The sequence below is a fragment of the Lutibacter sp. genome (genome assembly GCF_041555395.1).
GTDB lineage: Bacteria > Bacteroidota > Bacteroidia > Flavobacteriales > Flavobacteriaceae > Lutibacter.
Genome location: NZ_JBFFKM010000005.1, coordinates 1 through 57,671, shown reverse-complemented (window position 1 = coordinate 57,671; position 57,671 = coordinate 1). Strand labels below are relative to the sequence as shown.

At 32.1% G+C, this 57,671-nt stretch carries 61 protein-coding genes and 2 tRNA genes (1 of these 63 running past the window's edge); 32 read left to right on the top strand and 31 right to left on the bottom strand.

Features of this window, described 5'->3' with window-relative positions; translation table 11 throughout:
* On the top strand, positions 1-702 hold the 3' portion of the coding sequence (locus tag ABY285_RS02465) for a GYDIA family GHMP kinase (protein WP_372766665.1). The gene continues 228 nt to the left of window position 1, outside the view; the window shows 702 of its 930 coding nt (coding positions 229-930); the start codon falls outside the window, past its left edge; the stop codon is at positions 700-702.
* 16 nt (positions 703-718) lie between these two features.
* On the opposite strand, the gene ABY285_RS02460 is transcribed toward ABY285_RS02465, so the two are convergent.
* Together ABY285_RS02460 and ABY285_RS02455 are read right to left on the bottom strand one after the other, a co-directional pair.
* A complete protein-coding gene (locus ABY285_RS02460) occupies positions 719-1,273 on the bottom strand; it encodes a PepSY-associated TM helix domain-containing protein (RefSeq protein WP_372766663.1) in 555 nt (184 codons plus the stop codon).
* A gap of 33 nt (positions 1,274-1,306) precedes the next feature.
* Entirely contained in the window at positions 1,307-1,771 is a 465-nt protein-coding gene (locus ABY285_RS02455; RefSeq protein ID WP_372766661.1) for a DUF4920 domain-containing protein, read from the bottom strand.
* Positions 1,772-1,924: 153 nt separating this feature from the next.
* Between ABY285_RS02455 and ABY285_RS02450 the strand changes: the two genes are divergently transcribed.
* A complete protein-coding gene (locus ABY285_RS02450; protein ID WP_372766659.1) occupies positions 1,925-3,157 on the top strand; it encodes an NAD(P)/FAD-dependent oxidoreductase in 1,233 nt (410 codons plus the stop codon).
* Positions 3,158-3,255: 98 nt separating this feature from the next.
* Here the strand turns inward: ABY285_RS02450 and ABY285_RS02445 are convergent, their stop codons facing one another.
* From ABY285_RS02445 to ABY285_RS02430, 4 genes are all read right to left on the bottom strand, one after another.
* Entirely contained in the window at positions 3,256-3,492 is a 237-nt protein-coding gene (locus ABY285_RS02445; protein ID WP_372766657.1) for a hypothetical protein, read from the bottom strand.
* Between the two features lie 11 nt (positions 3,493-3,503).
* Positions 3,504-4,112 carry a thiamine diphosphokinase gene (locus tag ABY285_RS02440; RefSeq protein ID WP_372766655.1) on the bottom strand — a complete coding sequence of 203 codons (609 nt, stop codon included), beginning with the start codon at positions 4,110-4,112 and terminating at the stop codon, positions 3,504-3,506.
* Between the two features lie 58 nt (positions 4,113-4,170).
* Positions 4,171-5,430, bottom strand: coding sequence for an alpha/beta hydrolase-fold protein (locus tag ABY285_RS02435; protein ID WP_372766653.1), 1,260 nt, complete (start codon positions 5,428-5,430; stop codon positions 4,171-4,173).
* Between the two features lie 132 nt (positions 5,431-5,562).
* A complete protein-coding gene (locus ABY285_RS02430; protein WP_372766651.1) occupies positions 5,563-5,847 on the bottom strand; it encodes a MotA/TolQ/ExbB proton channel family protein in 285 nt (94 codons plus the stop codon).
* Here ABY285_RS02430 and ABY285_RS02425 point away from each other — a divergent pair.
* From ABY285_RS02425 to ABY285_RS02400, 6 genes are all read left to right on the top strand, one after another.
* Positions 5,847-6,305, top strand: coding sequence for a LytR/AlgR family response regulator transcription factor (locus ABY285_RS02425; protein ID WP_372766649.1), 459 nt, complete (start codon positions 5,847-5,849; stop codon positions 6,303-6,305). The genes ABY285_RS02430 and ABY285_RS02425 overlap by 1 nt on opposite strands.
* Before the next feature lie 33 nt (positions 6,306-6,338).
* The gene (locus ABY285_RS02420) at positions 6,339-7,451 is read left to right on the top strand and encodes a diphosphomevalonate/mevalonate 3,5-bisphosphate decarboxylase family protein (RefSeq protein WP_372766717.1); all 1,113 of its coding nucleotides are present in this window, start codon (positions 6,339-6,341) and stop codon (positions 7,449-7,451) included.
* Between the two features lie 4 nt (positions 7,452-7,455).
* Positions 7,456-8,385: a mevalonate kinase gene (locus ABY285_RS02415; RefSeq protein WP_372766647.1), complete on the top strand. Its 930-nt coding sequence runs from the start codon at positions 7,456-7,458 to the stop codon at positions 8,383-8,385.
* A 67-nt stretch (positions 8,386-8,452) separates the two neighbouring features.
* Entirely contained in the window at positions 8,453-9,388 is a 936-nt protein-coding gene (locus ABY285_RS02410; RefSeq protein WP_372766645.1) for a geranylgeranylglycerol-phosphate geranylgeranyltransferase, read from the top strand.
* Between the two features lie 57 nt (positions 9,389-9,445).
* Positions 9,446-10,390, top strand: coding sequence for a pseudouridine synthase (locus ABY285_RS02405; protein WP_372766643.1), 945 nt, complete (start codon positions 9,446-9,448; stop codon positions 10,388-10,390).
* 174 nt (positions 10,391-10,564) lie between these two features.
* A complete protein-coding gene (locus tag ABY285_RS02400) occupies positions 10,565-10,966 on the top strand; it encodes a DNA primase (protein WP_372766641.1) in 402 nt (133 codons plus the stop codon).
* 98 nt (positions 10,967-11,064) lie between these two features.
* Here ABY285_RS02400 and ABY285_RS02395 read toward each other — a convergent pair.
* A tRNA-Phe gene (locus ABY285_RS02395) sits at positions 11,065-11,140 on the bottom strand.
* 96 nt (positions 11,141-11,236) lie between these two features.
* On the opposite strand from ABY285_RS02395, the gene ABY285_RS02390 reads away from it, so the two are divergent.
* From ABY285_RS02390 to ABY285_RS02365, 6 genes are all read left to right on the top strand, one after another.
* The gene (locus ABY285_RS02390; protein ID WP_372766639.1) at positions 11,237-11,959 is read left to right on the top strand and encodes a type III pantothenate kinase; all 723 of its coding nucleotides are present in this window, start codon (positions 11,237-11,239) and stop codon (positions 11,957-11,959) included.
* Between the two features lie 3 nt (positions 11,960-11,962).
* Positions 11,963-13,246 carry a hypothetical protein gene (locus ABY285_RS02385; protein ID WP_372766637.1) on the top strand — a complete coding sequence of 428 codons (1,284 nt, stop codon included), beginning with the start codon at positions 11,963-11,965 and terminating at the stop codon, positions 13,244-13,246.
* Positions 13,247-13,261: 15 nt separating this feature from the next.
* Positions 13,262-14,614 (top strand): tetratricopeptide repeat protein, encoded by a 1,353-nt coding sequence (locus ABY285_RS02380; RefSeq protein WP_372766635.1) that lies wholly within the window; start codon positions 13,262-13,264, stop codon positions 14,612-14,614.
* A gap of 37 nt (positions 14,615-14,651) precedes the next feature.
* Positions 14,652-15,212, top strand: coding sequence for an LPS export ABC transporter periplasmic protein LptC (lptC, locus tag ABY285_RS02375; RefSeq protein WP_372766633.1), 561 nt, complete (start codon positions 14,652-14,654; stop codon positions 15,210-15,212).
* Between the two features lie 203 nt (positions 15,213-15,415).
* Positions 15,416-16,681 carry a hemolysin family protein gene (locus ABY285_RS02370; protein ID WP_372766631.1) on the top strand — a complete coding sequence of 422 codons (1,266 nt, stop codon included), beginning with the start codon at positions 15,416-15,418 and terminating at the stop codon, positions 16,679-16,681.
* 117 nt (positions 16,682-16,798) lie between these two features.
* Positions 16,799-18,961: a peptidylprolyl isomerase gene (locus tag ABY285_RS02365; protein WP_372766629.1), complete on the top strand. Its 2,163-nt coding sequence runs from the start codon at positions 16,799-16,801 to the stop codon at positions 18,959-18,961.
* Positions 18,962-19,029: 68 nt separating this feature from the next.
* On the opposite strand, the gene rho is transcribed toward ABY285_RS02365, so the two are convergent.
* The gene (gene rho / locus ABY285_RS02360; protein ID WP_372766627.1) at positions 19,030-20,838 is read right to left on the bottom strand and encodes a transcription termination factor Rho; all 1,809 of its coding nucleotides are present in this window, start codon (positions 20,836-20,838) and stop codon (positions 19,030-19,032) included.
* A gap of 212 nt (positions 20,839-21,050) precedes the next feature.
* Here rho and ABY285_RS02355 point away from each other — a divergent pair, with 212 nt between their 5' ends.
* Complete coding sequence (locus tag ABY285_RS02355; protein ID WP_372766625.1) at positions 21,051-21,485, top strand: DUF4293 domain-containing protein; 435 nt, start codon at positions 21,051-21,053, stop codon at positions 21,483-21,485.
* A gap of 202 nt (positions 21,486-21,687) precedes the next feature.
* Here ABY285_RS02355 and ABY285_RS02350 read toward each other — a convergent pair whose 3' ends face one another.
* Positions 21,688-22,182: a metallophosphoesterase gene (locus tag ABY285_RS02350; protein ID WP_372766623.1), complete on the bottom strand. Its 495-nt coding sequence runs from the start codon at positions 22,180-22,182 to the stop codon at positions 21,688-21,690.
* A 28-nt stretch (positions 22,183-22,210) separates the two neighbouring features.
* Between ABY285_RS02350 and truA the strand changes: the two genes are divergently transcribed.
* Both truA and ABY285_RS02340 read left to right on the top strand, forming a co-directional pair.
* Positions 22,211-23,005: a tRNA pseudouridine(38-40) synthase TruA gene (truA, locus tag ABY285_RS02345; protein ID WP_372766621.1), complete on the top strand. Its 795-nt coding sequence runs from the start codon at positions 22,211-22,213 to the stop codon at positions 23,003-23,005.
* Positions 22,995-24,758, top strand: coding sequence for an ABC transporter ATP-binding protein (locus ABY285_RS02340; protein ID WP_372766619.1), 1,764 nt, complete (start codon positions 22,995-22,997; stop codon positions 24,756-24,758). The genes truA and ABY285_RS02340 overlap by 11 nt, the downstream gene beginning before the upstream one ends.
* A gap of 251 nt (positions 24,759-25,009) precedes the next feature.
* Here ABY285_RS02340 and cdaA read toward each other — a convergent pair whose 3' ends face one another.
* The 4 genes from cdaA to ABY285_RS02320 form a co-directional block, all read right to left on the bottom strand.
* Positions 25,010-25,783 (bottom strand): diadenylate cyclase CdaA, encoded by a 774-nt coding sequence (gene cdaA, locus ABY285_RS02335; RefSeq protein ID WP_372766617.1) that lies wholly within the window; start codon positions 25,781-25,783, stop codon positions 25,010-25,012.
* Positions 25,784-25,847: 64 nt separating this feature from the next.
* The gene (locus tag ABY285_RS02330) at positions 25,848-26,534 is read right to left on the bottom strand and encodes a hypothetical protein (protein WP_372766615.1); all 687 of its coding nucleotides are present in this window, start codon (positions 26,532-26,534) and stop codon (positions 25,848-25,850) included.
* 3 nt (positions 26,535-26,537) lie between these two features.
* Positions 26,538-27,365, bottom strand: coding sequence for a dihydropteroate synthase (gene folP, locus ABY285_RS02325; RefSeq protein WP_372766613.1), 828 nt, complete (start codon positions 27,363-27,365; stop codon positions 26,538-26,540).
* Entirely contained in the window at positions 27,365-27,946 is a 582-nt protein-coding gene (locus ABY285_RS02320) for a TIGR00730 family Rossman fold protein (RefSeq protein WP_372766611.1), read from the bottom strand. The genes folP and ABY285_RS02320 overlap by 1 nt, the downstream gene beginning before the upstream one ends.
* A gap of 153 nt (positions 27,947-28,099) precedes the next feature.
* On the opposite strand from ABY285_RS02320, the gene ABY285_RS02315 reads away from it, so the two are divergent.
* The 8 genes from ABY285_RS02315 (at position 28,100) to ABY285_RS02280 (ending at position 34,920) form a co-directional block, all read left to right on the top strand.
* A complete protein-coding gene (locus ABY285_RS02315; protein ID WP_372766609.1) occupies positions 28,100-28,639 on the top strand; it encodes a DUF1599 domain-containing protein in 540 nt (179 codons plus the stop codon).
* A gap of 4 nt (positions 28,640-28,643) precedes the next feature.
* Positions 28,644-29,609, top strand: coding sequence for a MauE/DoxX family redox-associated membrane protein (locus tag ABY285_RS02310; protein WP_372766607.1), 966 nt, complete (start codon positions 28,644-28,646; stop codon positions 29,607-29,609).
* 440 nt (positions 29,610-30,049) lie between these two features.
* On the top strand, positions 30,050-30,388 hold the full coding sequence (locus ABY285_RS02305) for a P-II family nitrogen regulator (protein ID WP_372766605.1): 339 nt from the start codon (positions 30,050-30,052) through the stop codon (positions 30,386-30,388).
* A gap of 25 nt (positions 30,389-30,413) precedes the next feature.
* Positions 30,414-31,610: an ammonium transporter gene (locus ABY285_RS02300; RefSeq protein ID WP_372766603.1), complete on the top strand. Its 1,197-nt coding sequence runs from the start codon at positions 30,414-30,416 to the stop codon at positions 31,608-31,610.
* Between the two features lie 51 nt (positions 31,611-31,661).
* Positions 31,662-32,657, top strand: a complete 996-nt coding sequence (locus tag ABY285_RS02295) for an outer membrane beta-barrel protein (protein WP_372766601.1) — start codon at positions 31,662-31,664, stop codon at positions 32,655-32,657.
* 375 nt (positions 32,658-33,032) lie between these two features.
* Positions 33,033-33,371: a P-II family nitrogen regulator gene (locus ABY285_RS02290; protein ID WP_372766599.1), complete on the top strand. Its 339-nt coding sequence runs from the start codon at positions 33,033-33,035 to the stop codon at positions 33,369-33,371.
* 24 nt (positions 33,372-33,395) lie between these two features.
* Positions 33,396-34,637, top strand: a complete 1,242-nt coding sequence (locus tag ABY285_RS02285) for an ammonium transporter (protein WP_372766597.1) — start codon at positions 33,396-33,398, stop codon at positions 34,635-34,637.
* Positions 34,638-34,776: 139 nt separating this feature from the next.
* Positions 34,777-34,920, top strand: a complete 144-nt coding sequence (locus ABY285_RS02280) for a hypothetical protein (protein WP_372766595.1) — start codon at positions 34,777-34,779, stop codon at positions 34,918-34,920.
* A 52-nt stretch (positions 34,921-34,972) separates the two neighbouring features.
* Here ABY285_RS02280 and ABY285_RS02275 read toward each other — a convergent pair whose 3' ends face one another.
* Positions 34,973-35,587, bottom strand: a complete 615-nt coding sequence (locus ABY285_RS02275; protein WP_372766593.1) for a DUF1684 domain-containing protein — start codon at positions 35,585-35,587, stop codon at positions 34,973-34,975.
* Between the two features lie 162 nt (positions 35,588-35,749).
* Here ABY285_RS02275 and ABY285_RS02270 point away from each other — a divergent pair, with 162 nt between their 5' ends.
* Positions 35,750-36,976: an MDR family MFS transporter gene (locus ABY285_RS02270; protein ID WP_372766591.1), complete on the top strand. Its 1,227-nt coding sequence runs from the start codon at positions 35,750-35,752 to the stop codon at positions 36,974-36,976.
* Positions 36,977-37,058: 82 nt separating this feature from the next.
* Here ABY285_RS02270 and ABY285_RS02265 read toward each other — a convergent pair whose 3' ends face one another.
* From ABY285_RS02265 to ABY285_RS02230, 8 genes are all read right to left on the bottom strand, one after another.
* The gene (locus tag ABY285_RS02265; protein ID WP_372766588.1) at positions 37,059-37,628 is read right to left on the bottom strand and encodes a peroxiredoxin; all 570 of its coding nucleotides are present in this window, start codon (positions 37,626-37,628) and stop codon (positions 37,059-37,061) included.
* A gap of 50 nt (positions 37,629-37,678) precedes the next feature.
* The gene (gene scpA, locus ABY285_RS02260; protein ID WP_372766586.1) at positions 37,679-39,739 is read right to left on the bottom strand and encodes a methylmalonyl-CoA mutase; all 2,061 of its coding nucleotides are present in this window, start codon (positions 39,737-39,739) and stop codon (positions 37,679-37,681) included.
* A complete protein-coding gene (locus ABY285_RS02255; protein ID WP_372766584.1) occupies positions 39,729-41,084 on the bottom strand; it encodes a methylmalonyl-CoA mutase subunit beta in 1,356 nt (451 codons plus the stop codon). Before ABY285_RS02255 ends, scpA begins: the two co-directional genes overlap by 11 nt.
* An 84-nt stretch (positions 41,085-41,168) precedes the next feature.
* Complete coding sequence (locus ABY285_RS02250) at positions 41,169-41,489, bottom strand: septum formation initiator family protein (RefSeq protein WP_372766582.1); 321 nt, start codon at positions 41,487-41,489, stop codon at positions 41,169-41,171.
* Between the two features lie 3 nt (positions 41,490-41,492).
* Positions 41,493-42,098, bottom strand: coding sequence for a uridine kinase (gene udk, locus ABY285_RS02245; protein WP_372766580.1), 606 nt, complete (start codon positions 42,096-42,098; stop codon positions 41,493-41,495).
* A gap of 337 nt (positions 42,099-42,435) precedes the next feature.
* Positions 42,436-42,509: transfer RNA gene (locus tag ABY285_RS02240), tRNA-Thr, on the bottom strand.
* A 517-nt stretch (positions 42,510-43,026) separates the two neighbouring features.
* Positions 43,027-43,497 carry a hypothetical protein gene (locus tag ABY285_RS02235; RefSeq protein WP_372766578.1) on the bottom strand — a complete coding sequence of 157 codons (471 nt, stop codon included), beginning with the start codon at positions 43,495-43,497 and terminating at the stop codon, positions 43,027-43,029.
* Positions 43,498-43,604: 107 nt separating this feature from the next.
* Positions 43,605-44,018 (bottom strand): hypothetical protein, encoded by a 414-nt coding sequence (locus ABY285_RS02230; protein WP_372766576.1) that lies wholly within the window; start codon positions 44,016-44,018, stop codon positions 43,605-43,607.
* Between the two features lie 217 nt (positions 44,019-44,235).
* Here ABY285_RS02230 and ABY285_RS02225 point away from each other — a divergent pair, with 217 nt between their 5' ends.
* From ABY285_RS02225 to ABY285_RS02210, 4 genes are read left to right on the top strand one after another with little or no spacing between them, the layout of a single operon-like run.
* Complete coding sequence (locus tag ABY285_RS02225) at positions 44,236-44,850, top strand: WG repeat-containing protein (RefSeq protein ID WP_372766574.1); 615 nt, start codon at positions 44,236-44,238, stop codon at positions 44,848-44,850.
* A 16-nt stretch (positions 44,851-44,866) separates the two neighbouring features.
* Positions 44,867-45,316, top strand: a complete 450-nt coding sequence (locus tag ABY285_RS02220; RefSeq protein ID WP_372766573.1) for a DUF2267 domain-containing protein — start codon at positions 44,867-44,869, stop codon at positions 45,314-45,316.
* An 18-nt stretch (positions 45,317-45,334) separates the two neighbouring features.
* On the top strand, positions 45,335-45,982 hold the full coding sequence (locus tag ABY285_RS02215) for a dienelactone hydrolase family protein (RefSeq protein WP_372766572.1): 648 nt from the start codon (positions 45,335-45,337) through the stop codon (positions 45,980-45,982).
* A 14-nt stretch (positions 45,983-45,996) separates the two neighbouring features.
* On the top strand, positions 45,997-46,650 hold the full coding sequence (locus ABY285_RS02210; protein ID WP_372766570.1) for a phosphoribosyltransferase: 654 nt from the start codon (positions 45,997-45,999) through the stop codon (positions 46,648-46,650).
* Between the two features lie 6 nt (positions 46,651-46,656).
* Here the strand turns inward: ABY285_RS02210 and ABY285_RS02205 are convergent, their stop codons facing one another.
* The 7 genes from ABY285_RS02205 to ABY285_RS02175 all read right to left on the bottom strand — a co-directional run bounded on the left by ABY285_RS02205 (position 46,657) and on the right by ABY285_RS02175 (position 54,410).
* Positions 46,657-48,381 (bottom strand): adenosylcobalamin-dependent ribonucleoside-diphosphate reductase, encoded by a 1,725-nt coding sequence (locus ABY285_RS02205; protein WP_372766568.1) that lies wholly within the window; start codon positions 48,379-48,381, stop codon positions 46,657-46,659.
* A 9-nt stretch (positions 48,382-48,390) separates the two neighbouring features.
* Positions 48,391-48,693 (bottom strand): HPF/RaiA family ribosome-associated protein, encoded by a 303-nt coding sequence (locus tag ABY285_RS02200; RefSeq protein ID WP_372766566.1) that lies wholly within the window; start codon positions 48,691-48,693, stop codon positions 48,391-48,393.
* 138 nt (positions 48,694-48,831) lie between these two features.
* A complete protein-coding gene (locus ABY285_RS02195) occupies positions 48,832-49,221 on the bottom strand; it encodes a DUF302 domain-containing protein (protein WP_372766564.1) in 390 nt (129 codons plus the stop codon).
* A gap of 1,421 nt (positions 49,222-50,642) precedes the next feature.
* The gene (locus tag ABY285_RS02190; protein WP_372766562.1) at positions 50,643-51,035 is read right to left on the bottom strand and encodes a hypothetical protein; all 393 of its coding nucleotides are present in this window, start codon (positions 51,033-51,035) and stop codon (positions 50,643-50,645) included.
* 18 nt (positions 51,036-51,053) lie between these two features.
* Positions 51,054-51,899, bottom strand: coding sequence for a universal stress protein (locus ABY285_RS02185; RefSeq protein ID WP_372766560.1), 846 nt, complete (start codon positions 51,897-51,899; stop codon positions 51,054-51,056).
* A 102-nt stretch (positions 51,900-52,001) separates the two neighbouring features.
* Entirely contained in the window at positions 52,002-53,057 is a 1,056-nt protein-coding gene (locus tag ABY285_RS02180; RefSeq protein ID WP_372766558.1) for a response regulator, read from the bottom strand.
* Between the two features lie 84 nt (positions 53,058-53,141).
* Entirely contained in the window at positions 53,142-54,410 is a 1,269-nt protein-coding gene (locus tag ABY285_RS02175) for an ATP-binding protein (RefSeq protein WP_372766556.1), read from the bottom strand.
* A 262-nt stretch (positions 54,411-54,672) separates the two neighbouring features.
* Here ABY285_RS02175 and ABY285_RS02170 point away from each other — a divergent pair, with 262 nt between their 5' ends.
* Positions 54,673-55,272, top strand: coding sequence for a CDP-alcohol phosphatidyltransferase family protein (locus ABY285_RS02170; RefSeq protein ID WP_372766554.1), 600 nt, complete (start codon positions 54,673-54,675; stop codon positions 55,270-55,272).
* An 11-nt stretch (positions 55,273-55,283) separates the two neighbouring features.
* Positions 55,284-56,498 carry a metallophosphoesterase gene (locus ABY285_RS02165; protein WP_372766553.1) on the top strand — a complete coding sequence of 405 codons (1,215 nt, stop codon included), beginning with the start codon at positions 55,284-55,286 and terminating at the stop codon, positions 56,496-56,498.
* A 24-nt stretch (positions 56,499-56,522) separates the two neighbouring features.
* Here the strand turns inward: ABY285_RS02165 and ABY285_RS02160 are convergent, their stop codons facing one another.
* Positions 56,523-57,293, bottom strand: coding sequence for a patatin-like phospholipase family protein (locus ABY285_RS02160; protein ID WP_372766551.1), 771 nt, complete (start codon positions 57,291-57,293; stop codon positions 56,523-56,525).
* Positions 57,294-57,311: 18 nt separating this feature from the next.
* Positions 57,312-57,671, bottom strand: a 360-nt coding sequence (locus ABY285_RS02155) for a hypothetical protein (RefSeq protein ID WP_372766549.1), incomplete at its 5' end; no start/stop codon positions are given.

Sequence of the window (57,671 nt, the reverse complement as noted above, 5' to 3'; positions counted from 1 at the left end):
AATGAAGATGGTGGAAAAGACACCATTGCTGAGAATTTAAAAAAAATATTATTGGAAGCCAGAAAGTTAAATCCCTCTTTTTTGAATTCGAAAAAAGGAGTTGTCGTAAAAACAAACCTGACCTTTCCTAAAAACTGGGGATTGGGAACTTCCTCAACTTTAATTAACAACATTGCAAATTGGGCAAAGGTGAATCCCTATAAATTATTGTCTGCTACTTTTGGCGGAAGCGGTTACGATATTGCGTGTGCTCAAAATAATTCATCTATTTTGTATAGGATAAATGATAGCGAACCAATCATTGAAAAAGTTGAATTTAATCCTTCATTTAATGATCAATTGTATTTTGTGTATTTGAATAAAAAACAAAACAGCAGGGAAGGAATTGAGCGCTATAAGAAGCTGAAGGGAACTCTTACTTCAGAAATAAATCAAATTTCTGAATTGTCTGAGGCTTTTTTAACATGTGAAAATTTACCTGATTTTGAAAGATTAATGAAAGAACATGAGCAAATTGTTTCAAAAACAATTCGATTAAAACCAGTACAGGAACAATTATTCTCCGATTATTTTGGACAAACAAAAAGTTTGGGAGCTTGGGGAGGCGATTTTATATTGGCTACAGGAAATGAAGACACACCAAATTATTTTAACCAAAAAGGATTTAAAACGGTTATTTTATATAAAGATTTGATATTGTAAAATCAAACAATATAATTTATAAATAAAAGTACAACCAAAAAACAACAGGTATCACAATTCCCGCTATTGTAAGCCAGGCGCCTCGGCCTTTAATTCCATTTTTTCCTTTAATCATAAACAAACCTGAAATCGCTAAAAACAAAAGCGCTACAGCAAATAAATCAGCAATATAGGTCCAAATGCCTCTAGGTTTATTTAAATGTAAATCGTTAGTTTGTTTAAGCAGGAATCGGGTGTTGAATTTTTCCTGGTGAACTTCTTTTGAATTGTAATCAACCAAAATGGTATTGCCTTCAACAAAAATTTCCAATTCACTTGGAGATGAGCGGAAAGTGTTTTTTACGGTTCCGGTTTCACCAATGCTATTCAAAACATAGTGAACCATCTCATCTTTAGTGATGTTTGATGCAATGGAATCTAAAACAATGGTTGATTTTTTAATTTTGTAATTTGGGTTCCAATCTTGGATATGGTTTACCGCAATTCCGGAAATAGCGTAAATAACTGTTAAACCTGCAGCAATATATCCAATATCTCTATGAAGTATGCGTGTTAATTTTCTCCAGTGCATTAAAAAAGATTAAAATGTTTATTGCAATGAAAATTATTTAACGCTTGCTCCCAATCCTTTTAATCTGTATTCAGATTTTCCTTTTGTTATTGAACTTGGGTCAAATGGTGTTCCGTATTCTTTTGCTTGGTGTTTTCCTTGTTCAATTAATTCTTCTTTGGTGTAAACCAATTCCTCAAAAACACCTTCAGCTAAAATCTTTTTTCCTTTTGTGTCCATCGGAAAAACAATAACACCATCTTCAACTTTAAATCTTATTTTTTCAAATTCTTTGTCGCTGCTAATTTCTATCCAGCAACCTCTTTTTTCACAAACGTTAATAATTAACCCTTCAACCTGAACAGTTTTTCCAACATATTTTTTAGGATTTTTAAATAATTCTGAAACGGGTGTTTTTTCTTTTAAAGTAAGTTTATTACCATATTTTTCTGCTACTTGAGCATAAGAAACAGATGAAATTAAAACAGTTGTAAATAAGAATATAATTAGATTTCTCATAAGATAAAGATTTTGTAATATAGGCTTAATAATAAACAATAAAAGTAATAAATTTAAAAATTAGAATGATTATAAATAATATGAATTTCGACTATTTTTAATTTACACCAAACCAAATTAGTTAAATTTTAAAAGCATAATTTTGCTTTTGATATGCATAGAAAATTTATAATTATTGGAGGAGGTGCTGCAGGGTATTTTGCAGCGATAAATGCCGCAGAAATGCACCCGGATTTGGAAGTCATTATTTTAGAAGGAAGTAATGGCGTTTTACAAAAAGTAAAAGTATCTGGCGGTGGGCGCTGCAATGTGAGTCACGCTTGTTTTACGCCAAATGAATTGGTTGAATTTTACCCTCGCGGAAAAAAAGAACTGTTGGGTCCATTTCATCAATTTATGACAGGCGATACTATGGAATGGTTTGAAAACAGAGGGATTCCTTTAAAAATTGAAGACGATAATCGCATTTTTCCTCAATCAAATTCATCACAAACAATTATAGATTGTTTTTTGGAAAGCGCGAAAGCAGCTGGCGTTAAAGTAAAAATAAGCACAAGGGTTGATGCCATTGAAAAAAGCAGGGATAAATTCATTGTAAAAACAAAATCCGAAAACTTTACAGCCGATTTTTTATTGGTTGCTTCTGGAAGCAATGCTAAGGTTTGGGCTATGCTGGACGGTTTAGGACACAGCATTATAAAACCTGTTCCATCACTGTTTACCTTTAATATTGTAGATGAAAGATTAAAAGATATTCCTGGGACTTCAGTTCCAAAAGCTTCAGTAAAAGTATTGAATTCCAAATTAGCTGAACAAGGGCCTTTGTTAATTACACATTGGGGATTAAGCGGACCGGGTATTTTAAAACTGTCGGCTTGGGGAGCTCTGGAATTCCATGAAAATGACTATCAATTTGAAATTGAAGTCAATTGGTTGTCTAAAAAGTTTGAAATTGTTTTAGAGCATTTAAAATCAGTTAAAAAGGAACAGTCTAAAAAACAAGTTATTTTACATTCGGTTTTTGATGAAATTTCAAAACGTTTATGGGAAAAATTGGTAATTGCTGCTAAAATTTACTCAGATTCTCAATGGGCGCAATTAAACAATAAACAATTAGAAGATTTAGCAAATCAACTTACAAAATGTACTTTTAAAGTAAATGGAAAAAGCACATTTAAAGATGAGTTTGTTACTGCCGGTGGAATAGATTTAAAAGAAATCAACTTTAAGCGTTTTGAAAGTAAACTGCATAAAAATCTGTTTTTTGCAGGGGAAGTGTTAAATATTGATGCTGTGACCGGCGGATTTAATTTTCAAAATGCCTGGACCGGTGGTTGGATTGTGGCGAATTCGATAAGCCCCCTAACCCCCAAAGGGGGAATTTAGTGTAAAGACTAAAATCTTAAAGTTGAAAACAAATTTCAACTTTAATTACTATTTATATTACCTTTTTTTAATTCTTAATTGAATTCCCCCTTTGGGGGTTAGGGGGCTATTTCTCCTCTGTGTGGTTTTAATGCGTCTCTGTAGGTTTTCATGTCAATTTCATCAACAATTATAAAGGCCGTTGCATGCATTTCTGAAAGAAGAGATGAACCTATTTCATAAAAATGCAGCTTTTCAATGACAGCAAATTCTTTTAAATGTACGCAATGGTGTTCTGCCGTTTTTTGAGAATCTGGACCTCTAAAATCCCAAATTAATTTTAATTTTCTATCCACAGTTTGAAGGTTTAAAGATTACTGATATAAAGCAACAACTCACCTCCATTAAAGGAAATTTGAATTTCATCTTCGCTGGCTTTATTTCTTGTCCCGATACGTTTTCCAAAAGTTAATGTTTCATTTATAATAGGATACAATAAACCTTCAGTAAATATTTCATGAGCTGATGGAAAAGGAATTAATGAAATGTTTCTGCCTTTTACATTCATTATTTTTATGGTTTCTTTAATGAAAAAGTATTTTCCAAAATCATCAAAAAAGGAAATACTTAAATTATTTTTCCATTGAAGTGCGGTGCTAATATTTCCTAAAAGATGATCATGTTCTTTACCGCTTCCGCCATAAACATCAATGTGATAATAACCTCTTTCTTTTAAAATAGCCAATGCTTTGTCAAAGTCTGTAAAATTTTGATCTGGCGTATTTACAACTTCAACAGTTGTTGGAATTGTATGTATGGAATCAAAATCTCCTGTAACTAAATCTGGAACAATGTTCTTGGCTTCAAAATGATTGTAGGCACCATCAATAGCACAAACCAAATCATAAATAGATAAATCTGGAAATATAGCGGGTTCTGCTCCGTTAAGTAAAATAAAAGCCTTTTTAGTTTTCATATAAGTGCAAAAATAACTAAAAAGAGTTGTAAATAAACTTTTATATGGTAATAGTAAGTTAGCTTTTAGATTGAATTTCTTCCAATCTTTTTTTATGAGTTTCACTTCCACTAAGTTCGAAAGCAATCTTAATGTTTTTTAATGCGTTGGAATAATCTTCTTGCGATTCATAGTACTCAGCTAAAGAATCATATGAATTCGCACTTTTCGGATAGTATTTTACACCCATTTCAAAAAAGAATTTGGCTTTTTCTGGTGCTCCCATTTGCATATTCATATAGCCGTAACCAGTAAACAATTCTTCAATCATTGGAGGTGCAGAATACCCAAAATTCTCAGCATATATTTTTGCTTGTGTGTTTAATAATTCAGTTAATTCTTCAATGGTAGTTTCCGGATTGTTATATTTTGGTGGATTTTTAAATTGGAACCATTTAAATAGAAAAACCAACCCATCTCTAATTGAAGGTAACGGAACAGTTTGATGTAAATCTTCAGGATATATTTTCCACGAAAAATTCAAACCACTTTCTTTATGTAATTCAGCATAGTTTGAAAACTCTATAATTGAACGTGGAAATAATGTGAATTCAGAAGTATTTTCCATTAAATTTTCAACGGTAATAGTTTCATCCCACATGTGTAATTGTTCTGCGGACATTGAAACAAAAAGAGATTTTCCTTTAAAAATTTCTGAAGTCAATTTTCCCTTTGCTTGTTTTAATAATTTTTGATTGTCCCAATCCAAACTTGGGTCAATGGCAATATAATTTTTAAATAAACTATTATGATTTATCAGCATATTTATTGTGAATAAGCCAGCATATGAATGCCCAATTAAGGTTCTATAAGGTGTTGTTGGGTAATTTTTGTCAATAAATGGAATTAATTCTTTTTCAATGTATTGCGTAAATTTTTCTGCACCACCTGTATTTTCATCCATTTCTGTTCCACTCCTCATTTTTATTTGTGAAGTGGTTAAATCTCTGGTTCTGTTAGTGCTATTTGAAATTCCAACCAAAATCATGTTTGGTAAATAGTGACCCCAATAATTTTCATAAACCGTTCCCAAAGTTTTTAATTGTACTCCTCCGTCTAAAATATAAACAACAGGAAATTTTTCTGGACTTTTCGGATTGTAATTTTCAGGAAGTTGAACCCAAAACTGTTTTTGTTCGTTAAAAGTTTTTGAATAAATACTATCTTTTGAAGCAATTGTAGTTAAATACAATTCGTTTTTAGTTGATTGCGCAATTCCTTGATAAGTGTTACCTAATAAAAGTAATATTGATAATGAATAAATGAAGCGTTTTATCATTTTTTGAATTTTGAGTTGGTTAATTGTATTTTAATGGATATTCAAGCCCCAATAATCATTCCATAAATTTTATAAAAAAAAGTGAAGTATTTCAATACTTCACTTTTTTAAATTTAAGAATATATAATAAGGTTATTCTTTATCTATCCAAGTTAAAATTATAATATCTAATCTTCCAACTAGAAAAGTAAGCATTCCAAAAATGGGAGAAAAAAAGCTAACTTTTAAACCAGCGGCTAAGACTGACGGAGAAATATCTCCTACTGCTTGAATTGAATCAAAAGCGCTCATTAACCCAATTATTTGGTTTAAAAAACCCCAAACAATTGCAAATAAACTAATTGAGGCAATTAAGTTGGTTGCTTTTTTGACATTTCCTTTTCTAACAAGTTTTTTAATAAATAATACTAATAACAATGGATACATATAAAATGAACCTGCAGGCCGTAGATTATTTATTAAAACCAATTTCATTTGAACGTTTACTTCAAGCAGTGCATAAATATTTGGGAGAAAGTATTTCCGTAATTTCTGAATCAACGTCAGAAATAACTCAGGTAAAAAGCGAATTTATTTTTGTTCGTTCCGATAGGAAAATGATAAAGATTAACTTTTCTGAAATAAATTATATTGAAAGTTTTAGTGATTATATTAAAATTTTTATTGAAAATACTGTTGTGGTAACAAGAGAAACTATAAGAAGTATTGAAGCCAAGCTTCCAAAAAATGATTTCATGAGAATTCATCGCTCATTTATTGTTTCAATGGCTAAAATTGATTCATTTACAAATGAATTTATTGAAGTCAAAAATAAAGGAATTCCAATAAGTAGAAGTTACAAAAAAGATGTTCTTTCAAGATTAGAGAATGTTTAATCAAAACAATTATCTTTGCTCAAAATTTTTGTCTTGAAGGAATCCGATTTTATTTTAAAAGAATTTAATTTAAAAAATACAACTCTGGGAAGTGTCACTTGGAAAACACCCAGCAACATTGCTTTGGTGAAATATTGGGGAAAACAAGAACCTCAAATTCCTGAAAACGCTTCCGTTAGTTTTACATTAGACGCTTGTTATACTTTGACAACGTTGGAATACAAGAAACTGGACAATGAGCGAAGTGCAACATCCTTTGAAAATAAATTCAGCTTTGAAATTTATTTTCAAGGTGAAAAAAAAGATGACTTTAAGCCTAAAATTTTCACTTTTTTCAAAAGAATCGAAAAGTATGTTCCGTTTTTGAAGGATTTTGATTTTATCATAAAATCCCAAAACTCTTTTCCGCACAGCAGCGGCATTGCATCGTCAGCAAGTGGAATGGGCGCATTGGCTTTGTGTATTATGAGCCTGGAGAAAGAATTAAATCCTTCTATGACTGATGAGTATTTCAACAGAAAAGCATCATTTTTAGGACGTTTAGGTTCGGGTAGTGCCTGCAGAAGCATTGAAGGCCCGCTGATTGTTTGGGGAAATCATCCTGAAATTGAAGGAAGTTCAGATTTATTTGGCGTAAAATTTCCATATAATATTCATGATAATTTTAAAAATTATCAAGACACTATTTTATTGGTTGACGAAGGCGAAAAGCAAGTTTCAAGCACTGTCGGACACCAGTTAATGTACAACCATCCGTTTGCTAAACAACGCTTTAAACAAGCGAATGACAATATATCTACAATCTCAAAGATACTTCAGAGCGGGGATTTAACGGCTTTCATTACTATTGTGGAAAGCGAAGCATTAACTTTACATGCTATGATGATGACGAGCAATCCGTATTTTATATTGATGAAACCAAACACCTTAAAAATAATTAACGAAATTTGGAATTTTAGAGCGCAAACGAATTCAAATATTTGTTTTACCTTAGATGCCGGAGCGAATGTTCATGTGTTGTTTCCTGAAAGTGAAAAGGAAATTGTTAACAATTTCATAAAAAGCAAGTTAATCCATTTTTGTCAAGAAAATCATTATATTTGCGACAGCATAGGAGAAGGAGCAAAACGAGTACCTAATAAATAATTTAATGAAAGGACCACTTTTTTACGCAAAAATTTTACTTTTTGGGGAATACGGAATCATCAAAGATTCCAAAGGTTTGGCCATACCTTATAACGTATATCAAGGCGCTTTAAAAAAATCTAAAATTTTATCTGAAGCGGCAAAAAAATCGAATAGCAACTTAGAAAAGTTTTACGCTTATTTGGCAACTTTAGAAGTTCAGGATTTGGTTAGTTTCAGATTGGATGAATTTAAATCAGATATTGAAGATGGGATGTATTTCGACTCAAGTATTCCGCAAGGATATGGAGTTGGCAGTTCCGGCGCATTGGTGGCTTCAATTTACGATAAATATGCCAACGAAAAAATTACTGTTTTAGAAAATTTAACAAGAGAAAAATTGTTAAAATTGAAGGGTATTTTTTCACTAATGGAATCGTTTTTTCACGGTAAAAGCTCAGGTTTAGATCCTTTAAACTCTTATTTAAGCATTCCAATTTTAATCAATTCTAAAGATAATTTAGAAGCAACGGGGATTCCATCTCAAAAAGAAGGAAAAGGAGCCGTGTTTTTGTTAGATTCTGAAATGATTGGCGAAACTGCACCTATGATTTCTATTTTTATGAATAAAATGAAAAATGAAGGTTTCCGTAAAATGTTAAATGAGGATTTTGCCAAACATACAGATGCTTGTATAGAAGATTTTTTAAATGGAAATGTGAAATCATTATTTGGAAATGTAAAACAACTTTCAAAAGTGGTTTTGGATAATTTTAAGCCAATGATTCCAATTGCTTTTCATAAAATATGGAAAAATGGAATTGAGTCGAATGCATATTATTTAAAATTATGCGGCTCCGGTGGAGGAGGCTATATCTTAGGGTTTACAGAAGATTTCGATAACGCAAAAATCCTTCTAAAAGATTATAAACTGGAATTGGTTTATAGATTTTAACAAAATAATCACACAAAAATAAAGTTTAATAAAATAATTTTGTTGTTAAGTTTTATTTCATCTCACCATGGACTTACTCGATATAGCCAAAAGAAACACTAAAAAAAACGCACCAATTTACATTAAATTACTGAGTTTATTTTCGGTTGTTAGAGGATATAATATTGCACTTATTGTAATTGCGCAATACCTGGCTTCCATATTTATCTTTTCTCCTGAAAAAACGCTGAAACATGTATTGTTGGATGTTGACCTATATTTTATTGTGCTTTCAACAATTTGCGTGATTGCTTCGGGTTACATCATCAATAATTTTTATGATTTTGAAGCGGATAAAATTAACAGGCCGGTAAAAGCTGCTATTGATTCAATTGTGGCTCAAAAAACAAAATTGCAAATTTACTTTTTGTTGAATTTTTTAGGCTTCATTTTTGCTCTTTTGGTTTCATGGAGAGCGGCATTATTTTTTTCGGTATATATTTTTTTAATTTGGTTTTACTCGCATAAACTTAAGAAATATCCATTGGCTGGATTTTTTTCAGCAGCAATTTTAGCCATTTTACCTTTTTTTGCCGTTTTTGTTTATTATAAAAACTTTTCAGAAATTATTTTTACGCACGCGGCATTTTTACTCTTTATATTATTGATTAGGCAATTAATCAAAGATTTGGAAGGAATAAAAGGCGATTTTATCCATAATTACCAAACAATAGCCGTTAAATACGGCGAGTATTTTACTAAAATTCTTATTACAATTTTGGTGTTATTAACGCTAAACCCAATTTACTTTTTGCTGAAATACCCCGAAATAGGAGGGATGAGATATTATTTTTACATCAGTGTTGTGGTATTGTTCTTGTTTGTGCTTTTTTTATGGTTCAGCAAAAGCAAAAATAATTACACCTTGCTGCATTTTGTAATTAAATTGTTATTGTTTACCGGTGTATTTAGCTTAGCATTAATAGACTACTCAGTCATTATTAATAAAATTCTTTTAAAATAAAATTTATATTCTTCATAATTAGAAGAATATAAATTATTTTTGCAAAAAATTAAAAAAATGAATTCAAGTAAAAACTCGTCGGGAGGACGACACCAAGGTAAAAAAAAACCTCAAACAACTACTTCTAAAAAGTTTGAACCTAAAAAGTTCGACGCCAAAAAGAAACCTTCAGGCAACTTCAGGGACAAACCAGCTTTCAGAAAGGAAAGTTCATTTTCTAAAAAAGAAAGACCAATTTCTAGAGAAGAAAAACCAACACCAAAACCAAAACAAGTTAAGCAGGACAATGAAATAGAAGGTATCCGTTTAAATAAATACATTTCAAACTCGGGCATTTGCTCACGTAGGGAGGCGGATGTTTATATTAAAGCAGGAAGCGCTACCGTAAATGGAAAACTGGTTACCGAAATGGGACACAAAGTTACACTGGGAGATGAGGTTCGTTTCGACGGGTCATTAATAAATCAGGAACAAAAAAGATATGTATTACTGAATAAGCCGAAAAATTATATCACTACGATGGAAGATGATCGCGGACGAAAAACGGTGATGGAATTAATTGCGAATGCCACAAAAGAACGTATTTACCCTGTTGGCCGATTGGATAGAAACACAACTGGATTATTGCTTTTTACGAATGATGGAGAGTTGGCGAAAAAACTGACGCATCCAAAGAGTAATATCCAAAAAATATACCACGCCACATTGGATAAAAAATTGTCAAACAGCGATCTTATAAAAATTTCTGAAGGTTTTATGTTAGATGAAAAACGAGTGATTGTTGATGATATTTCCTATGTTGTCAATCAGCCAAAAACAGAAGTTGGTGTTAAAATACATTCCGGAAGAAACAGAATAGTACGCAGGATATTTGAACATTTTGATTATAGTGTTGTGAAATTAGACCGTGTAATTTTCGCGGGGCTAACAAAAAAAGACTTACCCCGAGGCCATTGGCGGCATTTAACTGAAATGGAATTAAATACCTTAAGGATGCTTTAAGCATAAAAACAAAAAACCAAGATAATTCTTGGTTTTTTGTTTTTTATAGATTTCTTTTCAATATTGACTAAAATAATTTTTTAGTACTGTTATTTTTTTATATTTGACAATATATAGAGAAGTAATCAAATATCCATTTCATTTTTTGAAGTCTAATTATATAACTAATTTGTTATGAAAAGAATAATAGTAGATTATAAAAAATTAACCTCTGAAATCCTTAATTTGTTGGTTGACAAATTTCCGGACGGTTACGGCATTAGAGACATCGTTAGGTTTACAAATCATAAAGGTCAATATGTTGAAGCCGTTGAGGTTTCAGTAGATGACACCATTTACTTAGTTAAAATAAGTGATGAGCTAGCGGATAGTATGGAAAATTTTTATGAAGAAGAGGAAGATGATGTTATAGAAAGAGATTTGGAGATTGATTTAGATTTAAACATAAAAGCGGCTATTGATGATGAAGATGTGGAAATTGAAGAGAATGAGGATGAGGAAATTGAAGAGAATGAGGATGAGGAAATTGATGAAAATAAAGATGAAGATTTTGATGAAGACGATGATGATAAATAAGGATTGGTAATTTTTTGATTTTAGATTTGTAGGTGCTAATTAATGTTGAAAATATTTTATTCCATAAAAAAAACCCTAAACTTTTGTTTAGGGTTTTATGGTGGTGCCTCCAGGAATCGAACCAGGGACACAAGGATTTTCAGTCCTTTGCTCTACCAACTGAGCTAAGGCACCATCGCTTTAGCGGTTGCAAATATAAATTTATTTTTTAGACATATCAAAACAATTTAAAAAAATCTGTTGTATTTTTGAACTCTTTAGGAAATAGCAATGAACTTAATTATAGATGTAGGCAATACAAGAATTAAAAATGCTGTTTTTGATGACGGTAAAATGGTTCACAATGAAAGCCTTAGCAATGAAATTTTTGTTTCTGAAACAATTAAAATTATAAAAAAATACCATTGCACAAACGCAATTATTTCTTCGGTCGGTTCCATAAATAAATCTCAAATAGGCAAATTACGAGCTGAAATAAACTTAATTGAGCTAGATTTTAACACAAAAGTTCCGTTTGTGAACAATTATGCTTCTCCAAAAACCTTGGGTGTCGACAGAATTGCGCTAGTTTCATCAGCAATAGCAAAATATCCAAACAAAAATGTTTTAATAATTGATGCAGGAACCTGTATAACCTTTGATTTCATCAATAATGATGGCAATTATTACGGTGGCGCAATTTCACCAGGATTGCAAATGCGCTATAAAGCGCTACATGCTTTTACTGAAAAATTACCGCTCCTGGAACCTGTGGGAAAATGTGAATTGACAGGAAGTTCGACAGAAACAAGTATACATTCGGGTGTAATTAATGGAGTTATAACTGAAATTGATGGCGTTATTAATCAGTATAGAAAAAAAAATAACGATTTAACAGTTGTTTTAACAGGAGGAGACGTAAATTTCTTGGCAAATAGATTAAAAAATGGCATATTTGCGAATCCTAATTTTTTGTTAGAAGGATTGAACACAATTTTGACTTATAATTTATAATAAATGATTAAAAAAATAATAGTAGTAATAACACTATTTGTATCTATAGTCGGTTTTTCTCAAAAGAACAATACATCAGCTTATTCATTTTTCGGAATTGGAGATAAAAATAACTCAAGCACTGTTGAACAATTAAGTATGGGGGGCGTTGGGGTATCTTTAAATGAAAGTTATCATTTAAATTTTTTAAATCCTGCAGCCAATGCTTCATTGAGTTTTACCACGTATACAATGGCCATAGAAAATCTGAATAATACAGTAAAAGACAGTAACGGTGAACAACGCGCTTCAACAACATACCTTTCTTATTTGGCTTTAGGGTTTCCCATAGGCGAAAATGGAGGAATGACTTTTGGATTATTACCAAATTCTTCGGTGGGGTATTCTTTGACCTCAAATGAATATGACGCCAATAATAATGTTTCAGAAGTAACTGAATATATAGGTGATGGCGGAACAAATAAAGTGTTTTTAAGTTTTGGTTATAAACCTTTCAAAAATTTTAGTATTGGTTTACAAGGAAATTATATTTTTGGAAAAATTGAAAACAGCATCTTAAATCAAGTGAAGGGTGCATCTTTAGGGACAAAATACCAGACCGTTTCAAATATAAAAGGATTAACTTTTAATGGGGGGTTTCAGTATAAAAGAAAATTAAATACTAAATTAGATTTCCTTTTCGGAGGAAATTTTGATTTTAATAATGAAATTGAAGCAACTGGAACTGAGTATTTATATTCAGTTTCTTTAGGCGCATTTGAATCACCCCGTGATACAATTTTGAGCACAGAAAGTACTGGGATTCTAAAATCTCCATTAAAATCAACTATAGGCCTTGGCTTAGGGAAAGAAAACAAATGGTATGCAGGTGTTGATTATAGTTTTCAAAATGCATTGGAATTAAATGGTGGCGTTTTTAATAATTATTCAAAAATTGATTACGATAAATACAGTAAATTAGCGGTAGGAGGTTTTTACACCCCGAAATTTAATTCAATTACAAGTTATTGGGATAGAGTTACCTATAGGGCAGGAGTTAAATTTGAAAACACGGGATTATTGGTTGATGCATCAGGAAAAGGGACCAATTTTACTGCCATTGATGATTTTGGCATATCTTTTGGAGTAGGGTTACCAATGAGTAAGCAACTGTCTAATTTGAATATCGGATTTGAGATTGGAAAAAGAGGACAAACGGCGAACGGCTTAGTGCAAGAAAATTATGTTAATTTCAGATTAGGCCTTTCGTTAAATGACAAATGGTTTAAAAAATTAGAAATATTTTAATTAAAAATTATGACGATGAAACAAATGAGACAAATTTTAGCTGTATTATTATTTATAGTATCATCCCCTGCTGTTTTTTCACAGGCCGATCAAGAATGTATTGTAAAATACAATCTGTTTAAAGGCGATTACAGCGCAGGTAAATATGATATGGCTTATGAAAACTGGCTGTGGACAATGGATAATTGCCCAACACTTACTGTGAATATTTACAAATTGGGTATTAAAATTGCCGAAAATCGTTTAGAAAATGCGACCTCTGAAGCTGATAAAGCCGCTGCAGTTAAACTTGTTGAAAGAGTTTATATACAAAGAATGGAGAATTTTCCTAAAGATTTAGCTAGAGTTTATAGTGACTTTGCAACATTTGAAGATGCTCATGGTGCTTCAGAAGAAGAAGTATTTGGTTTATTGGAAAAATGCTTTAAATCAGATCCTACTGAAATGTCTCCAACCAATATTTATAGATATTTTGACATCATATTAAATAAACATAAAGATACAAACCCACAAATAGTATTTGATACTTATGATGAAGTTGGTGAAGGCATTGAATTAAAAAGAGAAGAATATTCAAAACAATTAGATATTATTAATGCTAAAGATTCCCTAAATTTAAGTGCTAGAGATAAAAGAATCAAAATGGCTATTGATCAAACTTTAAGCAATTTAGAGCTTGTTGAGTCTGGATTAGATGCAAAACTATCTGCAATTTCAACTTGTGAGAACTTAATTCCTTTGAATAAAAAGTATTTTGAAGAAAATAAAAGTGATGCTGTATGGTTAAAAAGAGCTGTTTCCAGAATGTACAATAAAGAATGTACAGACGATCCATTTTATGATGTATTGGTTGAAGCCTATGTTCATGCTGATCCGTCACCTCAAGCTTCTGTATTTTATGCTGGTATCTTAATGAAAAATGGAGAAACCAATAAAGCAATGGAATATTTCAAAAAGGCAATAGATCAGGAAACTGATTCTTACAATAAGGCTAAATATGCATTAAGAGTTGCTGAAATATTAAGAAAAAAAGGAAGATTAGGAGAAGCGAGAAGCTATGCATATAAAACTATTGAATATCAGCCAACAATGGGTAAAGCCTATTTATTGATTGCAAGTATGTACGCCTCAAGTGCCAACTCTTGCGGAACCGATGTGGTTTCAAAAAGAATGGTTTATGTTGCTGCTTTAAATAAAGCATTAAAAGCAAGATCAGTTGACCCAAGTATTAGTTCATTGGCGAATAGATTTATTGCTAACTATTCAGAGAATGTACCAAGTAAAAAAGATTTATTTGTAGCTGGTGTAGAATCAGGGTCCAGACATAAAATTGGTTGTTGGATTAATGAAACAGTTATAGTTCCGTAAATTAGATTTAAAATATTATAATTGATATATTTGTTGAATGACAAAATCAGTTGTTAATAAAATAAAAAGCATTGCTACGGTTTTAATCACAGCAATGTTTTTTTCATGTACAAATGATGTCAAAGAGGTAAGGGATTTTTTGGCCGATAAAAATTTACCTATTGGAGAAGCCTATAAAATTAACCATAAACATACTGATTCCGGACGCGTTGACATTAAAATGAAAGCTCCGGTAATGCTTGATTTCAGTAACAGAGAAAATCATCCTTATAATGAATTTCCAAAGGGAATAAAAATTACCTCCATTGAAAAAAATGGGGATTCTGTTACCGTAGAGGGAGATTACGCTAAGAGTTATAGGAAAACAGAAGTTTCTGAAATAAAAAATAATGTGGTCGTATATAATTATGCCCAAAAAAATAAACTGGTAACCGAACAAATTTATTGGGATCAAAAAACACATTATTTTTTTACCGAGAAAAAATTCGCCTTTTACACCGTAACAGATACTATATTTGGAACCGGATTTGAATCTACAGAAGATTTAAAAACGTGGTGGGTGAAAAATCAGAGTGGCGTAATTAACATTAAAGAATAAAATATAAGATGCAAAACCTTTGGAAAATATTTGAATACGGGTATTTAGTAATAGCCGTTGTATTTAGTGTAGAAACAATACTGAATTGGAATACTGATAGAGAACGTGCGTATATGTTGGCTGGATTTTCAATATTGGCAGTTTTTATGTATTTTTTCAGGAGACGTTTCAGAAAAAAAAGGGAAAAACCGAAAAATAATTAAGTGGAAATACAAATTCCCGTCATATTAATTTCAATACTGCTTTCCGCTTTTTTTTCCGGAATGGAAATCGCCTATATATCAGCCAATAAATTTCAAATAGAACTTCAAAAAAAGAAAGAGGGATTTACTTCAAAAATTGTTGGTAAATTAACTGCTAAATCATCAAAATTTATTACAACCATGTTGGTTGGGAATAATATTTCTCTGGTAATTTACAGTTTCTTTATGGGTGAAATCATTATGGGAAAACTAATCGGTTTCTCATTAAATGATTTCTCAACATTAATAATCCAAACCTTAATTTCAACAATAATAATTTTGGTTACTGCTGAATTTTTGCCAAAAGCAATTTTCAGAATTTATGCCAATGAAATATTTTGGTTTTTTGCGCCTCTGGCTTACTTTTTTTACATTATATTTCATTTCATCTCCGATTTTATTACGGTAATTTCCGATTATTTATTGAAAACGTTTTTTAATACAGCTAATGATGAGAAACAAACTGAATTCAGTAAAGAGGAGCTTGGGAATTACATCACCAAACAATTAGAAAACAGTGATGATTTTGAAGAAGTGGATTCTGAAATTCAAATTTTTCAAAATGCGCTTGATTTTGATACGGTAAAGGCCCGTGAAATCATGATTCCAAGAACCGAAATTGTTGCGGTTGACATTAATGAGGATATTGCCAATTTGAAAGAATTATTTATACAAACGGGATATTCGAAAATTTTGGTTTTTGACGGTTCTTTAGATAATGTTTTGGGTTATTCCATTGCATTTGAATTGTTTAAAAAGCCAAAAGACATCAAATCTATTTTATTGCCGGTTGAATTTGTTCCTGAAAGTATGCTGATAAACAATGTGCTAAACATTTTAATTAAAAAGAAAAGAAGCATATCCGTTGTGCTTGATGAATTTGGCGGAACATCTGGAATCATTTCCATAGAAGATATTGTTGAAGAATTATTCGGTGAAATTATTGATGAACATGATACCGTAGATTTGTTGGAAAATAAAATTAATGATGGGGAATTTGAATTTTCGGCACGATTGGAAGTGGATTATTTAAATGAAACCTATGATTTAAATATTGAAGAAAATGAAGCCTATGAAACTCTGGGGGGATTTGTTGTTTATCATAATGAAGACATACCAAAAGAAGATGAAATTATTGAGATTAACAATTTACATTTTAAAATGTTGAAGGTAGATTCCTCGAAAATTATGGAAGTTTATCTAAAACTTTTAGATAAAGTCGATTAATGGTTTACAACTTCCTGAAATTACTTTTTTTTGTAATTAATAATAATTATTTCACTTTCATAATTAATAACTAAATCGTATTTTCGCACACTGTAATAAAAGAAAACAACTATAGAAATGGCAATTTTATCAAAAATTAGAGATCGTTCAATGTTCCTAATCCTAATTGTAGGTTTAGCGCTTTTTGCATTTGTACTTGATCCGAGTTCAATTCAGCAATTTTTCAGTGCTACTAAAGCGAATTCAATAGGCGAGGTTAATGGAGAAGACATTGACAGAGAGGAGTTTGCGAAACTAGTTGAAAATTATAAATCGCAAAGTGGAGGAAGAGTATCCCAAATGCAGGCCGTAAATGCTGTTTGGAATAATTTGGTTGGTGAAAAAATATTCCAATCTCAATTAGAAGGAGCCGGAATTGTAGTGGGTGAAAAAGATATTTGGGATGCTATGGTGGCATTGCCGGAAATTCAAAATTCTCCGATTTTTAAAAATGAAGCCGGACTTTTTAATGAAGAAAAATTAAAGGAATATATTGCCAATATGAAAGCCGATGCTGAAGCAGGAGAAAGCCAAGCTTGGTTAAATTGGTTAGAAACTGAAAAAAGTATTAAGCAAAATTTAGAACGTCAGGCTTATACTTCTTTGGTGTCTGCCGGTTTAGGTGCTTCATTAAAAGAAGGTGAACGTGATTATTTATACCAAAACACTAAAATTGATGCACAATTTGTTTATGTTCCATATGCAACAATTGACGATAATGCAGCTAAGGTATCAAAAGAAGAAATTCAAGAATATTTGGAAAAAAATTCCAAACGATTTAAGTCTGAAGCTACCCGTTCCATCGATTATGTGAGATTTGATATTGTGCCATCTGAAGCAGATGATGAAGGCGTTAGAAAAGAAGTAACTAATTTTATCAATGACAGAGAGGAATTTAGCAGTGCAGCAAACACTAAAGTTCAAATTACCGGATTAAAAAACGCTCAAAATTATGAAATGTTTTTGAGTGATAATAGATCCGATTTGGCCATTGATAACGGCTATTATTATAAAAATCAATTGCCTGCGGCAGTTTCAGAATCCATTTTTAGTGCTTCTGTTGGTGATGTCGTTGGTCCTTATAAAGAGAATGGCTACTACAAAATTTCAAAAATTATAGATTTTGAGCAGTTGCCTGATTCTGTAAAATCAAGTCATATATTGGTTCCTTATGCTGGAGCGGTAAGATCTACTTCATTAAAAACAAAAGAAGAAGCTAAAAAAACAGCAGACAGTATTTTTGGATTGGTTAAAGCCAACAAAACTAAATATACTGAAATTGCAGATCAAATAAATACTGATGGTACAAAAGGTAAAGGTGGTGATATTGGTTGGACAAGAAAAGATCAAGCTTTTTCTGATTCATTCGATAAAGATTTTGCCAATTTTATTTATAAAAATCCGGTTGGAAGCATAGATGTTGTTGAAACCGCATTTGGTTTTCATATTATCAGAGTAGATGAGCAAAAAAAAGCAGAAATAGGCGTAAAACTTGCTACTTTTGCACGTTTAATAGAGGCATCTGAAGTTACTGAAAATTCTGTTTTTGAAAAAGCAGAAACACTTGCTTCTAATTTGGCAAATGGTGAAAAATTAGAAGATCTTTCGAAAAAAGAAAATTATACCATTCAATCTGCAAAAAGCCTTAAAGTATTGGATGAAAATATTCCGGGTTTAAACATTCAACGTCCAATTGTTATTTGGGCATTTTCCAATGAACAAGAACTTGGAGATTCTAAACGCTTTGACGTTGATGTAAATGGAAAAAGAGGTTATGTTGTGGCTGTTCTTAAAGCTAAATCTGAGAAAGACGGATTGGTGGTTAGTGAAGATATTTTGGAAAAAATCCGCCCTGAGTTAATCAATAAGAAAAAAGCTGAAATTATTAAAGCAAAAATTAAAGGAGCTACTTTAGAAGAAATGGCAAAAAACACCAATACAACGGTTAATGCAGCAGCTAGTGTAACTTTGCTCAACCCGTTATTATCTGGTGTAGGGAATGAACCATCTGTAGTGGGTGCAATGTCTACTATAAAACTAAACGAAGTTTCAAAACCAATAGAAGGTAATAAAGGTGTGTTTGTGGTTAAAGTGGTAAAACGGGATGCTCCTGTGAAATTAGATAATTATGATATGTTTCGTAATAGAATAATAGATAATTTGAAATCGAGATCTTACCAGTTATTTCAAGTATTGGAAGAAACTGCCGATATTAAGGATAATAGAGGTAGCTACTATTAATTGAAAGAAAATATTTAAATAAAAAAAGCGAGCATTAGCTCGCTTTTTTTATTTTATAACTTGAATGATTAGCCATTCATAGAGATTAAAAATTCTTCATTTGAAGTGGTGTATTGAATTTTACTTTTAATGAATTCCATAGCTTCTACAGGGTTCATATCAGCCAAATATTTTCTAAGTATCCACATGCGTTTTACTGTTTTTGGATCTAGTAATAAATCATCTCTACGAGTGCTTGATTTAACAAGGTCAATAGCTGGGTAAATTCTACGGTTGGCAATATTTCTTTCTAATTGAAGCTCCATATTTCCTGTACCTTTAAATTCTTCAAAGATAACTTCATCCATTTTAGAACCTGTCTCGGTTAATGCAGTGGCAATAATAGTTAATGATCCTCCATTTTCTATATTTCTTGCAGCTCCAAAAAATCGTTTTGGTTTGTGCAATGCGTTGGCATCAATACCTCCCGATAAAATTTTACCTGATGCAGGGGCAACAGTATTATAAGCTCTGGCCAAACGTGTGATGGAATCTAATAAAATAACCACATCGTGTCCGCATTCAACCAAGCGTTTTGCTTTTTCTAAAACAATATTGGCAACCCTAACATGTTTTTCAGCCGGTTCATCAAAAGTTGAAGCAACAACTTCTCCTCTTACGCTTCGCTGCATGTCTGTTACCTCTTCAGGTCTTTCATCAATTAAAAGAATAATTTGGTAAACTTCCGGGTGATTTGAAGCAATTGAATTTGCAATATCCTTCAACAACATTGTTTTACCTGTTTTAGGCTGAGAAACAATCATTCCCCTTTGTCCTTTTCCTATCGGACAAAATAAGTCCATAATTCTTGTGGAAAGTGTGCTGTTTTTTCCTGCCAAAGTAAATTTTTCCTGTGGAAATAAAGGTGTTAAATGTTCAAATGAAACACGGTCTCTAACCACATTTGGATTTAATCCGTTTATTTTTGAAACACGAATTAAAGGAAAATATTTTTCTCCTTCTTTTGGAGGTCTAACCACTCCTTTTACAGTATCTCCGGTTTTTAAACCAAACAATTTAACTTGTGATTGGGATAAATAAATATCATCTGGTGATGACAGATAGTTGTAGTCGGATGAACGTAAGAAACCATAACCATCAGGCATCATTTCTAAAACGCCTTCACTTTCAATAATTCCGTCAAATTCATAATCAGGATCTCTAAAGCGGTTTCCCGGTTTGCGCGGTCCTTTTTCTCTTTGTTGGTTCGCTTGCTGGTTTCCTTGTTGATTTCCTTGTTGTTTATGTTGTTTATTCTGCTGTTTAGGCTGATTTTTCTGTACTCTTTCTTGTCCATCACTTGTAGCTTCAACAACATTGCTTTCACTACTTTCGGGCTGACTTTTATTTTCTGTTTTTGGCGCAGGTCTCACCGCTTTTTTAATGGCGACTTTTACTACATCAGTTCTAGTTGCAGGTTTTTCAATGGTTTCAACTACGGTATTTTCAACAGGAGTTGCAGGTGCAATTTTTATAGCTCTTTTAAATGGTTTTTTTTCAGTGGAAACTTGTATTGGTTCTACCGACTCTTCAACCTCTGAATTTTGAATAGGAGCAAAAAGCTCTGGTGCTTTTTCTCGTTTAGGTTGTGAAGTTTTGCTGTTTTTATTCACTTTTGGTGAATTGGCTTTTAAAACGATTCTTTTGCGTCGGGGTTTGTTGTCGTCAGATAAAGCATCATTATTTGTAATTGCTTCAGGAGCAGCGGCTTGAATATCTAGAATTAAATAAACTAAATCCAGTTTTTTTAATTGACTAAACTTCTTTGCTCCAACGGTTTTAGCAATCTCTTGTAATTCAGAAAGAGATTTATCCTTTAGTTCGGAAATTTCAAACATTATGTAAATATGTAATAATTGTTAGTGAATAAATGTTGTTATCTTATTAAATTAAGAATTTCATTTTGAATTAATCTGGGTGGTGATTAGTTTTAGTTGCAGGTCCTGTATTCTATTATGCGGTAGGACATTGCAAATATATAAATTTATTTTATATACTAATCTTTTAATCTTTAAAAATAAAACGTATTTTTGCTGTAATTGGTATAAATATGATTCAAAGAATACAATCTGTATATTTATTAATTGCCACAGTGCTTTCGGGAGGATTCATTTTTCTCGTTAATTTATGGACAACTGAGCAGGGAACTAAATTTTACGCATTGGATTCGTTAAGTTCAGACAATTTGGTATTGGCAAGTGTTTTTATTTTATTCATGGCATCTGCATTACTAACGCTTATTACGATTTTTCAGTTTAAAGAAAGACAACTGCAGTTTGTTTTAGGGCGGTTAACAATTTTGATTAATTTTATTTTAGTAGGAATTCTCGTGTATTTTGCACAAAATTTATCTGGAGAAATTAAAATTTCTGAGAAGGGTATTGGGTTGCTCATTCCGATTTTTACTATTGTTTTTGTGGCTTTAGCCAACAAAGCGATAAAAAAGGATGAAGAACTCGTGAAATCTGTGGACAGATTGCGATAAACCTACAATCTTTGTATATTTAGTGTGCAGAAACCATTTCAATTTACGTTGAAATGGTTTTTTGCTTATAAGAATGTTTGAGAATTGCAGCTAAATTAGCCATAATAAAATTTTGGGCGTTTCCGCTTAAAATGCGGTTGGGCTTTCCGTTATAATCTTTTTTTCGGTGAAAAACCTAAAAAAAGGATTTTCACTTTAATCCCTAACGCTTTTCGAGTTCTATAATTTCTAAATTTGTGATGTTGGATTCATTAATTTCAAACCGAAGCATTGTTCTAACTGTGTGAAATCCGTATTTTCCGGCAGCACCCGGATTCATATGAAGTATGTTTAGTTTTTTATCAAACATCACTTTTAAAATATGGGAATGACCGGTAATAAATAATTTTGGCCTTTTTATGGATAAATCTTCCTTAATTCTCGGGTTATAATTGTTCGGGTAACCGCCAATGTGAGTCATCCAAACCGAAACTTTTTCAATGGTAAATTTGTTGTCTAACGGGAATTCAGCTCTCATCAAAGAATCATCGATGTTTCCATAAACAGCCCGTAATGGTTTTAACTTTTTCAAGGCATCAATCACTTCAAAAGAGCCAATATCGCCAACGTGCCAAACTTCATCAACCTGTTTTACAAACTTTAAAATTTGGTCATCAATATAACTGTGGGTATCAGAAAGCAATAAAATCTTTTTCATTTGGTTGTGAAATTAGTAACTCACAAATATGGCGTATATTTGCAACGGCACAAAAATAACATTTCAATTGAGATATTTTATCAAATTAGCATATAAAGGAACCAACTACCATGGATGGCAAGTGCAGCCCAATGCGATAACGGTTCAGGAATTATTGATCAAATCATTTTCAACGGTTCTAAGAAATCCCGTTGAAATTGTCGGTGCCGGAAGAACTGATGCTGGTGTTCATGCCGAACAATTTTTTGCGCATGTTGATATTGAAAATGAATTTAATGTAAAAGAAATTATTTATAAAATAAATGCTTTGTTGCCAAATGACATCGTTGTTTATGATATTTTTAAAACCACTGAAAATGCCCACGCACGTTTTGATGCCGACAGCAGAAGTTATGAATACCGTCTCTTTTTAGGAAAAAACCCGTTTTTAACTGAAACTGCCTGGCAATTTATTACCACAAAACTTTCGGTTGAAAAAATGAATGAAGCAGCTAAAATTTTAGAAATATATACTAATTTTAAGTGTTTTTCTCGCTCGAATACTGACGTAAGAACATATAATTGTAACATTATGCTTGCTGAATGGAAACAAATTAATCAACTGCTGGTATTTCATATTACTGCCGATCGATTTTTAAGAAATATGGTCAGGGCAATTGTAGGTACTTTAATAGAAATAGGAAAGGGGAAAATGACTTTAGAGGAATTTAAAACAATCATTGAAAGTGAAAACAGGAGCAATGCCGGAGCTTCAGCGCCATCTCAAGGATTATATTTAACACAGGTAACCTATCCAAAAACAATTTTTAACAATGAGCAATAAAGTTACAGGAAAAGCTTTTGACGCAAAAATATTTTATCGCTTATTGGGTTTTTCAAAAAAATACCGATTCCAGTTTTTTATAGGCACTTTTTCGGCGATATTATTGTCGTTGGTTTCAGTTGCCAAGCCTGTTTTATTGCAGGAAATAGTCAATATTTATTTCAAAAATAAGGATAAAGAAGGCGTTTTATACTTCTCATTGTTAATGGTCGTATTTTTAATTGCTGAAGTTTTATTGCAGTTTGTTTTTATTTACAAAGTAAATTGGCTGGGGCAACATATTATTAAAGACATCAGAGTTCAATTAAATAATCATATGTTGCAATTTAAAATGTCGTATTTCGACAATTCTTCTGTTGGAAGATTAGTGACCCGTTTGGTTTCTGACACTGAAACAATCGCGCAATTTTTCGGACAGGGATTGTTTATGATCATCAGTGATTTGTTAAAAATGTTTGTGGTTGCCATTGTGATGTTATGGATGAATTGGAGAATGGCATTAATTGCTTTTATTGTGCTTCCCGTTTTAATTTATGCCACAAAAATATTTCAAATTGCCATAAAATCAGCTTATCAGGAGGTGAGAATTCAAGTCGCGAATTTAAATGGATTTGTTCAGGAGCGTGTTACTGGAATGAAAATTGTGCAGTTATTCAACCATGAAAAAGTGGAATATAACAAATTTGTTAAAATTAACGATTTGCACAAAAAGGCAAATATAAAAACAGTTTGGTACTATTCTATTTTCTTTCCAATAGCTGAAATTTTATCATCAATATCGGTGGGATTGCTGGTTTGGTATGGAGGGTTGGATATTGTGAACTCAGGAACTACAGAAATTGGGCAAATCATCGCATTTATTATGATGGCTCAAATGTTGTTTAGGCCATTGAATCAAATTGCCGATAAATTTAATACGCTACAAATGGGAATGGTTGCTGGCGACAGGGTTTTTGAAGTGTTGGACACTAAAGATCAAATTGTTGAGTCCGGAAATGTGGAAGCAAAAATTTTTAAAGGTGATATCTCTTTTAGAAATGTTCATTTTAGTTATAATGAAGGCGAAGAAGTTTTAAAAGGAATTTCTTTTGATGTAAAAGCGGGAGAAACGGTTGCGATTGTTGGAGCAACTGGAGCAGGAAAATCAACCATCATCAATCTGATCAATCGTTTTTATGAAATTGATAAAGGCGAAATTTGTATTGACAATCAAAATATTTTGGAATACACGTTGCCTTCTTTAAGAAATCAAATCGCCGTTGTTTTACAAGATGTTTTTTTATTTTCCGATTCCATTTTCAACAATATCGTTTTAAGTGACGATTCAATTACTTTAGAACAAGTGGTAGATGCTGCAAAAGAAATAGGAATTCACGAGTTTATTATGAGTTTGCCAAATAATTATCATTATAATGTACGAGAACGAGGAGGAATGTTGTCGACCGGGCAACGACAGTTAATTGCGTTTTTGCGCGCTTATGTGAGCAAACCGAGTATATTAATATTGGATGAAGCTACGTCATCCATAGATTCCTATTCAGAAAAATTGATTCAAGAGGCAACCGATAAAATTACAAGGCACCAAACATCAATAATTATTGCGCACAGGTTAACAACCGTTAAAAAAGCCAACAGAATTATTGTAATGGATAAAGGTAAAATTATGGAACAAGGTTCTCATCTAGAATTGCTTGAGAAAAACGGATATTATAAAACACTTTATGACATGCAATTTGCGAGTGAAGTAGTGTAGTCCTTGTTTAACTGTTTAATTGTGTAATCGTTTAACTGTGTAATTGGCTTATTGTTTATTTGTTAAAAAGTTAAAAGTTTGAAAGTTGAAAATTGCTTATTTCCATTAACTTTTATCTCTATTCTTTTATCGGCTAATTATCTAATTGCCTAATTGTTTTACTTCGGCTTTGCTCAGCAATCCTTATTTATCGAATTATCAAATTGCCTAATTACTTAATTGTTTAATTATCTAATGCCTAATTGGAGGGCTTAGTTAAGATCATATCTAATCTGTTCAATAAGTTCCTGTGTATTATTGTACAACACAAATTCTCCATCTTTTATATAAGAAATTTTTCCTGTTTCTTCAGAAACAATCAAACAAAGCGCATCGGTTTTTTCTGTAATTCCTATAGCTGCTCTGTGGCGTAGCCCAAATCGGGATGGAAGGTTTTTTGCGGAAAGCGGTAACACAATTCTGGTTGCAATAATAAAATTATCCTTAATAATTACCGCACCGTCATGCAGTGGACTGTTTTTGTAGAAAATACTTTCCAATATCGGCTGATTTACTTCTGCATTCATTTTATCGCCGGTATATTTTACAAAATCTAAATTATGTGTTCTTTCCAAAACCAATAAAGCACCTGTTTTTGCTGCGGACATCGATTCACAGGCTTTAACAATGGTTTCTACATCCATCGTAATATGTATTTCACTTTTTAAAAAGCTGATTTGTTTTAAAAAATTTCGTCGGTTCGTAAAATTTGTTGAACCAAGCATCAATAAAAATTTCCGTACTTCAGGCTGAAAAACAATAAGTATGGCAATTGCACCTAAACTTATGAGTGTGCCCAACAATCCGCTAAGCATTTCCATTTGAAGCGCCTGCGTTATTTTCCAGACAATTACAATGAGTCCAATACCAATAAAAATATTTATGGCAACACTTCCTTTTAAAAGTTTGTACACATAGTAAAGCAGCGTAGCAACTAAAACGATATCTAAAATATCAAGAAAATCAAAGTTTAAGAAATCGAGCATTAAATTTGTTTTTGTAAAAATAGGAAAAAAGATGGCATTAAAACAGTTATTCAATCCTGCAAACCTAAACTTTATTTTCGTTAAAAATAAATTCGTTCTGATTTACTAAAATATTTTTGGAGTCAATATCATGAATCATAGTCCTATAAAATAAATAATCCTGATAAAGAATGTTTTGGCTAAAGTTTAAATGCATCATAGGTTGCTTGCCTTCTGAAGAATTTGCTAAAATCGCCAAAAGTGCTGATTTAAAATTAGATTTGTCAATTTTCACATCATTAATCCAAATGTTATTTTGGTAGAAGACTAAATTTATGTTGTTATAATTGATGTAATCGGAGCTATTTTCTTCTATGAAATTTTTCGACAGCAGATTGTCTGTTTTGAAAATTACGCCATCAAATTCTAAAAATGATAGTTTTTTTGAAATAGTGTCTGAATAACTAAAATAATCGTGCATTCCTTTTTCCGAATGCATGGAATTTGCATGTTTATCCTGTAGCTTAATAATTGAAGGGATTATTGCTTTTAAAGGCAAACGTTTATCAATATTATAAATCCAATGTGTGGTACTTATGGTGTTTTTTCTGTTAACAACGGCAATAGTATCTTTATTTTCAATTTCATAAAAAAGCCAAACCTGCGAATGATTGTGTAGTTCCTGAATTCCTTTTTCGGATAAAACCGGAAGTTTCACTTCTTTTTTTGCGCAACTAAAAATTAAAATTAGTAATAGCAGTAACTTTTTCATTGATTACAAATTTAACAATTCAACAATTTTTATAGCTTCAATAGCCTCTTTTACATCATGAACCCTCAGTATGGTTGCTCCGTTTAACAGTGCGATGGTGTTTGCCGCGGTTGTTGCATTCAGGGCATATTCTGCTGTGATATTTAAAGGTTTGTAAAGCATTCCTTTTCTTGACATGCCAACAAGCATTGGCACTTTCAGGTTCTTAAACAGTTCTAAATGTTTTAATAGCTGATAATTATGGTTTATGGTTTTTCCAAAACCAAATCCCACATCAGTAATAATATCATTTACGCCAAGTTTGTGCAATTCGGTAATTTTTTTTGAAAAGTAGTAAAGCACATCGCACACAACATCATTATAAATTGGTTTTTTTTGCATGTTTTGGGGTGTGCCCTGCATATGCATAATAATATAAGGTACTTGAAGTTTGGCAATTACAGGAAACATAGAAGCGTCCATTTCACCGGCTGAAATATCATTAACCATGCAGGCTCCGTTATGAATACTTTGATTGGCAATGTTACTTCTAAAGGTGTCAATTGAAATTAAAACGGAAGGAAATTCACTTGATAAAAGCTTAATTACGGGTAAAACTCTGTTTAATTCTTCTTCTTCTGAAATGTGCTTTGCACCCGGGCGAGAAGAATATGCCCCAACATCAATAAATGTGGCTCCTTCACTGAGCATTTTTTCAACTTGATTAATGAGCAAAGTTTGGTTGTTGTATTTACCGCCGTCAAAAAAAGAATCAGGGGTAATATTTAAAATCCCCATAACTTTTGGAGCAGACAAGTCAATCAAAGTTCCATTGCAATTAATGCTCTTCATTATTTTACCACTTTATCAATTATTTTTGTTATTTCAGGAGCTTTGTAATTAAACATTTGAGAGATTAAATCTTCTACAGATTCACTGATGATTAGCATTTCTTTGTTAGATTGTTTCAAGTAACCTTCCCTTACCATAACATCGAGCTGCAGAATTAAGTAATTGAAAAAGCCGTTGGTGTTTAAAATCCCTACTGGTTTAGTTTCAATACCAAGCTGCCCTAAAGTTAAGGCTTCAAAAATCTCATCTAAAGTCCCGAAACCTCCCGGCAAAGCAATATAACCATCAACCAATTTACTTATTTTCACTTTGCGTTTGCTCATTGTTTTGGTAACAATCATTTCGGTAATACTGGTATGTGCAACTTCTTCGTGACGCAACAATCCGGGAATAACGCCAATTACTTCTCCATTTTTTTCAATAATGGTGTCGGCCAAAACCCCCATCATTCCAATTTTTCCGCCTCCGTAAACAAGACCAATATTATATTCAATAAAATGATTTCCTAGTTTGATGGCTTCGTTTCTGTAAGCCTCATTAAATCCAATACTTGAACCACAAAAAACCGCTACTTTTTTCATCTAAATATTAATTTGTGACCTATTAATTTATGCTTTATTTATATCAGCAGGCAAAGGTCTTGGGTTATAAATGTCCGTTATGGACTTTCATTGGTAAAAATTGATTTTTATTCTTTAAATTTGTTTGAAATTTACGGAAATAATTAAAGGTATATGCAACAAACTTCAAAACAATATGATGCGGTCATTGAAAAATGCCGTTCCTTATATATTAATAAGTTAAAAGATTATGGAAGTGCTTGGCGCATATTACGATTACCTTCTTTAACAGATCAAATTTTTATTAAAGCGCAGCGTATTCGTCAACTTCAGGAAAATATAACACGAAAAGTGGATGAAGGAGAAGTTTCGGAGTTTGTGGGTATTGTCAATTATTCGGTCATGGCTTTAATTCAACTGGAAAATGGCGTAGCGGAACAACCGGATTTATCCGCTGAAGAAGCCATACAATTATACGATAAACATGTTGCAATTACCAAAAAATTGATGGAAGACAAAAACCATGATTATGGCGAGGCGTGGCGTGACATGCGTGTAAGTTCTCTTACAGATTTAATTCTGCAAAAACTATTGCGCGTTAAACAAATTGAAGATAATAAAGGAAAAACCATTGTTTCTGAAGGAATTGATGCCAATTATCAAGACATAATCAATTATGCCGTTTTTGCTTTAGTTCACCTTAAAGAATCTTAATAATATGAAATTACTGACCTTAGTTATTAGACTCATTGTTTCTTTTACCTTTATCTTTTCAGGCTTTGTAAAATTAGTGGATCCTTTGGGGTCTTCCTATAAATTTCAGGAATATTTTAGTTCGGATGTGTTAAATCTTGAATTTTTGATCCCTTATGCTTTGCCTTTTTCCATTATCTTGATTATCGCAGAATTGATGTTAGGTGTGATGTTGTTGTTAGGTTATTTGCCAAAGTTCACAGTGTGGAGTTTGTTTTTTATGATGCTTATATTCTTGTTTTTAACTTGGTATTCTGCATATTTTGATAAAGTGCTCGATTGTGGTTGTTTTGGAGACGCGCTTAAATTAACGCCTTGGGCAACGTTTTATAAAAACGTAGCGTTGTTGGCTTTTATTTTAATATTACTTTTTACAACAAAATATATTAGTCCGTTGATACATCTTAATTTTGCGAAATGGACTGCCTTTTTATCGTTTTTAGCCTTCTTTTATGTAACCTATCATGTATTGGTGCATTTGCCGATCATCGACTTTCGGCCTTATGCCATTGGTAAAAATATTCCTGATGGAATGAAAGCTATAGGCGCCGAATTACCGCCGATTCACGATTTTTATTTAGAAAGCAATGAGGGACTAAATGTAACTGATGAGGTTTTAAAAGAAGATAAAATGATGCTTATTGTATCTTATAATCTGGATAAAAGCGACAGGAGAGGGTTTTCGAAAATAAAGAATGTAACCGACAAAGCTTTAAAATTTGGTTATAAAGTTTATTTGTTATCGGCTTCTTTAGAAGATGATTTTATCGACATTAAAGACGAATTTGATTTGAACTTCGATATGTTGTTTTGTGACGAAACCACTTTAAAAACAATTATTAGGGCAAATCCTGGAATTGTGATGCTTAATAAAGGCATAGTAACCGGTAAATGGAATTGGGTTGATGCGGAAGATGTATTTGACAAATAAGAATTAAAAATTAAAATAATTAAAGTAATAGCGATTAGCTTCCAACTTTTAACTTTTAAATTATAAAAAACAACTAAAGACTTTTTTGAGTTTTTAAGTTGTTTTTTTAGTTTATATATTTTTCAAAGCTCTTTTAACCGGTATTTTTTTGGCTTAATAAGCTTGAAATCGCCTCCTTTTTATTATAAAAATTATTATTGGCATTGATACCCCCTAAAATTTTGGGGTGTAAAACCATATTTTCTTTATTCAAGAACGTCAACCCTTAAAAATATAGGGTATAATTAATAAAAAATACTATAAAAACTTTAACAGGCTATAAAAAAATAGGGTATAAATAAAAATATTCGTAAAAATGACAGTTGTACCCCTAAAAAATTAGGGGGTAAGAAAATATATATATATTTTTGACCCGAAATCAACTATTAAAATCATTTTATATGAAGAAAATTGAAGCAATTATCAGAAAGTCAAAATTTGATGAAGTAAAGGAAGCTCTGCATCAAATTGAAGTCAACTTTTTTAGTTACTGGGATGTAACCGGAGTTGGCAATGAAAAAGAGGGGCATGTTTATCGGGGCGTAAGTTATAGTACTTCAGACATACAGCGCAGATTTTTGTCGATTGTTGTTTCTGATCCGTTTTTAGAAAGAACTGTTGCGGCTATCCTAAAAGCTGCTTTTACAGGAACTGTCGGGGATGGTAAAATATTTGTCTCGGATGTAGAGGGGGCATATAGAATAAGAACAAAGGAAAGAGGGGCTGACGCTTTAAAATAAAATCAATTAACAAAAAATATATATTATGGATACGAACGCTGTATTAGACTTAATGTGGATTGTGGTCTGCGGAATCTTAGTGTTTTTTATGCAAGCTGGATTTACACTTGTAGAAACTGGATTTACCAGATCAAAAAATGCTGGGAATATAATAATGAAAAATTTAATGGATTTGTGTATTGGTAGTCTTGGGTTCTGGGCTATTGGTTATACAATCATGTATGGAGATTCAATTGGTACTTTTATAGGAAGTCCTTCTTTGTTTTTCTCGGATTCTGAAAACATGCATAATTTATTCTTTCAAACAGTATTTGCCGCAACCGCTGCAACAATTGTTTCTGGGGCTATTGCTGGAAGAACAAAATTTACAACTTACCTTATCTTTTCGGTAGTAATGACTGTAATTATTTATCCAATCTCAGGTCATTGGGTTTGGCAAGGTGACGGTTGGTTGACAGAACTTGGTTTTATTGACTTTGCAGGTTCAACAGTGGTACATTCTGTTGGTGGATGGGCTGCATTAATTGCTGCTATCTTAGTAGGTCCAAGACTTGGAAAATATACAAATGGAAAATCAAATGCAATACCGGGGCATAACTTACTAATTGGCGCTTTAGGTATATTCATTTTGTGGTTAGGTTGGTTTGGTTTTAATGCAGGCTCTCAGTTAGCAATCTCTGGAGATAATGCTAATGCTGTTGCGGGCATTTTAATAACTACTAACCTTGCCGCTGCGGCTGCCGCAATAGCAGCAATGTTTGTGTCCTGGGGCTTATACGGAAAACCTGATATTTCAATGACTTTAAACGGTGCTTTAGCCGGTTTGGTTGCAATAACTGCTGGTTGTGCTGCAGTTAGTCCAATTGGTGCTGCTATTATAGGTGTTATTGCGGGTGTTGTGATTGTATTTTCTATTGAGTTTATCGATAAAAAATTAAAAGTTGATGATCCAGTTGGGGCGATATCTGTTCATGGTGTGTGTGGTGCTCTTGGAACTTTGTTAGTAGGTGTGTTTGCTACAGATGGAGGTTTGTTGTATGGTGGCGGATTTGATCAGTTGGGAGTTCAAGCTATTGGCGTATTAGCGATAGGTGTATGGGCGATAGTGACTTCATTTGTTGTTTTATACATATTAAAGAAAATAATAGGATTAAGAGTTTCTAAAGAAGAAGAAGTGGATGGGTTGGATATTCACGAGCACAAATCTAATGTGTATAATTAATTAAGAGTAAAAAACATTAATTCAAATAAAAACAAGAATAAAACTAAAAGTATGAAAACAATTAAAAAACTAGTATTGATTTTAATCGCAATATTTTCAATTAATGCGATAAATGCACAGGAAGAAGAAGTAAAAGATAAGAAGCTTCAGATTCAAGGTTCAATAGACGCTTACTATCAAACAAATTTAAGTGCTCCAGATAATGTAGATCAATCATTTGGAACTTCTTTTGCGAATGAATTAGGATTTGCTTTAGGGATGGCAAATGTAATCGTTTCTTATGATGGAGAAAAAACAGGTGTAGTTGCTGATTTGGCTTTTGGTCCACGTGGTGATGATGCGGTAGGAGGTTATAATATTAACCAGTTGTATGCTTATTTGAATGTTTCAGAGTCTACAACTTTCACCGCAGGTAGGTTTAACACTTATTTAGGGTATGAAGTTATTTCGCCAATTGGGAATTTCAACTATAGTACTTCGTATTTATTTTCAAGTGGCCCATTTTCTCACGTTGGTTTAAAAGCGGATATTGCATTGTCTGAAGATTTTAGCTTAATGTTAGCGTTTATGAATGTTACGGATGTGAATAATAATTTAACAGGTGCGTATTCTGGTGGTGCTCAATTAGGTTATAAAGGACAGTATTTAAACTTGTATTATGATGATGGTGAAGCGCTAGGTTTTGAAATTGATTATACAGGTGGTTTCGATATTACAGACTCTTTTTTCATAGGAATCAATGCAGCGTATGCGGATAACGATGGTGATGGATTTTACGGAGCAGCGTTATATCCTCAGTTGTCAACTTCAGATAGTTTTGCAATAGGATTAAGAGGTGAATATTTCGCAACTATGGAAGACGGGGTTAGTGATGATTCTAGTGTTTTTGCTGCAACACTGACAGGAAGTTATACAGTAGAAAACCTTACAATTAAGCCTGAATTAAGATTAGATACTTGGGGAGATGCTAAACCATATATGGATTCTGATGGAATGCCAAAAGATAATTTATCTAGTTTCTTAATTGCGGCAATATATTCGTTCTAAAAAATGAAACAATTATTAGAAAATAAAAATTTGATTACGTAAAATAAGCCTTGCATCAAATTGAAGTCAATTTTTATAGTTAATGTGAGGTAGCCAGTGTTGGAAACGAAATATACGCAAACACAAGGCAGTTGTGATTTCTTTATAAAAAAGAATAGTTATTGGTTAATTATTATATTAGGTTTTGCCTGTCCGGTATTGTAAAATTTAACTGGGCAGGCTTTGTTTTTTAACTTAATATCTATGTTACCATATAAAAAATAGGGTATGAATGAATTAATAGTTATATTATTGTGTTTATACCCATATAAAATTAGGAGGTATAAAAAATAATATATATTTTTGACCAGAAACAAAATACAAAATCATTTTATTATGAAGAAAATTGAAGCAATTATCAGAAAATCAAAATTTGATGACGTAAAAGAGGCCTTGCATCAAATTGAAGTCAATTTTTTTAGTTACTGGGATGTAACTGGGGTAGGAAATGAAAAAGAGGGACATGTATACAGAGGCGTCAGTTATAATACTTCAGATATTCAACGACGGTTTTTATCAATAGTAGTTTCAGACCCTTTTTTGGACAGGACAGTGGAAGCAATTTTAAAAACAGCTTTTACCGGAATTGTTGGTGATGGTAAAATATTTGTTTCAAATGTGGAGGAAGCTTATAGAATTAGAACGAAAGAAGCAGGTTCAGACTCCTTAAAATAAAAATCACTACTAACTATTTATATTATGGAAAACACGTTATTTACGGTGAACAATGTATGGATGATGATTTGCACCGCGTTGGTGTTTTTGATGCATTTGGGATTTTCATTGTTAGAAATTGGATTAACACGACAGAAAAACACGATAAATATTTTATTTAAAAACGTATTTATACTTTCCATTGGTTTGGTATTATATGCTCTGGTTGGATTTAATTTAATGTACCCAGGTTCATTTATCTATGGTATTTTGCCTGATTATTTTTTTAATTTATTCGGGCTTTCATTGCCGGAAAATGGTTTGACAGCGGAATATGCACAAGGCAATTATACTTATTGGACTGATTTTCTATTTCAGGGAATGTTTGCGGCAACTGCGGCAACCATAGTTTCAGGAGCCGTTGCCGAGCGTATAAAACTGGGTTCTTTTATGATTTTCACCATCATTTACGTTGGTATTATTTACCCAATAACGGGGTCCTGGAAATGGGGGGCAGGTTGGTTAGATGAACTTGGATTTTATGATTTTGCCGGTTCAACTTTAGTGCATTCGGTTGGTGGTTGGGCTGCATTGGTAGCTGTTTGGCTATTGGGTGCAAGAATAGGGAAATTTAAAAAAGATGGTTCAATTGGCGCAATTCCCGGTCATAATATTCCTTTGGCTACGACAGGCGTATTTATTTTGTGGTTGGGTTGGTTTGGATTTAATGGCGGCTCAGTGCTTTCGGCTGATCCCGGTAAAACTTCTTTGGTTTTGTTGACTACATGTTTGGCCGCGGCATCAGGAGGATTAGGTGCTTTTTTAGTTTCTTTATTTAGATATAAGCAATATGATTTATCTATGTTTTTAAATGGGGTGCTTGGTGGTTTGGTTGGGATTACGGCCGGTGCTGATATTATGAGTGTATCCGATGCAATTCTTATTGGATTTATTGCCGGAATTTTAATTGTTTTAGGCGTTGGATTTATCGACAGATTAAAACTGGATGATCCCGTGGGTGCAATTGCAGTTCATTTAATATGTGGAGTTTGGGGAACGTTGGCTGTGGGAATTTTTGGTGAATTGGCGGGTTGGGAGCAATTTGGTCATCAGATAATAGGCGTTGTTTCAATAGGCGCATTTTGTGTGATCTCTGCATTCACAATATTGATTATTCTAAAGAAAACGTTAGGTTTAAGGGTGTCAGAGGTAGAAGAACAGGACGGATTGGATATTCATGAGCATGGAATGGATGCTTATCCTGATTTTCGTTTAAATCAGCATTAATAAGTTCAAAGAGAAGTGGCAAGTTATGCCTAAATGTAACTTAAAATCTTTTTCTTTTTTAAGAATTTGAATGAAGTGAAATTTCGCTTCACAAGAGAATTATTGCTAAAAATTATGACTAACCGTTAAACAATAAATTATGAAAACAATTAAAAAAACTGTATTATTATTTATACCGAAGAAATTAATTGGATTAAGTAAGGAAAAAGAAGAAGTTGGTGGTTTGGATATTAATTTACAAGGAATAGATGAATATCTTTATTTTCGTTCAAATCGATATTAATAATTGTAACATAAAATTTCAAGCCTGTTCAGTAAAATCTGGCAGGCCTTTTTTAATAATTTTTTTTAAATGCTTTGACTCCCGCAGGAATTTCAACAGACAAATTATTTTCTGAAGGTGGAATTGGGCAGGAATAGGTATGGTTGTAAGCACAATATGGATTGTATGCTTTGTTGAAATCGATACGTATTTTTCTACTTCCTTCCGAAGGAATTTCTAAATCTATAAAACGCCCGCCTCCATAAGTTGCTGTTCCATTTGTGGCATCATTAAAAGGCAAAAACAGATAATCCTTATAGCTAAAATCGGTCATTAATTGCTGGTTTTGATAAATGCTTAAGTCCATTTTTTTTCCGTTTATCTTAAAATGGGCTATTCCATATTTTCTATATAATGGCAAACGGTCAGTTGTTGTTGGCATTTCAAATATGGATGTGTTGGGCGTTAATTCGAAATCAGCTTCAATATTATAATTTTCATCGATTTCAAAAAATTCTAAGGCTTTAAATGTCTTAATGTCTTCTTTAGTTAATGGAGATTTTGAAGCATCAGCAAACCCTCTGTTTAATTCATACTGAAATAACCTGATTTCATTTTCATAATTGGAATTCTTTTTTGCACAACTAAAAAAAATAACAGCGGTAAGAATACTTAAGAGAATTTTCATTTTTAAAAAATTTATGTTCAAAAATACAGAATATTAAATAGAAATAAAAAATCTTCCTTGATGTAAATTTTAGTAATTTTGAATTATACTTTACACATCGAATAATTAATAATTTTCATGGGGTGAATCCGACTTAATGTCGGGTTTTTAGTTTTTTTAAATATGATAAAAAAGACATTCAATAGTTACCGGGATTCGTTTAGCGGACTTTCAAAAGAAGTTTGGTGGCTGGCTTTAATCACATTTATAAATAGGGCAGGAACTATGGTATTGCCATTTTTATCCTTGTACTTAACAAAAGAAATGAACTTAACATTGCCACAGGTAGGTTGGATTATGAGTAGTTTTGGCGTAGGCTCCTTGTTGGGCTCCTATTTAGGCGGAAAACTTTCCGATAAAATAGGTTTTTATAAAGTGATGTTTTTCAGTTTGTTAATTACTGGATTTTTGTTTATTTCCTTGCAATTTGTGCATACATTTTTAGGTTTTGCCGTTGGCATATTTATCACGATGACTTTTGCTGATGCATTTAGGCCAGCCATGTTTGTTTCCCTAAAAGCTTACAGCAAGCCTCAAAATCAAACAAGATCGTTAACTTTAATTCGTTTGGCTATTAATTTGGGATTTTCCTTCGGACCATTTTTAGGCGGATTGATTATCGCCGCCATTAGTTATTCTGGGCTTTTTTGGGTTGATGGCATTACCTGTATTGCGGCTATTGTTGTGATGAGAGTTGTTTTGAAAGAAAAGCAAATTCATGTGGATAAATCAAAATTAATTGTGGAAAAGGAAAATAAAGCAACTTCAGTTTATAAAGACAAGCCGTATTGGATATTTTTAATGATTATTTTTTTAATGGGTTTTATATTTTTACAATTATTTACAACAATGCCTTTATTTTATAAAGAAGTGCATGGTATGACTGAAATTCAGATTGGTTTGTTAATGTCTGTGAACGGATTTTTAATTTTTTTATTGGAAATGCCTTTAATTCATTACATAGAAAAAAAATTATTAGACAGATTAAAAATAATCACTTGGAGTTTGGTGTTATTGGCATTGAGCTATGTTGTTTTAAATATAACTGCTTGGGGAGGTATTTTAATAGTAGGGATGTTGTTAATTACCGTTGGAGAAATGTTGGCATTTCCTTTTACAAATAATTTTGCTATGAATAGGGCTCCTGCAGGAAATGAAGGTCGTTACCTAGCTTTATATTCTATGGCGTTTTCGTGTGCACATATTTTTAGTGCAAAAACCGGAATGGAAGTAATTTCGAGGTTCGGATTTCCCGCCAACTGGTTTTTAATGGGCGGATTGGGTTTGTTGGCCGTTGTGCTGATGCTTTGGTTAAGAAAAATATTAGATTTGGAAAGAGAAATGGTCTAGTAACAAAACTAAAAACCACCATGCTGAAATTAATTCAACATTGCCGTTATGTATGTGTTTAGTCGTTAAATTTACCTAACTTTTATTTATTGTATTTTTTAATGATTTCGAATACTTTTTTGCTGTCTTCCGCAGCATTTACTTTTGCATTTTTATAAATAATTTTTCTGTTTTTGTCTAATACAAAAGTCCACCGTGATGCAGTGATTCCTCTTGAAAATAAATAGTTTTCACCATCAATTTCACGAGTTATAGAACCGCCCTCCTTTGTTGGAACACCAAATGTTTTAGAAATAACGCCATCACTGTCAGAAATTAAGGGGAAATTTAGCTGAGAAGATTCTTTAAAATATTTTAAATTTTTCACCTCGTCGCCGCTAACTCCTATTATTGTTGCACCTATTTTGTCAAAAGTGGCTTTGTCATCTCGGTAAGCGCAAGCTTGCGCGGTACAGCCTCCTGTCATAGCTGCCGGGTAAAAATACACAACTAAAAAATCGGTTTTTACATTGGTAGAATTCCACACATTGCCGTTATCATCTATTCCTGAAAATTCTGAAACTTGATCTCCAATGTTAAGTTCATTTGAGTTTTGCGCCATAACTGAAATTGTAAGTGATAATAAGGCAATTATACTTGTTATTTTTTTCATTTTAAAAAGAATTATAAAATTAAGAGTTCGTAAAATGTAAAGAAATAGTTTTATTCCGCCACACTGTCAATCAAGACGTTTAAAATTTCAATGGCCGCTTTAGATATTTTAGTGCCCGGACCAAAAACGCCAACTACGCCGGCATCAAATAAAAATTGATAATCCTGGGCGGGTATTACACCACCTGCAATCACCATAATATCTTCGCGCCCATATTTTTTAAGTTCAGAAATCACTTGAGGAACCAATGTTTTATGTCCTGCAGCCAACGAAGAAATTCCCAGAATATGAACATCATTTTCAATGGCTTGTTTTACGGCTTCTTTCGGTGTTTGGAAGAGCGGACCAATATCAACATCAAAACCCAAATCGGCATAACCTGTAGAAACAACTTTTGCCCCACGGTCATGACCATCCTGGCCTAATTTTGCAATCATAATTCTTGGACGCCTTCCTTCTAACTCGGCGAATTTGTTGGCTAATTCCTTAGCTTTTTCAAAATCTGGATCGTTTTTAATTTCTTTGCTGTACACGCCGGAAATAGATTTAATTGTTGCTTTATACCTTCCGTAAACTTTTTCCAAAGCATCGGAAATCTCCCCTAAAGTAGCTCTTTTTTCAGCAGCTATAATCGCCAATTCCAATAAATTTCCTTGTTGGGTTTTGGCGCATTCGGTTAAATTTTGCAGTGCTTTGTTAACTTCTTCAGTATTTCTGCTTGCTTTTAATTCATTCAGTCGCGCAATCTGAGATTCTCTTACCGCATCATTGTCCACTTCCAAAATTTGAATCGGATCTTCTTCTTCCAAAATATATTTATTGACGCCGACAATAATATCTCTTGTGCTGTCAATTCTGGCTTGTTTTTTTGCGGAAGCTTCTTCAATACGTAATTTCGGAATTCCTTGTTCTATGGCTTTTGTCATTCCGCCTAGTTCTTCCACTTCCTGCAACAATTCCCAGGCTTTATTTACCATATCTTCCGTGCGTTTTTCAACATAAGAAGCGCCGGCCCAAGGATCGACAGTTTTGGTTATTTTTGCTTCTTCCTGAATATAAATTTGGGTATTACGAGCAATGCGGGCAGAGAAATCGGTTGGCAACGCAATGGCTTCATCAAGCGCATTGGTGTGTAAACTTTGTGTTCCTCCAAACGCTGCGGCCATAGCTTCAATAGCGGTTCGCGCCACATTGTTAAAAGGATCTTGTTCTGTTAAACTCCAGCCGCTTGTTTGGCAATGCGTGCGTAAAACCAATGATTTAGGGTTTTTTGGATTGAATTGTTTTACCATTTTTGCCCACAACATACGTGCAGCCCTCATTTTTGAAATTTCACCAAAATGATCCATTCCTATAGCCCAGAAAAAAGATAAACGAGGGGCAAAAGAATCAATATCCATTCCGGCTGCAATCCCGGTTTTTATGTATTCCAAGCCGTCAGCCAAAGTGTAGGCCAGTTCAATTTCTGGTGTAGCACCAGCTTCTTGCATATGATATCCAGAAATCGAAATTGAATTAAATTTCGGCATATTTTTGCTGGCATATTCAAAAATATCAGCAATAATTTTCATGGATGGCGTTGGCGGATAAATATAAGTATTGCGCACCATAAACTCTTTTAAAATATCATTTTGAATGGTACCTTCCAATAATTTTTCAGCAACGCCTTGCTCTTTTGCAGCCACAATATAAAAGGCTAAAATGGGTAATACGGCTCCGTTCATAGTCATGGAAACCGACATTTGGTCTAATGGAATTTGGTCGAAAAGTATTTTCATATCTTCAACAGAATCAATAGCAACTCCGGCTTTTCCAACATCGCCCTGTACACGTTCATGGTCTGAATCATAGCCACGGTGTGTGGCCAAATCAAAAGCAACGGACAAGCCTTTTTGGCCGGCCGCTAAATTTCTTCGATAAAATGCATTGCTTTCTTCGGCAGTTGAAAATCCGGCGTATTGACGAATGGTCCAGGGCTTTCGAACGTACATGGTAGAATAGGGTCCTCTTAAATAAGGGGCAATTCCTGCAACATAATTTTCGTGGTCAAAATTAGACGCTGTCTCAGTTTGACTGACTATTTTTAGTTGTGAAAAATCTTTACGCTTCATTTTTCAGTCTTTTTTGTTCTAATTTTTCTGCCAATCTAATAGGGATTATAGGAATTATCAGGGTTTTTTGTGGATTTCTTGCAACAAATGGATTTACCTGCAATTCATTTTTCATTTTATCTTTTTCATTTGGGTATTTATTGGTTCCCAGTAAAACCAATTCACCGGCATCAAATTGCGCTTGTTCTTTTTGGGCATTTTCTTTAATTTTTCGCTGAACAATGCCTTCTTTTAATTGGGTTAAAAATCCGCCCTTTTTTTCAATATCTTTAAAAATATCCAAAGCCTTTTCTGCTATTTGTTTGGTAATGGACTCAATATAATAGGAATTTGTTGCAATTTGTTGCCCATGTTTAAAATAGCTTTCTTCCTTCAAAATTAACAATTGGTTACGGGCTATTCTGTCTCCAAAATCATTTGAATGTTGAAACAGCGCATCATAGGCACAATTTGAAATGGTGTTTGCACCGCCTAAAATTGCACTCATGCTTTCAGTGGTGGTGCGCAGCATATTTACATTGTAATCGAATATTGTTTTGTTGCGTAAACTTGGTTCTGCATAAATTTGGGCGTTGCCACTTGTGCCGTATTCTTTTAAAATTAAATTATAAACATATTTAAAAGCCCTGATTTTTGAAATTTCAAAGAAATAATTATTCCCAACCGCAAAATTGAATTGAATTTTATTGGCAATTTCTGCACCAAATCTGGTTAAATATTCATTGGCAACAGCCAATGCATAAGCAACTTGCTGCACCGTGTTTGCACCTGCATTTTGATAAATATCTGCATTGACGCCTATAATAAATGGGGAAGGGTTTTTTTGAAGAATGGCTTCTAAAGTTTTAAAATCATCATTTAAGGATTTGTACCAATTCCCGGTTCTTGCCAACTTCCCTATGATATCAATATTGTAAAAAACTGTTTCGTTTTTCAGTAATTCATTAAGTTCATCGATAAAGATTTCTGATAAAAATTCAAATTCAAAATGGAATTCAATTTTTTTACCCAGTAAGTTTTTAAATAATAAGGCAGAATTGAAAGGCTTTTTCGCGACAAATTTCACGGTATTTGAACCTTTGTTGGTGGCATCAACTGCTTTTGAATTCGATTCATCTTCCGAAGAAATAACAATTTTTTGACAAATTTTAAAATCTTCTTCTGAAAGAGGAATGATTAATTTTTCAAAATCGTCTGAATGATAAAAAGGTTTTATGGTAATTCCTTCGTTTGTTTTGGTGAGAAGGGTTTCGTTATAATCCGCACCTTTTAAGTCGGCCTGAATTTTTTGCTTCCAGGCAGCGGCCGAAACTGAAGGGAATTCTTGTGTAATAAAATTACTCATAATTAACGGTATATTAAACAAAACTCGGGAATATTACTTAGAAGTATGTCATATAACCCAAGTTAACTTGCTAAATTATTATAGCTATTTTTCAGGAAGCGTATCATATTCAATCAAATAAATATCTTCATTTTCTTTTTTCATTTTATATTCTTCCCTTGCAAATTTTTCCAATTCTTCGCGGTCATTGTGTTTATTTATGAAATCTTTGTCAGCATCTATTTCTGATTGGTAATATTCTTTTTCACTATTAAGCTTCATAATTTCCTTGTCAAATTCTCTATGGTTTATCCATGAATTTTCATCAAAAAAAACCATCCAAACAATAAATGCCGCAAGTATTATTACGTATCTGTTCGTAATAAGTTTTACAGTTGGTTTGTTTTTAAGTTGCTTAAAAGTCATAAACTAAAGTTTGTGGCTAATTACTGTTCTAACAATATCAATGGCTACCGTATTGTATCTGTCATTTGGAATAATAATATCGGCGTAATTTTTTGTAGGTTCAATAAACTGCTGATGCATAGGTTTTAACGTATTTTGATATCGATCCAATACTTCAGTTATATTTCGTCCGCGTTCTTCAATATCTCTTTTTACGCGTCGTATTAAACGTTCATCAGTATCTGCATGAACAAATATTTTAATATCAAATAAATCGCGCAATTCTTTATTGTTAAAAATAAGGATTCCTTCAACAATAATTACTTTTCTTGGGCGTGTAATTAAAGTGTCTGTGGTACGATTATGAGTAACAAATGAATATACCGGCTGTTCAATAATTTCGCCATTTTTCAATTTTTTCAAATGGTCTACCAAAAGGTCAAAATCGATTGCTTTTGGATGGTCAAAATTGATTTTTGTACGTTCTTCATAAGACAAGTCAGCGGTTATATTATAGTAGGAATCTTGTGAAATTACGCAAACTTCATCAGTAGGTAATTCATGTATAATTTGATTCACAACAGTCGTTTTTCCGCTTCCTGTTCCTCCGGCTATTCCAATTATTAGCATCTAAATCGTTTGTTTATATTCCTCACAAATTTAAGGAATATAAAATAGCAAAAACAGATTTATATAATTTTTTGAATGACAATGTTAAATTGTCAATATTGGCATATGTAATTTTTAATTTTTTATTGTTCTTTTGGGTTAATTTTACTGTTAAAAGCAAAGTAATTCAATTAATAATTTGGGCATTCCCGCTGAAAAAGCGGGCGGGCTTTTCGTTGCAAGTCCTCGCTGTCGCTGTGGGCATTCCGCTTCACTCCCTAACGCAATCTGAATTATTACTGAATAAATTCAATTAATTCAATAAAAAAAGCCCCTTCTTTTTTGAAGAGACTTTTTGAGCCGATAGAGGGACTCGAACCCACGACCTGCTGATTACAAATCAGCTGCTCTAGCCAGCTGAGCTACATCGGCTTTTGAGAGGTGCAAATTAAGATACTTTTAAAATAATAAACAAACATTTTTTTGCTTTTTTTAAAAATAAATTTTGTTTAGCTGAAGTGTTGTCAATTGTGTGAACGATGTTTTTTTTTATAGTTTTTTATAGGTTTCCATAAAGTTCCTCCATTCAAGGTTCTAACACAACAAACGCTATAAGTTTTTTAACCCTGAAAGCACTTTTTCTGTTCTTTAATAAGGTTTCTGTCGTAACTCCCAAGTTTGCCCTTTGTATTTTTTAATGAAAATTAATTTTGTTTTAGGTTTAAAAATTTGATATGCTCTTTTATTTAAAAAGGAATGAGATTTAGTTCTTAAAAAAGAATTCTTTATTAAAATGGTATTATATTTGAGATATATCTTTCGAATTTTAAATTTATCAAATGAAGAATCAATTGCTTTATAGTTTTATTACATCAATCTTTTGAGACCAGAAAATTTGCATTTGCGATTTTAAGGAAGTGATAAGATTAATTGAATTGATGCCAATTAATTATCTATCTAATAATTTGGGAATTTCTTTACTATTTGGTAATTTTTTTTGTTCTTTTTTCCTCATTACATTTTCAACAATTTTAAAAATTTGTTGTTTAAGATCTTTATATTTATTGATGTAAGCATTTACTTCTATTTCTAATTTTTTATGATTTTCAATAAAGTTTGTATTACTGGTTGCACTTTCATTTTTAATCAATTCCGAAAGAATTTTTTCATGTTCATTAATGAGGTTAATAAGTGTTGTACCTACTTTTTTTTCAGTGGAGATTTGATTCACGGATTCCTCAATTTTTTTATGCAAACCAATGGCTATACAATCAATATAATTGGCACTGAGCAAGTGTTCCAAAAAACGTATTTCGTCTTTAATAAAACGGATTTCAGACATCCACAGTTTAGAATCATGATGTAATTCTTCAGTACTTTTTTCCCTGCCAAACCAATCTTTTTTTATTTTAGTTTTCATCTTAAACAGAATTAGTTCTTTAATGTCATAAAGTTAAATGCAAAAACTGAGGAATAATTTGATATCCATCAGTTTACAAATCTTTTTAAGATTTTTATGTTGAATAATTAATCGATAAGGCCATTTATATATTCAAATATTCGAAATTTTAAATTTTTGTAGTGTACCATATACATAAAAACTTCCTCTGCTAATTTTTCATAGTCAACCAAGAAAATATGTCCGCTTTCTAATAAGCTAATTTTTTGATGTTCTGGTAATTTAATGCTGTACTCAATGATTTTATGGGTGATATTGTCTTTTTCTTTTTCCAGATTGTCAAGTTCTAAAATGAATAATTGCAGGTGTTCATACAAATTTGGGATGGTGGAAGTGAACGGATAGGCTTTAATGAGCCTTTTAATAAAGGCCAATTCACTATTAATGAAATCAAACTCTGCTGTCCACAAGGAAGTGCTATAAAGTAGTTCATCAATGGTTTTTTCTCTTGGAAATACTTTATATACCGGACTGGCTTCCATAGTGGTATTTGTTTAAATATTTAATAGCTAAGTAATTGATTATTATTTTTATAAAAAATGATAAATATCAAGCGGGAAAACTTACAAATCTTATTTTATTGAAAATTAATTTTAAAATGTAATTCATTTGGTTGAATAGAAAAATTTCAAATTGAGCAATATCATTTTTTAGAATTTCAACAAATCATAGCTTTATGTAGTTATTAAATCTAACACCATGAAAAATCTACTCATTTTAATAATATGCTTTGGCATTCATTCCGCTGCATTTTCACAAATAATTACTGATATAGATGAGGTTTATCCTTTACATAGCGATCTAGCGGCCATAAAAAAAGACAACCAGTGGGCTTTTATCAACAAAAATGGAGAAAAAGTAATTGACTTTAGAAATGATTTGGTTTTAACCGAAAAGGTGAATTCTTTAAATGAAACTAATGCTTATCCTGTTTTTAATGATGGAAGATGCTTGATTAGAAAATTAATGGAGAACACCCTTTACTTTGGATATATAAACGAAAAAGGAGCCGAAATTATAAAACCTCAATTTTTAAATGCAACAAATTTTTCAAATGGCTTTGCAATTGTTGTGGTTTTTTATCAAGATTCCATAGGTTTTAATGAGGTTTTAAAAATTCCTGTAATGTCTAGCAAAATGGAAGAATATGTAATAAATACTTCCGGTGAAAGGGTTAAATACTTATACAATCCTAAAAATTACATTCCGTCGAATTATAAAATTAAGGCACCTGCCGTTGAATCAAAATTTATTGCACCGAATTTGGTTGCCACAAAAAATAAACGTAATAAATGGCAAATACATCAATTTTAACTTAAAAACATAAGTCATGTCACTAAATTTTAATCAATACGCGAAAGAAGGTAATTCATTTTTAAAGGATTATGCAAAAAAATTAAATATGTTAGACGATACCGATAAAGCGGGAAGAATATTGTCTTCAATTTTACACGGGTTGCGGGAAGTAATCACGATTGAAGAATCGTTACAGTTAATTTCCCAATTCCCAATGTTTTTAAAAGCTGTTTATGTGAATAGATGGACAACACGCAAAAAGAAAAAAGTAAAAAGCATGGTTGATTTTATTGATTTAATTAGGCAAATGGATGGAGTTACTTCCTTACACGATTTTGGATCCGATGAAATTGCTGAAAATTACATCAATTCAACCTTTATGATTTTACGTAAATACATTTCTTTGGGTGAATTGGAAGATATTAGAACGGTGCTCCCTAAAGACCTTAAATCTATGGTTTATCAAAATTTAATGTTTCAATAAACGCTAAAAAATATAGTGATGGTAATTGCTCAAACCTATAAAGAAATTGAAATTGATTTAGGCAAAATAAGTTTAAAAGGAAATTTAAGACTTGCCGACCATCCCAAGGGAATAATCTTATTTTCACATGGCAGCGGCAGCAGCAGACTTAGTATCCGAAATAATTATGTTGCAAGCTTACTGGTTGAACAAGGTTTTTCAAGTTTGCTTTTCGATTTATTGTCAACCAAAGAAGATATGATTTACGAGAATCGGTTTGATATTGAATTGCTTACGGAAAGACTGGTGCAAGTCACAAAATGGTCAATGAAATATGATGAAATAAAAAAATTGCCTATCGGGTACTTTGGTGCCAGTACAGGCGCAGCTTCAGCCTTAAGCGCTGCCGCTAAAATGGGGAAAACCATAAAAGCAGTAGTTTCAAGAGGCGGTCGTCCCGATTTGGCCATGCCAATTTTGAAAGACGTAAAAACGCCCACACTATTAATTGTTGGAGGAAATGACGATGTGGTAATTGAATTAAATAAAAAAGCAAAAGCAGTTATTGAAGGCATTTGTGAATTAAAAATCGTTGAGGGCGCTACACATTTATTTGCAGAAGCAGGAAAATTGGAAATTGTGTCCAAACTTACTGCAGAATGGTTTGATAAATATTTAAAGAAATAAAAATAGTTATTATAATGTTTGTAAATAGAGTAGAAGCTGCCAATTTGCTGGCTGAAAAATTAACAGATTATAAAAATAAAGAAGGAACTGTAATTGTTGCGATTCCACGTGGAGGCGTTCCCGTGGGCTATGAGATTTCGAAAAAATTAAATGTGCCTTTAGAAGTGGTGCTCTCCAAAAAAATAGGGCATCCTTTTAACAAAGAATATGCAATTGGTGCAGTAACTTTAAAAAACAGCATTTTAAGTGATGCGGCTTTGGAAGTTTCACCAATATATATTCATGACGAAACAGAGCGAATTAGAGACTTATTAAAACAACGCATTCACTGGTATTATGGAGAAAAAAAACCGTTGAATCTTAAAGATAAAATAGTTATTTTGGTTGATGATGGAATTGCTACAGGAAATACCATGATTTCATGCATTCAACTTATTGAACTTCAAAAACCTTTAAAAATTATTGTTGCTTTGCCTGTAGCGCCCCCTTCCGCATTAAAAAAAATAAAGGGAATGGAAGAGGTGGATGAAGCAATTTGCTTATCAACTCCTTCAAATTTTCAGGCAGTCGGACAGTTTTATGAAGAATTTGATCAGGTAAATGATAAAGAAGTAATAGAATTATTAAAAAAGGCGAATGAAAAGTTTAGTCTGAAAAAATCAAATTAATATTACTTATTGGCAATCTTTAGAGATATTATTAAAATCACACTTTTTAATCACCTGTGTTTCTCTGCTTCCGTATCTGTAAATAGTGATGCCCTTAAGTTTATATTCCCAGGCTGTCCAATAGATTTCTGCAATTTCTTCCCGTGAGGTATTTTCTGGTAAATTTATTGTTTTAGAAACCGCATTGTCTGTAAATTCCTGAAAAGCCTTTTGATGCAATAAATGATATTTCCAAGGTATTTCCTGGCTCGTTTCAAAGATTTTTTTAACTGTACCCGGAATTGCATTATAGTTTTTTGCGCTACCGGTTTCATAAATGTATTTTTTAAGGTTGGTATTCCAAAGCCCGAGTGATTTCATTTTATCCTTAAAGAGCTTGTTTACTTCAATCTGAGTTTTTCCGCCAAGAATTCCTGAGCGTTTATAAGCCAAGGCGAATAAAGGTTCAATGGAATAAGAGGTGTCTGCAATTACCGAAATCGTTCCTGTTGGTGCAATGCTGTTGCAGGTTGCATTTCTAAGAGCATTGCCATTGTAATGTTTGCTGTTTTTCCATTCTGGAAACATTCCTTTTTCTATGGCCAATTTTTTGGATGTTTGGTAACTTCTTTCTTTTATAAACCGCATTAATTTTTTACCTAAATCAAGGGCTTCAATTGATGCATAAGGAATGTTAAGTTTAACAAGCATTTCTGCCCAACCCATAACACCCAGTCCAATTTTTCGATTTCTTAGGGTAATTGATTTTATTTGCGGCAATAAGTAATAATTTACAGTAATAACATTGTCTAAAAATCGCACAGCTATTTCAATTGTTGACGCTAATTTTTCCCAGTCTATTTCTGAAAAATTTTCTTTTGATGCTACCATATGCGATAAATTTATGGAACCGAGGTTGCAACTTTCATAATCTAGTAAAGGAACTTCTCCACACGGATTTGTACTTTCAATTTTTCCGATTTTAGGTGTTGGATTGTAATTATTTATGGTATCTAAAAAAACGAGACCGGGATCACCGGTTTTCCATGCTTCACTAATTATTAATTGCCATAATATACGTGCATTTATTTTTTTTTCAATCTTCAATGTTCTTGGATTGATGAGTTTCCAAATCTTGTTATTTTTTGCGGCTTCCATAAAATCGTTGGTGATTCCGACAGAAATATTAAAATTTTGAAGTTCGTTTTTGTTGGATTTGGCAGTTATGAAATCCTCAATATCCGGATGGTTAATGTTCAGAATTCCCATATTTGCACCTCTGCGTTTTCCTCCTTGTTTTACATTTTCAGTTGCCGAATCATAAATTTTCATAAAGGCAATTGGTCCCGAGGAAGTTCCCTGATTAGATGAAGTTTGATCGTTTTTAGGCCTTAACCTGGAAAAATTAAATCCGGTTCCGCCGCCGCTTTGGTGAATTAATGCGGCATTTTTTAAAGTTGTGAAAATGCTTTTTAAACTGTCGTTTACAGGCAATACAAAACAGGCACTTAACTGCCCTTTAGGTGTGCCTGCGTTCATTAATGTTGGAGAATTTGGTAGAAAATCGAGCCTATTCATTAGGTTAAAAAATTGCTTCTCAAAATAGCTATTATTGTTGATTTCAGAGGAAGCCAAAGACAATGAAACGCGTTTAAACATTTGTTTGGGAGTTTCAATAACTATTCCATTTCGATCTCTCAAAAGATAGCGATCATTTAATATTTCTTTTGCGTTTTTTGTTAAAGCAGCCATATTATAGGATTATATATAAGGCTTTATTTCGCTTTTACGTTTTTGAAGTTGCTTTTCTATGTCACGAATGGTTTCATCAGTGGCAATTTCATAGCTTTCTTCATCAGAAAACGCAAAAATTCTTGGACCGGGAAGGCTTAATCTGATTTCACAAATTTTCCCTTTTCCCTTTTTGTCAGGCTCTAATTTATAAAACACATCGGCTTTAATAAGCCATTCATATTTTTTGGCCATTTTAAGTAGTTTTCTAGTAGCAAACGATTCCACAGCATCACTTTTAGGCAGCTGAACAAATTGAATTTTAATTTCCATAATATAAATTTTTAAATTGAAAAAAAAGAACAATTAAAGATATTCAAAGCGGTTGCGATTGCCAATGATATATATCAAATACAGCAACACTAAAACAAAATTTAGTTGATGAAAATAAGCGTGAAATCCTTTCAGAATTTACAGATTCGCCAAAACTTTTTTAAGTTTATCGCCAATTTCCAAGGCAATTGGAGCCAAAGATTCATTTACGACGGCTTGCATGGAAACAATCGGATTTATAGCTGAAACTTCAATAATTCCAGGTTCTTTTTCCTGGACAATAACGTTGCAAGGAAGCATTGTTCCAATTTTATCTTCAGCTTTTAAAGCTTTGTATGCAAAAGGCGCATTGCAGGCTCCTAAAATTCTGTAATTGTAAAAATCCACATCCAGTTTTTTCTTTAAAGTCGCCTTTATGTCTATTTCTGTAAGTACGCCAAATCCTTCTTTTTGAAGTTCTGCGGTTACTTTTTCTATGGCTTCCTGAAAGGTTACATTGTTTAATATTGTTGAATAGTAGTAGTCCATTATTTAAGATTTTTGAATTTATAATTCGTTTTCTATAAAAGAGAAAGATACGGCAATTATCTCTTATTAAATGTAATATCAGAGATACAAAATTTTAACTTATCGTTTTTGAATGGTTTATAAATTTGAATTGAAAGCAAAATGCTCTTCGCTACCTGTTTTTAGAAAAATGTTAAATTAAAAACAGGGAAACTTAAGTTTCCCTGTTTTCTTTGTAAAGAAATTAATTTTATGGGCTAACACAGGTACTATTTTGCTGTACACTTTACCTCTAAAATGATACAAATACATAATGATAATCCCTATTTTTAATTCTTCACAATATCCTTGCAATTATACTACAAAGAGTCAATCTTAATTGTTTGAAACAATAACTTTTAAATAGAAACAGGAAGCCGAAACTTCCTGTCTCCTGAAGAGGTTAAGTTAGTTTTATAACGATAACTAATTTTTCATAACATCTTATTTCTAAAAAATTACTAAAACCAATTTCAAACAAACATTAACTTGAAACTCTCCATATTGATCTTCATTATTTTTCAACAATGCACACCATATTTTACTGAAGAGCTTGAGTTTGTCATGTAACTTTTACTAATTTTAAATACGGGTTTATTGCTAAAACAACACCAAAATCAGATTAAATTAGACAACATTCTGAACTTCTTCATTTCGGCCTACAATATTTTTCAATACCCTAAACCTATTTTTTAGATAGAAACAGGAAGTCGCAACTTCCTGTTTCCTAAAGAGATCAAGTTTGTTCCGAACGCTCAACTTATTTTTAATAGCGTTTCATTTCTAATACAATACTAAAATTAATTCTGCTCAAACAATAACTTGAAACTCTTCATTTTAATCTGCATTATTTCGTAAAACAATGAAGATCTATTTTTTTAGAAGAAGCAGGAAGTTTCAAGTTCCTGCTTCCTGAAGAGGTTAGTTACTTTTATAACGACAACTAATTTTTCATATCGCCTTATTTCTATAACAACACTAAAATTAATTTCAAACAAACAATAACTCGTAACTCTTCATATTGATCTTCATTATTTTTCAACAATGGAGACCTGTTTTAAGATAGAAACAGGAGGCCTAAACCTCCTGCTTCTATCTTGAAGAAATTAAGTTGTTTTTAATAACTTTTCAATAATTTCTTACGTCACCTTATTTCTAAGACAAAACTAAAATTAATTTTAGTTATTGACATCTTAAACTCTTCAACATAGACCATATTGCTATGTAAAATGCAAATTTACATGCGTGGGGAAATTTTTTGTTTCTAAAAAAATCAATGAACTTTTAATTTATTGATGTAAAACTAACTTCAAAATATTGCCCATGAAATGATATCCATCAATTTAGCATATGATTGTTATCAATTTTTGAATTTTTTTGAATTTATTTTGCATCCTGTTTTTTCATTGGAAAATTATAATTCCATATCCCATATTTAATAAAAATAAGCCTATGAAAAAAAGCAGCATATAAATTACCTGAACAAATTTAATGTTGAGATAATCCAAATATAAAACGGTTCTTTTTGGAAAAATAAACAGTGACAATCCTATGAAAAGTATTGTCCAGCCAATTAAAGTGATAATCAGTCTCCAATCGTCTTCCCAAATATTATGAAATAAAATATTCAGCAATCCAATAACAATAGCCACAAAAGAAATGACAATAACAAATTTTTGGTCTTCTAAATCTTTAATAACCTGTACGATTCTTTTTGGGTTGAAGCTTAATATTAAAAAGAAAATAATTAAATACCATCCCCAAAATTTGGCTAAAAATATAGATGTTTCATCCATAATTGCAATATTTTAATGTTATTCGTGTAAAACTAAAAACGGAATGTCGGTATGATAACTAATCTCTTCCACCGTAGGCCTGAATAAAATACGTTGAAAAAGAGTAAGGTTCTTGGCAATCATAATAATCATATCAATATTTCTGCTTTCAACAAAACATTGAACCCCGTCTTGAATTTTTTTATTGGTTAATTTATGAAAGCTATGTTTTTCATCTGTAAAGAAATTATTTAAAAATTCTTTATTTTCTTTTTGAAAATCAGTGAATTCTTCATCTTTATTACTAATATGAACAATTCTTAAGGCTGAATCATTCATTTTGGTAAATTCCAAAATGGTGTTCAAAATTTTTGTTGGATAAAACATGTTATAATCTGTTGGAAAAGCAATTTCTTGAATGTTTATAAACGCTGCATTTTCAGGAACAATAAGTACTGGACATTTTACCCTGGTAATTAAATCACCGGTATTGCTGCCCATCATAACTTTTTTTAAGCCTGTTGCACCTTTTGTTCCCATAACAATAAGATCTATATCTTTTTCATCAACTTGGCCTCTTACGGCATCAATAAAATAATCGTAATTGTTAAGCGTGTAAAATTTATGCTTTGGGTTGGGCGGTAATTGATCTATTTTTTTAAGTAATTTTTTTAAATTGGTTTTAGCTTGTTTTAAAACAGCTTTGTCAATAACCTCAATAACCGGAAGAGGCATTACTTGAGATTCGCCACTAACGTAGTTGTAAATTAACGTGACATGTAATAAATAAAAGTCACAAGGTGTGTCTTTAAAAAACGCTAAAGCATATTTTACCGCATTCAAGGAATTTTCCGAAAAATCGGTTGGAATTAAAATACTTTTCATTTGACAAGTTTAATTATAGTTATATCTAAAATTAGACCCTAAAATTTTAATGTAAAATGATATATATCAATGGAACTGTTTTGTGTAAAATTATATTTCAGGTTAAAACACTTTTTTTAACTTTTCAATATTCAAAATTTTAATATTTCTTCCTTCTACCTCAATAAGACCGTCTCTTTTAAAATCGGAGAGTGTCCTAATAAAAGTTTCTGTTGCAATCCCTGCAATACCCGCAAGATCGGTTCTTGATATTTTAGGATTTGTGTTGTGAGTTTTGTCCATTTTTTTAGAAAACTGTAGAATGGTATTTGCTGTTTTTTTTCGAACAGAACTATAGGCCATTTGCAGTAATTGGTCTTTAATTTCCGAAACATTTTCTGTCAAGTGATCTATTAATTCGAAGGTAACTTCGTGGTTTTTTTGTAAAATACTTTTGAATTCACTTTTTAACAATCGAAAAACTTTTACGTTTTCAATGGCGGCAGCAGATTCCTGGTAGGCGATATTGTTTGAGAAGGACGTAATGCCAAAAAAGTCATCCTCTTTGTACAATCCGGTAACTAATTCTTTGCCTTGTTCATCAATTTTAAATGTTTTTACTATGCCTTCACTTATTAAAAATACAAAATTGGAATTGTCGCCTTCTTGGTAAATAATCTCACCCATGTTAAAGGAGAATTCATCCACATTGTCTGCGAAAAAATTTTTGAGGTGGTTTAGGGTTTTTAGCTCATCTTCTGAATAATAAAGTTCAGTGCTTCCTACTTTATCAAGATTTTCTCTAAGAATGGCAACCCTTGCTAACCTGCTTTCTATAGCGCTAAACAGTTCAGATTCATCAAAGGGTTTGGTGATATAATCATCGGCACCCAAATCCATTCCTTTGCGGATATCTTTATGTTCTGTTTTTGCAGATAAAAATATAAATGGAATATGTTTGGTGTCCTCTTCTTTGGATAGTATTTGAAGCACGCCATAGCCATTTAATTCAGGCATCATAATATCACAGATAATAAGATCAGGTAAATATTTTTTAGCTTCGGAAAGGCCAATTTTACCATTTTCCGCAGTAAATACTTTATAATTTGCCAATTCTAAAAGTTCAGCAGTATTTTCTCTAACTACTTCATCATCTTCTATTAATAAAATTTTTTTCATCTGTTTAAATTTTATTTTTTAGCTGTAACAGATGCTGTTCGCTATTAATCATTCCTTTGTGTGTCAAAATTTGTAATGCTCGTTTCATGATTCTTTATTTATTGGTAATTCAACAAAAAATTCAGAACCTTTATTTTCTATGCTCTTAAAACCAATAGTTCCGCCTAAATTTTCCAAATGGGTTTTAATAATATTTAAACCAATACCAGTTCCCTGAATATTCAACACGTTCTCTGCTCTAAAATAGCGATTAAATATGAATTTTTGATCATTTTCGGGTATCCCTATTCCTTTATCGGTAATTTTAAAAATAAGATTATTTGTATTTTTAGAAATTTCTAAATCAATTTCTGTATTCTCAGGAGAATATCTTATGGCATTATAGATGATGTTATTTAAGGCGAGTTCTAAAATTTTTTCATCCTGACGCAGCACGTAATCTGATGTATTTTGTAAAATGTTTATACGCTGACCGCTTTTTAAAAGCATATTGGAATTATAAACCACCTCATTAATTACTTTGCTTAAATTAAAGACGGTGAATTTGTAATTTTCTTTGCTGGAGTCAATACGTTCTAAGGAGATAAAATCGTTTAAAATATTATTGAGATATTGTATTTTTTCTGTGATTGTTTTTAAATGTTTTTTTCTTTTTTCTTGTTGGTTGTTCAGTTGGTATTTTTCCAATAAAATTGCAGAGGTTAAAATACCGCTTAAAGGCGTTTTAAATTCATGCGAAACGAGTGATAGAAATTTACTCTTTAATTCATTAAGTTCTCTTTCTTTTTTTAAGGCATCTTTAATTTTATTTTCTACTTCAATTCTTCTTTCTAATTCTTTTTTATAATCAAGATTTGCCTTTTTTAATTTTTTGATGGTTTTTTGTAATTCGACAGTTCCTGTTTTAACTTTTTTTTCCAATACAACATTTATTGAATTAATTTTAATTTCGCTTTCCCTTCGAATAGTCATGTCAATAATTAAAGCCATCACATATTTTTTTTCATAAATTGTGAAAGGATTTATCCCAATTTCAACAGGAAATTCTTCATTATTTTTTTTTAGACCGAACAAGTATAAACCACGTGTGTTTATTCTGTTATTCGGTTTGGTCATAAAATAATTGAAGTGATTTTTATGCGTGGTTTGGTATCTTAACGGAATAAGGATATTTAAAAATTGATCTTTTAATTTCCCCTTTTCATAACCAAATATTTTTTCGGCCGAGGAATTGGCAGCAACTATTTTTTGCTTTTCATCAAAGATGATAACGCTTTCAGGAAAAGCTTCAAAAAGCGTATTAAAGATATCTTGATTTTGATAAAGCACCGTATTATTATTAATTTTAAACAAATTTAATTTTAGATAAAAGGTAGTAAAAAAATGAATATGATAGCTTGAAAATTTGTAAAATCTTTAGAATGAATGATTTTTTTTGAAAAAAGTGTCCATAATGAAGCAAAATTTTGTCAATATCATTTAATAATACATTTATAATTGATATATTTAATATGGAGAAGCCCAATGAACTTCGTTTAAAAGTAATTAGGGACCTGCTTATGTTTTGCATAAAATAAGTCATAAATTCTAATAAAATAAACTATAAAAAAGAATTATGCTGACATTTAAAAATTTTAATATCGCCGATTGGTTTTCATTTTACAGAATTGCTGCTGCACCATTTTTATTGCTTGTTTTATGGTTGGGTGAGCGAGAGGTTTTTACTTGGCTTTTACTGGCGAGTTATTGTACCGATGCGATTGACGGTTTTTTAGCACGAAAATTAAAAATAACAAGCGCAAGAGGTTCGCAATTGGATTCTTTTGGCGATCAAATAACTTTTGCGGTAGCCATAATTGGCTTGTTGGTTTATGAATTTGATTTTATGAAAGAGCACTCCTTTTATATAATTCTTGTTTTTGTGCCTTATATTTTTCAAATGTTTATTGCATTTATAAAATATAGAAAGGCAACAGCTTTTCATACGTATTTGGCCAAATTATCGGCAATTGCACAAAGTATTTTTATCCTTTGGTTATTATTCTTTGGTCCAATTCATTGGTTGTTTTATGTAATGATTACATTGGGTTTATTAGAAACAATAGAAGAGATTGCACTTATTTTTATGTATGACAATTGGGTTGCCGGAGTGAAAGGTATATACTGGGCACTTAGAGATAAAAGGAGACTAAAAAAGCACACTAAAACAAACTAATACGTATTGCCATGCGCTCGTATTCATTTTTTATCATTATTCTTTTATGCTTAGCGCTATTGCTTGTAGACACACTGGCGTTTTATTGGCTGCAATCCATTACCAATCTAATACCCTCTGAATATTTACAAAAATTAATTAACATTGCTTATTGGTTATTTACCATTGGGTTAATAGCCTCAATTCTTTTTTTAAAAAGCAGACTTGATGTCATGCATCCATATAGAAAACAGTTGCTGATAACCTCATTTTATGGACTTACGATATCTTCCTTTATTCCGAAATTAATTTTTGTTCTGGTTATTTCTATATTATATTTTACGAACTATGTTTTTTCTGAAGAAGAATCTTTAATTATAATCCCCATTATTGGTTTAGTTTCAGGATTTTTGCCCTTTTTTGTAATTCTTTACAGTGTTTTTAGAAGCTTATACCGCTTTAAAGTACATCGCATTAAAATTAATTTAAAGGAATTGCCTTCTAATTTCGAAGGATTGCGCATTGTCCATATCTCAGATCTTCATTTGGGAAGTTTTAAATCTCGCCATCATATTTTGGATAGGGCCGTTAAAATAATTAACCATTTAGCGCCTGATTTTATTTTTTTTACTGGTGATTTGGTTAACAATCATGCTTGGGAATTAAGAGGATGGCAAACAGTATTGAAAAAATTAAACGCTAAAACTGGCAAATATGCGGTTTTGGGAAATCACGATTATGGCGATTACGGCAAATGGAAATCGGAGCAAAGGAAACAAGAAAATTTTGAATCGATTAAATATTTTTACAAAAAAATAGATTTTAAATTATTGTTGAATGAAGCAGTTATTATTGAAAAAGGAGGCCAAAAAATCACCATTGTGGGCGTTGAAAATTGGGGGAATCCGCCATTTAAACAATATGGTGATTTGAAAAAATCTTTGAAAAGTGTAGCCAATATTCCTTTTAAGATACTGCTTTCCCATGATCCTTCGCATTGGAATGAAGAAGTTACCGATAAAACGGATATTGCACTCACGCTTTCAGGACACACACACGGAATGCAAGCCGGAATAAATATCAAAAGCAAAAATTGGAGCCCAATTCAATATAAATATAAGCAATGGGCCGGATTATACAAACATTATAATCAGTACTTATATGTAACCAGAGGTTTGGGTTGGATGGGATTTCCGGGAAGGCTTGGAATGCGACCTGAAATTACGTTTATTGAACTTCATCAATAATATAAACTGGCAATATTTATTTTTTTAACCATATAACAGCGATGATTTTTCAAGTTCTTTAATACCATTTAAGGCAGTTTCATAGCCAATGTTAAAAATTTCGTCGATATGGTTTTTGTCAAACATTCCAAATTTAGACAGGGATGGATATATCAGCAAATCACATTCGGAAAATTTCAGTGAAGAGGCGTTTGAAAAATTTATTCTGATGGCTCTTTGCAACACGTCAACAGCGTATTTTAGATTTTCGGATTTTATCTCATCCAGCGGACTTGCATAAACGCCTATTATTAATTTGCAATTTAATTTTAAAGGCGCTATTGGGAAATTATCAAGAATACCGCCATCCGCATACAAACTGCCGTTAATGGCAACAGGCGAGCATATTCCCGGAAAAGCGGATGATGCCAAAATAGGCCTTATCAATTCACCTTCATTAAAATTTTTTAGGCTTCCGTTAAGCATATCAACAGTGGTAATGTAAAGTTTTTTTTGAAGTGCGTTGAAATTGTCTTCAGGAAAATATTTTTTAAAGTCTTCATAAAAATTTTCAGTATTTATAATTCCGGGTTTTCCAAAACCATAGCGGTTTGGGTTAAAAAGGGGGACAGATTTAAAAAAATCCACCATTTCTTCCGGCGAATATCCTGAAGCATAGAATGCGCCAACAATAGCACCCACACTGCTGCCCGATATGTGGGTTGGGTATATGTTATTTTCCTCGAGTGCTTTAATGGCCCCAATATGAGCAATACCTTTCATGCCTCCGCCAGAGAGCGCCAATCCTATGCTCATAATGGTTTTTTAAAAAAATTAATTTCTTCTTTTAACAGGATTCCTATTTACAGAAGAACTCCTTCTGCTTTTATTGCTTCTGTATTTATTGTCTTTGTGATATCTTTTTATGTCATCTCCAAAATAATTATTAATTCTAACACGATGGCTTCGTCTAAAATCGATATGTTTATATCTAGTAGGCAAAACATTGGCCGTTATCCAAATGTTATTGTCAAGATATATGTAGCTTCTTAAAGAAAAATCATAATAAACTTCATGTTCCGGAAAATAGATATAGCGCACCACTTCAGCCCTATTAGGATAAAACCATGGTGGTGGTGGGGTTCCTATTCTTGAAGTGACCACTACAGGTCCGCAACTTTCTAATGATAAAGT

Bases quoted from the DNA above. Each gene is read 5' to 3' on its own strand.
- ABY285_RS02460 (WP_372766663.1), bottom strand. From the start codon at position 1,273: ATGCACTGGAGAAAATTAACACGCATACTTCATAGAGATATTGGATAT.
- ABY285_RS02455 (WP_372766661.1), bottom strand. From the start codon at position 1,771: ATGAGAAATCTAATTATATTCTTATTTACAACTGTTTTAATTTCATCT.
- ABY285_RS02450 (WP_372766659.1), top strand. From the start codon at position 1,925: ATGCATAGAAAATTTATAATTATTGGAGGAGGTGCTGCAGGGTATTTT.
- ABY285_RS02440 (WP_372766655.1), bottom strand. From the start codon at position 4,112: ATGAAAACTAAAAAGGCTTTTATTTTACTTAACGGAGCAGAACCCGCT.
- ABY285_RS02435 (WP_372766653.1), bottom strand. From the start codon at position 5,430: ATGATAAAACGCTTCATTTATTCATTATCAATATTACTTTTATTAGGT.
- ABY285_RS02425 (WP_372766649.1), top strand. From the start codon at position 5,847: ATGGATACATATAAAATGAACCTGCAGGCCGTAGATTATTTATTAAAA.
- ABY285_RS02415 (WP_372766647.1), top strand. From the start codon at position 7,456: ATGAAAGGACCACTTTTTTACGCAAAAATTTTACTTTTTGGGGAATAC.
- ABY285_RS02410 (WP_372766645.1), top strand. From the start codon at position 8,453: ATGGACTTACTCGATATAGCCAAAAGAAACACTAAAAAAAACGCACCA.
- ABY285_RS02405 (WP_372766643.1), top strand. From the start codon at position 9,446: ATGAATTCAAGTAAAAACTCGTCGGGAGGACGACACCAAGGTAAAAAA.
- ABY285_RS02400 (WP_372766641.1), top strand. From the start codon at position 10,565: ATGAAAAGAATAATAGTAGATTATAAAAAATTAACCTCTGAAATCCTT.
- ABY285_RS02390 (WP_372766639.1), top strand. From the start codon at position 11,237: ATGAACTTAATTATAGATGTAGGCAATACAAGAATTAAAAATGCTGTT.
- ABY285_RS02385 (WP_372766637.1), top strand. From the start codon at position 11,963: ATGATTAAAAAAATAATAGTAGTAATAACACTATTTGTATCTATAGTC.
- ABY285_RS02380 (WP_372766635.1), top strand. From the start codon at position 13,262: ATGAAACAAATGAGACAAATTTTAGCTGTATTATTATTTATAGTATCA.
- lptC (WP_372766633.1), top strand. From the start codon at position 14,652: ATGACAAAATCAGTTGTTAATAAAATAAAAAGCATTGCTACGGTTTTA.
- ABY285_RS02365 (WP_372766629.1), top strand. From the start codon at position 16,799: ATGGCAATTTTATCAAAAATTAGAGATCGTTCAATGTTCCTAATCCTA.
- rho (WP_372766627.1), bottom strand. From the start codon at position 20,838: ATGTTTGAAATTTCCGAACTAAAGGATAAATCTCTTTCTGAATTACAA.
- ABY285_RS02355 (WP_372766625.1), top strand. From the start codon at position 21,051: ATGATTCAAAGAATACAATCTGTATATTTATTAATTGCCACAGTGCTT.
- ABY285_RS02350 (WP_372766623.1), bottom strand. From the start codon at position 22,182: ATGAAAAAGATTTTATTGCTTTCTGATACCCACAGTTATATTGATGAC.
- truA (WP_372766621.1), top strand. From the start codon at position 22,211: ATGGCGTATATTTGCAACGGCACAAAAATAACATTTCAATTGAGATAT.
- ABY285_RS02340 (WP_372766619.1), top strand. From the start codon at position 22,995: ATGAGCAATAAAGTTACAGGAAAAGCTTTTGACGCAAAAATATTTTAT.
- cdaA (WP_372766617.1), bottom strand. From the start codon at position 25,783: ATGCTCGATTTCTTAAACTTTGATTTTCTTGATATTTTAGATATCGTT.
- ABY285_RS02330 (WP_372766615.1), bottom strand. From the start codon at position 26,534: ATGAAAAAGTTACTGCTATTACTAATTTTAATTTTTAGTTGCGCAAAA.
- folP (WP_372766613.1), bottom strand. From the start codon at position 27,365: ATGAAGAGCATTAATTGCAATGGAACTTTGATTGACTTGTCTGCTCCA.
- ABY285_RS02320 (WP_372766611.1), bottom strand. From the start codon at position 27,946: ATGAAAAAAGTAGCGGTTTTTTGTGGTTCAAGTATTGGATTTAATGAG.
- ABY285_RS02315 (WP_372766609.1), top strand. From the start codon at position 28,100: ATGCAACAAACTTCAAAACAATATGATGCGGTCATTGAAAAATGCCGT.
- ABY285_RS02310 (WP_372766607.1), top strand. From the start codon at position 28,644: ATGAAATTACTGACCTTAGTTATTAGACTCATTGTTTCTTTTACCTTT.
- ABY285_RS02305 (WP_372766605.1), top strand. From the start codon at position 30,050: ATGAAGAAAATTGAAGCAATTATCAGAAAGTCAAAATTTGATGAAGTA.
- ABY285_RS02300 (WP_372766603.1), top strand. From the start codon at position 30,414: ATGGATACGAACGCTGTATTAGACTTAATGTGGATTGTGGTCTGCGGA.
- ABY285_RS02295 (WP_372766601.1), top strand. From the start codon at position 31,662: ATGAAAACAATTAAAAAACTAGTATTGATTTTAATCGCAATATTTTCA.
- ABY285_RS02290 (WP_372766599.1), top strand. From the start codon at position 33,033: ATGAAGAAAATTGAAGCAATTATCAGAAAATCAAAATTTGATGACGTA.
- ABY285_RS02285 (WP_372766597.1), top strand. From the start codon at position 33,396: ATGGAAAACACGTTATTTACGGTGAACAATGTATGGATGATGATTTGC.
- ABY285_RS02280 (WP_372766595.1), top strand. From the start codon at position 34,777: ATGAAAACAATTAAAAAAACTGTATTATTATTTATACCGAAGAAATTA.
- ABY285_RS02275 (WP_372766593.1), bottom strand. From the start codon at position 35,587: ATGAAAATTCTCTTAAGTATTCTTACCGCTGTTATTTTTTTTAGTTGT.
- ABY285_RS02270 (WP_372766591.1), top strand. From the start codon at position 35,750: ATGATAAAAAAGACATTCAATAGTTACCGGGATTCGTTTAGCGGACTT.
- ABY285_RS02265 (WP_372766588.1), bottom strand. From the start codon at position 37,628: ATGAAAAAAATAACAAGTATAATTGCCTTATTATCACTTACAATTTCA.
- scpA (WP_372766586.1), bottom strand. From the start codon at position 39,739: ATGAAGCGTAAAGATTTTTCACAACTAAAAATAGTCAGTCAAACTGAG.
- ABY285_RS02255 (WP_372766584.1), bottom strand. From the start codon at position 41,084: ATGAGTAATTTTATTACACAAGAATTCCCTTCAGTTTCGGCCGCTGCC.
- ABY285_RS02250 (WP_372766582.1), bottom strand. From the start codon at position 41,489: ATGACTTTTAAGCAACTTAAAAACAAACCAACTGTAAAACTTATTACG.
- udk (WP_372766580.1), bottom strand. From the start codon at position 42,098: ATGCTAATAATTGGAATAGCCGGAGGAACAGGAAGCGGAAAAACGACT.
- ABY285_RS02235 (WP_372766578.1), bottom strand. From the start codon at position 43,497: ATGAAAACTAAAATAAAAAAAGATTGGTTTGGCAGGGAAAAAAGTACT.
- ABY285_RS02230 (WP_372766576.1), bottom strand. From the start codon at position 44,018: ATGGAAGCCAGTCCGGTATATAAAGTATTTCCAAGAGAAAAAACCATT.
- ABY285_RS02225 (WP_372766574.1), top strand. From the start codon at position 44,236: ATGAAAAATCTACTCATTTTAATAATATGCTTTGGCATTCATTCCGCT.
- ABY285_RS02220 (WP_372766573.1), top strand. From the start codon at position 44,867: ATGTCACTAAATTTTAATCAATACGCGAAAGAAGGTAATTCATTTTTA.
- ABY285_RS02215 (WP_372766572.1), top strand. From the start codon at position 45,335: ATGGTAATTGCTCAAACCTATAAAGAAATTGAAATTGATTTAGGCAAA.
- ABY285_RS02210 (WP_372766570.1), top strand. From the start codon at position 45,997: ATGTTTGTAAATAGAGTAGAAGCTGCCAATTTGCTGGCTGAAAAATTA.
- ABY285_RS02205 (WP_372766568.1), bottom strand. From the start codon at position 48,381: ATGGCTGCTTTAACAAAAAACGCAAAAGAAATATTAAATGATCGCTAT.
- ABY285_RS02200 (WP_372766566.1), bottom strand. From the start codon at position 48,693: ATGGAAATTAAAATTCAATTTGTTCAGCTGCCTAAAAGTGATGCTGTG.
- ABY285_RS02195 (WP_372766564.1), bottom strand. From the start codon at position 49,221: ATGGACTACTACTATTCAACAATATTAAACAATGTAACCTTTCAGGAA.
- ABY285_RS02190 (WP_372766562.1), bottom strand. From the start codon at position 51,035: ATGGATGAAACATCTATATTTTTAGCCAAATTTTGGGGATGGTATTTA.
- ABY285_RS02185 (WP_372766560.1), bottom strand. From the start codon at position 51,899: ATGAAAAGTATTTTAATTCCAACCGATTTTTCGGAAAATTCCTTGAAT.
- ABY285_RS02180 (WP_372766558.1), bottom strand. From the start codon at position 53,057: ATGAAAAAAATTTTATTAATAGAAGATGATGAAGTAGTTAGAGAAAAT.
- ABY285_RS02170 (WP_372766554.1), top strand. From the start codon at position 54,673: ATGCTGACATTTAAAAATTTTAATATCGCCGATTGGTTTTCATTTTAC.
- ABY285_RS02165 (WP_372766553.1), top strand. From the start codon at position 55,284: ATGCGCTCGTATTCATTTTTTATCATTATTCTTTTATGCTTAGCGCTA.
- ABY285_RS02160 (WP_372766551.1), bottom strand. From the start codon at position 57,293: ATGAGCATAGGATTGGCGCTCTCTGGCGGAGGCATGAAAGGTATTGCT.